We start from the raw sequence: 41,532 nt of genomic DNA on the forward strand, positions 1-41,532 counted from the left end.
ATCTCGTCGCAGTCGGGAGGAAGGCGGTCTTCTTCAACATCAACGCGGCGGATCCCGAGAAGATGGAGGCCGCCGTCGAGGAGATGGCCTCGCACCTCTCTCCTGGCGACGACATCGGCGTCCTCATGCACTCCCTCGCCTTCGGGACCCTCCGCCCCTTCGTGGGGGACGAGGCGGTGACGCCCGCCCAGATGGACATGACCGTGCGCGTGATGGCTCACTCCCTCGTGGACTGGACGCGGGCCATCGTAAACCGGGGGCTCATGGGGCGGGGGGGACGGATCTTCGCGATGACCTCCTCGGGTTCGACGCGAGCGATTCCCTCATACGGCCCGGTCTCCGCCGCGAAGGCCGCGCTCGAATCGCACTGCCGGCAGCTCGCCTACGAGCTCGCCCCGAGAGGGATCACGGCCAACGCGCTTCGCGGCGGCGTCACCGACACACCCGCCCTCCGGAAGATTCCCGGGAGCGACGTCCTCCTCGAACACGCTCTCGCGCGAAACCCCTCGCGTCGCCTCACGACTCCCGAGGATGTCGCGGCTGCGGCGGTCGCCCTCTCCTCTCCATTGACTCATTGGGTCACCGGGAACGTGATCAACGTGGACGGGGGTGAGGAGATCACGGGGTAGGCGGCCGCCGCGGGTGCGCGGCGCACGCAAACTTCCACCATCCGCCCATCCGCCGCGCTCGCGTGGCGCGAGCCCGTCTCAGCGGGTCCGCATGCGCGCCACGAGCTCCTCGAGTGTGGCGGCGGCCCAATCGAGCTGCGTTCTGCTGATGGTCAGGGGAGGCGTAATCTCCACGACTTCCCCCCGGTCACCCGCGGCGAGCACGAGCAGCCCCCGTCGCAACGCCTCTTTCGCGAGCCGGGCTCCGCCCCCTTCCCAGGGATCGGGTCTCCGATCCGATCCGGGCTCCGGAGGACGGACGAGCTCGATCCCGATAAAGAGCCCCCTTCCGCGCACGGCCCCAACGTGGGGAAGGTCTCCGAGCGACTCCCGCAGCCGCACCAGAAGTCGTTCCCCCTCGGCGCGTGACCGCGCCACGAGCCCTTCGTCCTCCAGGACATCGAGAAAGGCGAGGGATGCGGCGCACGCGAGGGGGTGTCCAAGGAAGGTCGAGGTGTGGAGCGCCTCTCCCTTGGACGGGGGCCAGGCATCCATCACCTCGCGCGGCCCCAAGCAAGCGCTGAGTGGGAGCCCGCCCCCGAGCGACTTCCCCAGGCAAAGAATGTCGGGGACGATCCCCTCCTCCTGAAACGCGAAGAGGGAGCCGGTCCGCCCGAACCCGGTGAAGACCTCGTCCACGATCAGCGCGACCCGCGCTTCCCGCGCACGGTCCGCGAGAGCTGCGAGAAAACCGGGCGGCGCGAGGCGAATTCCCCCCCGCCCCTGGATCGGTTCGACGATGACGCATCCGGGCGGCTCGCCGCGGTCCGCCCCTTCGATCAGCGCTTCGTTGAACGCTTCGAGAGCCCGCACCGCCCCGGAGTGGCCGTCGCGCCCGGCATCCGGGAAGGGAATGTGAAACACGCTTTTGGGAATCCGCGAGCGAAAGGGAGCTCGAAAGGCCTGGCGCGCCGTGACGGAAAGAGCTCCGAGGGTCAGGCCGTGGTATCCCCCCTGGAAGGCGACGACGCCCCCCTTCCCGGTGAGGAGCTGCGCGGTCTTGAGCGCGATCTCGACCGCCTCCGACCCCGTGGACGCGAGGACGGCGCGCGGTTCCTCGAAGGGGGTCAACGCCCCGAGGCGCTCGAGGAGGGCGACTTTCGCGGCGGGGGGATGGACGTCTCCCATCCCATGCGCGAGCAGGGCCGCCTGCCGAACCACCGCCTCCACGATGCGCGGGTGCTGGTGTCCCGCGGCGGCGACCCCGAATGCCCCGGTGAGATCGAGGAAGACGTTGCCGTCGGCGTCGCGCACGTTGGATCCGCGCGCCGCGCGCCAGAAGACGGGCCACTCGTCGTCGGTGTAAGTGACGTTGCGTGATTCGACTGCCGCCAGCCGCTCCCCGAGCGCACGCGAAGCCGGCCCGGGAATGGGCCCGGTGACGGCCGGAAGGAGCGATCCGAGCTCGGGCACCGCCCTCCCCGCCTCACCCTGGGTGTGATTTTCCGTCATCCCGCCGGAAGTGTTGGGATCCGGGCGGCGGCGGCGCTGATTGCGCCCTCGCGCACGAGATCCACCCTGTTGCCCCGCATTCTCCATATCTTAGTGGAGCGCCTGCCCGACGAGCCAACGAGAGGACGGACGAATGACCGCGATCTGGGGCGGATACGATGGAGAGGTGAAGAAGAAGAAATCTGTCGCGCTTCAACCGGACCCGGCCTCGGACCTGGTCGGAGAGTCGCAGGAGTTCCTCAACGCCCTCTCGACCGTGCGCCGCCTCATCGGCGAGGGATCGCCGATCATCGTCCTCCAGGGTGAGTCGGGAACCGGAAAGACGGTCTTCGCCCGGAGCATCCACTACCGCGGGGCGAGCCCGGCCGACCCCTTCCTGACGGTGCAGTGCTCCCTCCTCCCCACCGAGCTGATCGAGCCCGAGCTTTTCGGGGCTCCCGCCGGATCCCTTCCGGGACAGACCGAGCGGAAGCCTGGAATTCTCGAGCTCGCCGGGAGAGGAACCGTCTTCCTGGACGACGTGCAGGTCCTCCCCCCCACCCTGCAAAGCCGGCTCCTCGATCTCCTTCGGGAGGAGCCGGGAAGCCCAGCGCTCCACTGCCGGGTTCTCGCGGCCTCACGCAATTGGCCTCCACCGGAAGGGAGCCAGGAGCCGGTCCAGCCCGACTTTCACATCCTCCTCATGCGGCACGCCGTCGAGCTCCCGCCGCTCCGCAAGCGTGGCCGCGACCTCGAGATCCTCGTCCGCCACTTCCTGGACCGGTGGGGCGCGGAGCGCGGGGTGCCGGCCCCCGACTGCGAGCCCGAGGCGATCGCCGCTCTCTACGCGCACCCCTGGCCCGGAAACGTCCGGGAGCTCCGTAACACCGTCGAGCGCGCGGCCCGGCTCGCTTCCGGAGGACGGATTCGTATCGGGCACCTCCAGATCCAGACGCGCGAGCATCGCGCCCTCGCCGGCCAGGGCGAATTCGCCCCGGATATGATCGTCATCCCGGCCACCGGAAAGCCACTCGAACAGATCGAGCGGGAGGCTCTCGCGGCCTCTCTCGGCCTGGCGGGGGGAAACCGCGACGCGGCAGCCGGCCTCCTCAAGATCGATCGCTCCACCCTCGACGAAAAGCTGGCCAAGCACGGCATCGGCTGAGCCTCGCCGTCCCCCGGCGCGCGGATTCGCCTGAGAATTACGCGAAGACCGCGCGTGCGTAAAGGATCCACACCCAGGCGGCGACGTAGAGGAGGAGGAGGAGGACACCCTCCCATCGCGCAATCCGACCCTCCGACCTGGCCATCGGGAGGATGATCAGGGAAAGGAGCAGGACGGCGGGATACTCGACGCGGAGGAGGAGGGGGTTCACCGAGATCGGCGCGAGGAGAGCGGTCCCCCCCAGGACGAAAGTCAGGTTGAAGATGTTCGAACCCACGATATTCCCGACGGCGAGATCCGATTCGCCGCGGAGCGCCGCGATCACGGTCGTGGCCAGTTCGGGAAGGGAGGTGCCCACCGCGACCACCGAGAGTCCCAGGAGCACCTCCGGGACGCCGAGAAGCCGCGCGACCTCCGTCGCCCCGATCACGATCCCCCTCCCTCCCACGACCAGCCCGGCGACCCCGACGATCACGAGCGCGATGGAAGGGAGGTGGGCCCTCAACCCGGAGGCCCTTCCCCAGGGTCTCGGGTGGGCGCCCTCCGACCCCCTCGCGGCCCCCGGGCTCCCTCCCACATTCATCTCCTCCATCTGTTCGAGCGCCGCCTCAGCTCCCGCCGTCTCGCTTCCGGGAAGACGCGAGGGGGGGAGCGACGCCGCTTCCCGCCGCGCCAGCCGAATCAGGAAAACAAGGTAGACGAAGAGGAGAGCAGCGAGAATGAAACCTTCCACCCGCCCCATCCGGAGGTTGAGCATGAGGGGGTAAGTGATCAGGGTGACAGCGAGCATCCAGGGGACTTCGCGGCGCACCGCCTGCGCGGCCACCGTGAGAGGCTTCATCAGGGCGGCGAGCCCCAGGATGAGCCCGATGTTCGCGAGGTTCGATCCGAAGACGTTCCCGGCGGCGAGGTCCGGGCTCCCGCGGAGCGCGGCCAGGGCGCTCACCACGAGCTCGGGCGCGGACGTTCCCATCGAGACGACGGTGAGCCCGATCACGATCGAGGGAATTCCCGCCGCGCGTCCGAGCGAGGCGGCACCGTGGATGAGCCACTCGGCCGCGACCCAGAGGAGCCCGATCCCCCCGACGAGGAAAAGAGTCGGAATCAGCATCGTCCATCCCCGGCTCCCCTCACGTTGAATTCCCGCGCGAATTCGATTCCCCTCGGGAGAGCCACCGTCTCAGTTCCTCGAGGGGTTTCGCGTTTAGGACGTCCCGCGGCTCCAGCCATCCCCGCTGCGCCTGGAGGAGGGCGGGTTCGATCTGACCCAACGTGTCCGTCCGGTGCGCGTCCGTCCCGACACTCACGAGAAGCCCCAACTCCCGCGCCCGAAAGAGGTGCCTGTCGTGCAGGTCGAGACGCCTCGGATTCGCGTTCAACTCCACCGCGACGTCATGCTCCCGCGCGCCTTCCAGCACCGCCTCGACATCCATTCCATAGGGCTCGCGGCGGCCCAGGAGTCGCCCGGTAGGATGCACCAGGACGTCCACCGCTGGATGGGCGAGCGCCTTCAGAACGCGCTCGGCCTGCGCGGCGGGATCGAGGTGGAAGTGAGAGTGGACGGCCACGAGGACGATGTCGAGCAGGTCGAGCGACTCGTCGGGAAGGTCGAGCGATCCGTCTTTCAGGATGTCCACCTCGCACCCGTGGAATACGACGATTCCCTCGACCGCCTCCCGGACCACCGCCACCTCCGCCGCTTGCTCCCGCAGCCGTTCGGGGGTCAGCCCGTTCGCGACAGTCACCGCCTGGGAATGGTCGGTGATCGCCATGTATTGGTAGCCGCGCTCGCGGCAAGCGCGCAGCATCGCCTCGATGGAGTCCCGTCCGTCGCTCCAGGTCGAATGCATGTGGAGGTCCCCGCGGATGTCGGAGAGTTGGACGAGCTGGGGAAGGCGTCCCTCCCGGGCGGCCTCGATCTCCCCGCGGCCTTCGCGGAGCACTGGAGGAATCCAGGGGAGTCCCACGGCCTCGAAGACCTCTTCCTCGGTCGCCCCGCAGATCCGTTCTCCCTCCGGAGCCCGGGCTTCGTCCTCCACGCCCTTCGACTCCCTTTTCGCGGCGCCTTTCCCGTCTCTGGACTCGAGACGAAAGACCCCGTATTCCGAGACGCGGAGCCCGCGTTCCCGAGCGATGGTGCGGATCTGGACGTTGTGCTCCTTGGACCCGGTGAAGTGATGGAGTGCCGCACCGTGATTCTCTTCGGAGAGGACACGGAGATCCACGGGAAGACCCGAACGAAGCACGACCCGTCCTCTCGTCTCGCCGGACGCCTCCACGCGCTCCACGCCGGCGTACCCCGTGAAGTGATCCATCACCCAGCGCGCGGCGCCCGCATTTTCGTGCGCTTGCAGGACGGCGAGAAGATCGATGTCCCCCACGGTCTCGACCCCCCGCCGGAAGCTCCCGGCCACGTCGAGGCGGGTGACGCCCTTCGCCTTCTCCATGTGGTCGAGGAGAGGGCGCAGCACTTCCCCCGCCTCTCCCCGCAGGAAACGTCCCTGGTGTTTCCGGAACCCCTCGATCGCCTGAAGAATCTTTTCGGCGCTCTTTTTTCCGAACCCTTCGAGCTCCGCGACCCGCCCGTCCCGCACCGCCGCCTCGAGGCGATCCACGGAGGTGACGCCGAGCTCCTTCCAGAGCTTCTTCGCCTTTTTCGGACCGACTCCCTCGATCTTGGTGAGGACCGCGAGCTCCCGGGGGACCTCCTTCGCGACCTCTTCGAGCAGCTCCATCCCGCCCGTGTCGAGCAGCTCGTGGATCTGCCCCGAGAGGTCCTCGCCGATCCCGGGGAGTTCTTCGAGATCCTCCCCGTTCGCGACCATCTCGGCGAGCGGCCGGGTCAGGCCCCGGATGAGACGGATCGCATTCCGATAGGCCCGGATGCGAAAGGGGTTCGAACCCTTGATTTCCAGGAGGTCGGCGAGCTCCTCCAGCCGTGTCGCGATCTCGATGTTTTCCATGCGGTGCTCCCCTCTCCTCACGGCTCGATTCCGGCGTCGCGAAGGAGAGCGAAGAAGCCCTCTTCGTCTAGCACCGCGACCCCGAGCTCCCTCGCCTTTTCGAGCTTGGAGCCGGAAGCCTCACCCGCCACGACGAAGTCCGTGTCCACGCTCACAGCCGAAGTGGCCTGCCCTCCAGCCTCTTCCACCAGCCGCTTCGCCCTCGAGCGAGGCATCGCGTCGAGCCCCCCCGTGAAGACAAATTTTTTCCCCTGGAAGGGCCCCTCACCCGCACCGGCGGCGGGAACGGCGAGAGACTCCATCTTCCCGCGCACCGCGGCAATGGCCGCGGCATTTCGCGCCTCGGCGAAGAAGCCGAGGATCTGCTCCGCCATCTTCGGTCCGACCCCGGGCACTCCTTGCAGCTCATCCGCGTCCGCCTCCCCGAAGCGCTCGAAGTCGCGAAAGTGGAGGGCGAGGTCCCGGGCCACCGCGACCCCCACTTCGGGGATCCCAAGGCCGTAGAGGAACCGCCGAAGCTCGGTGTGCCGCCGTGCCTGGATCGCGGCGACCAGCTTCTCCGCCGATTTCGCCGCGAAGCCCGGAAGGGGGAAGAGCATCTCCGTCGTGAGGTCGAAGAGGTCCGAGAGGTCGCGCACCAGCTCCCTCTCGACCAGGAGGGCGGCCGTTTCCCCTCCGAGCCCTTCGATGTCGAGCCCGTCCCGGGAGGCGAAGTGGGTGATCCGGGCCTTCAGCTGCACCGAACAGCCGAAGCGGTTGGGACAATACGTGCGCGGCCCCTCGATCCGCACCGGCGTCCCGCAATTCGGACAGGCTTCGGGCATCCGGAAGGGTTCGGCCCTGACGCGTCCTTTTTCGGGAATGACCTCCACGACCTGCGGGATCACGTCCCCCGCCCGCTGCACCCGGACGAGATCCCCCTCGCGAATGTCCTTCCGCTCGAGTTCCTCCCGATTGTGGAGCGTCGCCCGGGACACGGTGACGCCACCGACCTCGACGGGGCGAAGGAGAGCGACCGGGGTGAGAACGCCGGTGCGCCCGACCTGCACCGCGATCCGATCGATCCGCGTGACCTCCTTCCGGGGCTCGAATTTGAGTGCGAACGCCCACCGCGGGTGCCGCGACGTGCTCCCCAAGTCGGCCCGCGCGTCGAGCTCGTTCACCTTCACGACGATTCCGTCGATCTCGTAGTCGAGCTTGTCGCGGTCCCGTTCGTACCGGGCGTGGTAATCGAGTATTTCGTCGGCGTCGCGCGCCACCTCCACGCGCTCCGGGACCCGGAACCCCCACGCCTCCAGCGCCTCGAGCCCGTCGCTGTCGGTTCGAAAGTTCGCCCCGCGCACATCGAGGATGTCGTAGGCGAGGCAGTCGAGCGGGCGGCGCGCGGTGATTGTAGAGTCGAGCTGGCGGAGCGCGCCGGCCGTAGAATTCCGCGGGTTGGCGAAGGGCTCTTTCCCCTCTTCGAGGAGGGATTCGTTCAGCGCCTCGAAGGCCGGGAGCGATGTGAGCACCTCTCCCCTGACCGAAAGGAACTCGGGAACGGGGCGCTTCTCATCGCGAAGGCGGAGGGGTACGGAAGCGATCGTCCGCACGTTTTCGGTGACCCCTTCCCCCTCCCGCCCGTTCCCCCGCGTCACCCCCCGCGACAGCACTCCACGCTCGTAGACCAGTTCGATCGAGACGCCGTCCAGCTTCGGCTCGAGGAGGTATTCGACGGCTCCCCCCTCCACCCCCTTTCGCACCCTCTCGTCGAAGCGGCGGAGCTCGGCCGGATCGTTCGTCGAGTCGAGAGAGAGCATCGGGACGACATGTTCTATGGCCGGGAGATCGTCCCGCGGCTCGCCTCCCACGCGCAGCGTCGGGGAATCTGGAGTGACGAGGTCGGGAAACGCCGCCTCGACCTCCTTGAGGCGCTGGAAGAGGCGGTCAAACAAGGAATCCGAAATCTCGGGGGCGTCTTCCACGTGGTAGAGGCGATCGTGCCGGCGGATCTCGGCGCGGAGCGCCTCGGCCTCCGAGGAAGCCTTTCCCCGGCCGAGTTCGGCCACGGGGACTTCGAGATCGTAGGTGGGCTGCGCCATAACCCCTATCTTCGGTGCCATGCCGCGGCCGCGGTAGGGGAGGCGGTCGAAGGATTTTGATGGCCGGTACGTAATCAGCATCAGTGTGACCCTCGTGTGGTGCTTCTCCAGAAAAGAAGGAGAGTCATTGCAGCCAGAAGTAGAACGCGAGTTGGTGCACAGATGCCGGGCGGGAGACACCCGATTCTACGAACCCCTGGTCCGGGCCTATGAACCTCAGGGACTCCGGCTCGCCCTCGGGATGATGGGAAACGCGGACGATGCGCGCGACGCACTCCAGGAAGCCTTCGTGAAAACGTATCAATCCCTCGACCGCTTCGATTCGGGGCGGGCATTCGGCCCCTGGTTTTTCCAGATTCTCCGGAACCAGTGCCGCGACATGCTCCGGAGCCGGCGCGCCCGGTTCCGGATGGAGGTCGTGGAGGACGGGCTTCTCGAGTTTCGGCCGGATACGGGGCCCGGAAGCGCCGCTCGGCACCAGGCGCGCTCCGATGCGCGGCGCGTCCTCTGGACGGCGCTCGAACAGCTTCCGGAGGATCAGCGGGAAGTCCTCGTATTGAAGGAGCTCCAGGGACTCCGCTATCAGGAGATCGCGTCGGTCCTCGAGGTCCCCGAAGGCACGGTGGCGAGCCGGCTCTTTCACGCGCGCAAAGCGCTGAAGGAAACCTTAGACGAGATGGGGGTGAGGTACCCGTGACTCATGAACCGATCGGCACCGGAGCGGTGCCGGAAAACGGAACGACGGACACGGATGTCCCGCACGAAACGCTCATGCGTTACCTCGACGGGGAGCTCCCTCCGGAAGAGCGGAAAAACGTGGACGCGGCGCTCGCCGCTTCGACGGAGCTCCGGCGGGAGCTCGCCCTCTACCACACTCTCCACGAAGACCTTTCGGGAATCTCATTCGACCGGAGGGAGCTCCGCGATTCGATCTGGTCGCGGGTCAACCGCCGGCTCGCGCGGCCGATTGGGTGGATCCTGCTCGGGGCGGGCGCTCTCGCATGGGCCGTTCACGTCGTTTACGTCTATTTTACCTCCACCGTTTCCTCCCTGGAGAAAGTCGCTACGAGCGCCGTGGTCATTGGCGTCCTCACCCTTCTCGCGACCGTGATCCACGATCGTTACCGCGAGTACCTGACGGATCCCTACCGGCACGTGGAGCGCTGAGCCCCGATGATCCTGACGACGACGAGCGAGATCCCCGGCCTCAAGGTCGTGCGCACCTATGGAATGGTGCGAGGAAGCACGATCCGCGCCCGGCACCTGGGGAAGGACATCCTCGCGGTCCTCCGAAACCTCGTGGGGGGCGAGATCCACGAGTACACGAGCATGCTTGCCGAAGCCCGCGAGCAGGCCGTCGACCGGATGATCGAAGACGCCAAGATGCTCGGCGCCAATGCGGTGATCTGCGTCCGCTTCCAGACTTCGCAGGTCGTCTCCGGGGCCGCCGAGCTCCTCTGCTATGGGACCGCCGTGACGTTGGAGCCCCACGAGGACTAGGCGTGTCGAATTCCCGAACCGCCCGACTTCGCTTGCGGATCCGGGACCTCATCCCGGGCGCGGCGCTTCTGGCTCTCGCGGGGTGCGGTGCCGCGGGGAGCGGCTCCGGCCTCGCCCCGGAACCGGCCGGACCTCCCTCCCTCGCCGAGCGGGTGGACGCTCTGCTGGCCGAACCTCCTTTCAACGGGATGCATTGGGGAATCCTCGTCGGGGATGCGGCCTCCGGCGCGACGCTCTACGCCAGGAATCCGGGAGTGCACTTCATTCCCGCTTCGAACATGAAGCTTCCGGCGACGGCCGCCGCGCTCGGGCTCCTCGGGCCGGACTACCGTTGGGACACGGCCTTCTACGCCACCGATGCCACCGAGGAGGGGGTGCTCGGGGGCGATCTCGTCCTCGTCGGGTCGGGCGATCCGACTCTTGGTGCGCCCTTTTACGACCCTCCGGAAGCAGCGCTCACCGCCCTCGTGGATTCCCTCCGCGCCGCCGGGGTCCTCCGGATCGAGGGAGGGCTCGTGCTCGACGCCTCGGCCTGGGACTCCGCCACCGCACCCGGCACCTGGATGCTCGAGGATGTCGCCGGGATGGCCGGCGCGACGGGCGGGGTCTTCGCGGTGCGGCAAGGGGCCCTCGAGATCTGGATTCGCGGGGCCTCCATCGTCGGAGAACCCGCGACCCTCTCGTGGCAGCCGTGGGGAGGCCGGGCTTTCGTCGAGGGTCGGATCGAGACGACGCCGCCGGGAACCTTTCCCTCCGTGGACAGAGCGTTCCTTCCGGAGTCCCGGCGGTGGGTCGTGACGGGGTCCGTTCCCACCGGCGACTCGCTCCGCGTGTTGGTGCCCCAGAGGGACCCGGTGCGCCTCGCCTGGGACGCGCTCCAGCGCGCCCTGGAAGAGGGGGGTGTGGAGGTCGGAGGGGAGTCGCGGATCGTTTGGGAGGCGGGCGCCCTCCTGGAGGCCGGGTGCCGGTCGGCGACGATTCCGTCCTGTCCAGCGGCGCGCCGGGTCGCGGGAATCCGGTCTCCCCCTCTGCGCGAGGTGGCGAGGCTCATCCTTTCCGAGAGCCACAACTGGTCGGCCGAACAGCTTCTCCGCACGCTCGGCGCGGAGCACGGGGGTGAGGGGAGCTGGCGGGCCGGGCTCGAGGCGGCGGTCGCCTACCTGGAAGAGGAGGTCGGGGTCTCGCCGCTCGACCTCGACGTGCGGGACGGATCCGGGCTCACGGCGAACGGCCTCCTCACCCCCCGCGCGGTCGTTCGAATCCTCGACTTCGCTCGGGAGCAAAGTTGGGGGGCCCAATTCCGCGCCTCGCTGGCTCAGCCGGACGTCGAGGACTCCACGCTGGAGTCGCGCCTTCCGGGGATGGAGGGAAGGGTCTTCGCGAAGACGGGGACCATCCGCCATGTGAATTCCCTCTCCGGATACGTCGTAACGGCGGGGGGGCGTGAGCTGGTCTTCAGCATCCTCACGAACGGCTCGAATCTTCCGTCCAGCGAGGTCAGGGGCCGGATCGACCGCCTTGTGCGGGAGATCGCGGAGCCCTGACTTGGCACGACCGAACGGTCAGCTCGCCCCGGCCGGGGACTCCCGTCCGGCCTCTCCGACCGCCTCGAGCCCGGCCACCCGCCCCAGCTCGAGGAATTCGCCCACCCGCTCGAAATCGAAGCCCCCGTACCCGTCCAGCTTCGGGCGGATGTAGAGGAGGGGAGGCCCTTCCCAGCCCGCGACACCCTCGCGCCGCCGCCGGCCCGCCATCAGCGAAAAGACGCGCTCGTGTACGGCGATCATCCCTCCGCCGACGACCTTCTCGGAGTCCACCCGCTCACCCGCGCCGACATCCACGGCCACGATCCCCGTGGCGCCGAGCTCCGCCGCCCGCGTGATGGGGAGCGCATCCGCCACGCCGCCGTCCAGATACACCCCGCCCACCAGGCGAACGGGAGGGTAAAAGACGGGAAGCGCCGTCGAGGCATAGACGGCGTCGAGGAGGGAGACGTCGGTTCGGGCGCCGATCCCGAACCACTCCATCCGGCCGGTGCCGAGCTCGACGGCGTTCGTCTGAAATCGCGTGACAAGCGACTTCCACCCCCCCCGCGGGAGGACCTTCGCCAGGTAGTCGCGCAGTGGTTCACCGTGGTAGAGGGACGATGCGCGGATCCCGTTCAGCCAGAGCGCGCGCCGTTGGAGGCGCGCAATGTCCCCACGCTCGAGCGACCGGGCTTCGACCTCCATCTCTTTGAGGGGCCTCCCGGCGGCAATATTCGCCCCCACGAGCGCGCCAATGCTCGTGCCGAGAATTCCTTCGGGAACGAAGCCGCGCTCCTGGAGAGCGCGCCAGACGCCCAGGTGTGCGAGCCCCTTGAGCCCCCCGCCTCCCAACACCAGCCAGGGCCTTTCGCCGAGGTGCACCCCCCCGATCTCGAGCCCCGTTTCCCGGTTCCCCCGTCCAAATCGCCAGAATCCCAACGTCCGGAGCCACCCCTTTCGAAACCCGTGAAAGCCTGCGATTCTTCATAATCTAGGCCCAAAATCGCCTTGACGCCTCTGGGACTTGCGCCTAGCTTTCGATAATCAGAATCATTCTCGATAAGCTTCCCTTCGACGCCTTCCACGCAGGCGAATGGATGACCGACCCCTCCACTCTCACGATCCGCGACCTCCGCGCCAAAGTCGCCGACGAGGACTTCGAGATCCTTCACGGTGTGGACCTCGAGCTCGGAGAGGGCGAGATCCACGCGATCATGGGCCCGAACGGCTCGGGGAAAAGCACGCTCGCGAAGGTCCTTGCAGGCCATCCCGGGTATGAGGTCACGGGCGGCGAGGTCCGCTTCCGGGGCGAGGACCTTCTCGAGCTCGAGCCGGATGCGCGCTCCCGCAAAGGGATCTTCCTCGCCTTTCAGTATCCGGTCGAGATCCCCGGGGTTTCGATCGCGAACTTTCTCAGGACCGCGCTTCAGGCGCATCTGGCGGAAGGGGAAGAGGTGGACCTCTTCGAGTTCCAGGACGAGCTCCTGGCTCGGATGGAGCTTCTCGAGATGCCCCCCTCCTTCGCGGAGCGGGCGGTCAACGACGGCTTCTCCGGAGGAGAAAAAAAGAGGAACGAGATCCTTCAGATGGCGATGCTTCGCCCCGTTCTCGCCCTCATGGACGAGACCGACTCGGGACTCGATATCGACGCCTTGCAGATCGTCGCGAAGGGGGTGCGGAAGCTGCACGAGGAGAGTCCGGAGATGACGGTTCTGATCATCACGCACTACCAGAGGCTCCTCGATTACATCCGGCCGGACCATGTGCACGTGATGGTCGGGGGCCGGATCGTGCGCTCGGGCGGGCCGGAGCTGGCCGAGGAACTGGAAGCGAAGGGGTACGAGGAGTTCCGGGCGCCCGCGACGGCCTGAGGGGCCGCGCGCTCGAAAAAGGGGAGGCATCCATGCCACAGAACGAAATCGTCCAGGACTTGGGGCTCGATCAGTACAAGTACCATTTCATCACCGAAGACGAGCCCGTCTTCCGGTCCGGGCGTGGGCTGAACGAAAAAGTCGTCCGCGAGATCTCCGCCCAGAAGGGGGAGCCGGAGTGGATGCTCAGCTTCCGCCTGAAGGCGCTCGAGATCTACAACGCGAAGCCGATGCCGACCTGGGGCGGCGACCTCTCGAACCTCGAGGCGGTCCTCGATCAGATCTACTTCTACGTGCGTCCCCAGGAGAAGATGGAGCGCTCCTGGGACGACGTGCCGGCGAACATCAAGGAGACCTTCGAGAAGCTCGGGATCCCCGAGGCGGAGCAGAAGATCCTCGCCGGGGTCGGCGCCCAGTACGAATCCGAGATGATCTATCACTCCCTCAAGGAGGAGTGGAACGCCAAGGGAGTCATTTTCGACTCGATCGAGGACGGGCTCAGGAACCACCCCGAGCTCTTCCGCGAGCACTTCGGCACGGTGATCCCCTCGGCGGACAACAAGTTCGCCGCGATGAACTCGGCGGTTTGGTCGGGAGGCTCCTTCGTGTACATCCCGAAGGGAGTCGAGCTCGACACCCCGCTACAGGCTTACTTCCGGGTGAACCAGGAGCAGATGGGGCAGTTCGAGCGGACCCTCATCATCGCGGACGAGGGATCGAAAGCACACTACATCGAGGGGTGCACGGCGCCGGTTTATTCCACGGAGTCGTTCCACTCCGGGGTGATCGAAATCATCGTGAAGGCCGGAGCGCACTTCCGGTATACGACGATCCAGAACTGGTCGAACAACATGTACAACCTCGTGACCCAGCGGGCGGTGGTGAAAGAGCACGCGACCATGGAGTGGCTGGACGGGAACCTCGGCTCGAAGCTCACGATGAAGTACCCCTCCTGCTATCTCGTCGGGGAGGGGGCGCACGGGTCCATTCTCTCGATCGCCTACGCCGGCAACGGACAGCACCAGGACACGGGTGGAAAGGTCGTCCATGCGGCTCCGCACACGACCTCTCAGATCATGTCCAAGTCCATCTCGAAGGGGACGGGGCGCTCCACATACCGCGGGCTCCTCAAGGTGCATGAGGGCTCGGTGAACGCGCGCTCGAACGTGGAGTGCGATGCCCTTCTCATCAACGACACCTCGCGGACCGACACCTATCCGTACATCGAGATCGAGGAACACAGCGCAAACGTCGGCCACGAGGCCTCGGTGTCGAAGGTCGGAGATGAGCAGCTCTTTTACCTGATGAGCCGGGGAATGTCCGAGGAAGAGGCCATGGCGCTCATCGTGCGCGGGTTCATCGAGCCGATCGCGAAGCTCCTCCCCCTCGAATACGCGGTCGAGTTGAACCGGCTCATCGAGCTCGAGATGGAGGGATCCGTTGGCTGAATCGGCAACAACGAGCCTGGCCGCGGCCACGCCGGCCCCGGAAGGGGTGACCGAGCGGATCAACCGCGCGGCGGTGGAGGCGCTCGCGGCCGGGGAGCCGAAATGGCTCCGCGAGCGGAGGCTGGAGGCATGGGCCACCTACGAGCGGACCCCGATGCCGACGACCCGGCTCGAGGAGTGGCGGTACACGAATCTCGCGCGGATGCTGCGCCTCGGCCGCCTCGCGCCCGTGGCGCGCGCTCCGCGGACCGTGGGGCCGGCCGGAGCCGCCAGGGCGGCAACGAATGGCGCGGCCATTCCTCCCGCGCTCGCGCGCGCGGTGGAGGGGGACCGCGCCGCCTCCGGCCACCTCCTCGAGATCGAAGGTTCGGTCGCGCGTGTGGATCTCCTCGACGAGCTCGCCGCGAAAGGCGTCGTCCTGGCTTCGCTTCGCGACGCGGTGGAGTCGCACGGAGAGCTCCTCGAGCGGATTCTCGCCGTGGAAGCCCTCCCCGCCACCGCCGGGAAGTTCCAGGCGCTCAACGCCGCCCTCTGGACGGACGGGATTCTCCTCGTCGTTCCGAAGGGGGTCCGGATGGAGCTCCCCGTTCGCGCGACGCGTTGGTACTCGAATCCCGGCCTGGCCCACTTCTCGCGGACGCTTGTCGTGGCGGAGCCGGGGAGTCGCGTTTCCTTCGTGGACGAATCCCTGTCGGCGGACTTCCCCGAGCAGGCCCTCGTCTCCTCGGCGGTGGAGGTCTTCGCCCGTGACGGCGCGCAGATCCAGTACGTGTCGCTCCAGCGCCTGGGGAAAGGCGCATTCCACCTCGCGCAGCAACGGACACTCGCGGGTCGGGACGCGACGCTCGACACGCTGAATCTGAGCTTCGGCGCCTCGGTGAGCCGGGTGGACCTGACCGCCGAGCTCCGCGGACCGGGCGCCAACTCGGATATGCTGGGCCTCTACTTCGGCGATGGGAACCAGCACTTCGATCACAACACGCGCCAGGACCACATCGCGCCGAACACGAAGAGCGACCTCCTCTACAAAGGCGCGCTCGACGGGCATGCGCGCGCGGTTTTCCGCGGGATCATTCGCGTCCACAAAGGCGCCCAGCAAACCGACGCCTACCAGACGAACCGGAACCTTCTCCTCTCGGAGCACGCGCGCGCGGACTCGCTCCCGAACCTCGAGATCGAGGCGGACGACGTGAAGTGCTCCCACGGCGCGACCGTCGGGGAGCTGGACCCTGAGCACCTCTTCTACCTGATGAGCCGCGGGCTCCCACGCGCTCAGGCGGAGCGGCTCGTGGTGATGGGATTCCTCGGTGAGGTCCTCTCCCGCCTTCCGTTGGGCGGAGTCGTGGAAAAGGTGACGGGGATCATCGAGTCGCGGCTGCATGGCTGAGTGGGTTCGGGCGGCGGCCCTGGCGGACTGTCCGGCGGAAGGGTGCTTGCGGGGGATCGAGGTGGCCGACGAACCGATCGTTCTCATCCGCTGGGAGGGCGAGCTCTTCGCGCTCGAGGACCGTTGCTCGCACCAGGACTTCCCCCTCTCCGACGGAGAGGTCGAAAACGGGCGGATCGAATGCGTCTTTCATGGCGCGAAGTTCGACGTCCGGACGGGGAAGGCGGTGCAGCTCCCCGCGATCAAGCCGGTGAAGAGCTTTCCCGTAGAGATTCGAGGGGACGAGGTATTCGTCCAGATGGATGCATGAAGGCACCCACGACGACAGATCCCGCTCCGAGCGCTCCGGCGCTCGACGTGGCCGCGGTCCGCGCCGACTTCCCGGCCCTCGCCCAGGAAGTGCATGGCCGCCCCCTCGCCTATCTGGACAACGCGGCGACCTCCCAGAAGCCGCGCGCCGTTCTCCAGGCGCTCCTGCATTATTACGAGAGGGACAACGCCAACGTGCACCGCGGGCTCCACGAGCTCTCCCGGCGCGCGACGGAAGGCTACGAGGGATCTCGTGCGCGGCTCGCCGCCTGGCTCGGAGCGGCCTCCCCTTCCGAGGTGATCTGGACTCGCGGGACGACCGAGTCCATCAACCTCGTGGCGGCGAGCTGGGGAGGGGCGAACCTCCGCGACGGGGACGAGGTCCTCCTCACCGAGATGGAGCACCACTCGAACATCGTCCCCTGGCAGCTCGTCGCGGAGCGGACCGGAGCCCGGCTCCGCTACGTCGGCCTCGACGACCAGGGGCGCCTGATCCTGGACCAGATCCAGGAGATCCTTGCCGGCGGGCGGGTCAAGATCGCGGCGGTGGGCCACGTCTCGAACGCGCTCGGGACTATCAATCCCGTCGCCGAGATCGCCGCGCTCGTTCACGACGCCGGCGCTCTCCTCCTCGTGGACGGAGCGCAGGGGGCGGCCCACCACGGCGTGGACGTGCGAGCGCTGTGCTGCGACTTCTACGCTCTTTCGGGCCACAAGATGTGCGGACCCACCGGGATCGGGGCCCTCTGGGCCCGCGCGGAGCTCCTGGAGGCGATGCCGCCGTACCAGGGGGGTGGCGAGATGATCGATCTCGTCGAGAAGGAGCGCTCCACCTGGGCGGCCCTCCCCCACAAGTTCGAGGCGGGAACGCCGAACATCGCGGGAGCGATCGCGATGGAGGCCGCCGTGAACTACCTGGCCGGCGCCGGCCACGACGCCATCCTCCGGCACGAGCAGGCACTGGTGACGTACGCCCTCGAGCGCCTTCGCGAGATCCCCGGAATTCGGCTCTTCGGCCCGGAGGATCCGGACGAACGCGCCGGCGTCGTCTCCTTTACGCTTCCGGAGGCGCACCCCCACGACATCTCCACCGTCCTGGACAGCGAAGGGGTGGCGATCCGGGCCGGGCACCACTGCGCCCAGCTCGTGATGCGCCGCTTCCGCGTCTCCGCGACGGCGCGTGCTTCCTTCTACCTCTATAACACGACCGAAGAGGTGGACCGGCTGGTCGAGGGCCTCCATTCCGTGCAGTCCCTCTTCGGCGGAGCCTGACGGGCCTCCGAGAATCGCGATGGCGCACCCCGAGCCGCAGATCACCTCGCTTTACCAGGCGCTCATCCTCGACCACTACAAGCGGCCGAGGAATCGAGGCGAGATGGAGACGCCTACGGTCGAAGTGCACATGCGGAACCCTTCCTGCGGAGACGAGGTGAAGCTCCAGCTCCGGGTGGAAGACGGAGTCATCCAGGATCTCAAGTTCCTCGGTGAGGGATGCTCGATCTCCCAAGCCTCGATCTCGATGATGACGAACCTGCTCAAGGGGCGGCACCTGGACGAGGCGATGGCCTTGGCGAAGCGCTTCACCGAGATGATGCACGGGGACCCGGAAGCCGCGAAGGATCGCACCCTCAAGGATCTGAGGGCCCTCGAGGGGGTCGCGAAGTTTCCGGTGCGCGTGAAGTGCGCGCTTCTCGGCTTCGACGCACTCCAGGAGGCGGTGAAGCGGACGCGGGAGAGCTAGTGTCCCGAGTCAGAGATTCGTTGGCATTCGTGAGCCGCTGCATCCACCGACCCCGCGTTGCTCTTCCTCGCAATAGCGTTGCTATTCCTCGTCATCGCGCCTTGGCTCAGCGGCGCTTCGGCTCCCTCGGTGCTGCAACGAATCTCTGACTCGGGACACTAGGCCAACTCTCCGTTCGGGGTCAGAACGACCTTCACCGCGCCGCTCCTCCGGCGATTCGCGGCAGCGGAGAGGGCCGCTCGAAACTGACCGAGCGGAAAGTGGTGGGTCACCATCCGCTCCACGGGGTTCCCGCTCTCGACGAGAAGCCGCTCCGTCACCTCGAAGGTGTGGCGCTCCTCGCCCCTCCACCGCTCCCGCCCGTACCCGACGAAACCACGCGCCTCGATCTCCCGTGCCCAGAGGAGAGTGAGGTCGAGCCGCTTCACCTGGGCCGCGCATCCCAGGACGATGACACGACCACGGGGCGAAGCGTAGCGAAGGGCCTGCGCGAGCGACTCCGCGCTTCCGACGCAGTCGAGGAGATAGGGAAAACCGCCCCCGGAGAACACCTCCTCCCCGACGATTGGCTGGTACGCCTTCGCGCCGGTCTCCACGAGCGCTTCCCGCGCTTCCTCTCCCGGCTTCACGACCTCGGTCGCGCCCAGCGCCCGCGCGAGCTGGGCCTCCGGATCCCGCTTGGTCTGCGCGACGATCGTCCCCGTGAATCCAAGTGCCCGGAGCGCCCAGATCGCCGAAAAGGCGATCGGGCCGCTCCCGATGACGAGGACCTCCTCTCCCTTTCTGGGAGGCGCGTTCAGGATCGCGTGAACGGGAATGGAGAGGGGCTCCATCAGGACGGCGGCCCTGTTCGAAATCGTGGGATCGACCGGGAAGACCTGGGTTTCGTGCGCGATCATCCGCTCTCCCCATCCCCCGGGAAGATCGGCATGGTACCCGATGGTGAGGCCTCGCCGCAGGGGAGCGCTATTCACCTCGAGCGTCCCCTCCTCGCCCGCCATCTCGCAAGTGGAGTGGCGTCCGGCCCGGCAGGATGGACAGGTCGCCTCGAGCGGGTGTCCCCGCACCGCGCACGAGATCATCGGGTCCACGGCAACCCGGTCCCCCGGGCTCACCCGGCGGACCCGGGCACCGACCGCCTCCACCTCGGCGAGGATCTCGTGGCCGGGAACGGCCGGAAAAGAGCCGAAGGGCTCGAGGATCGGGCTCGCGGCGAAGGTCAGGTTTCCCAGGTCGGTCCCGCAGATCCCGCAGGCGAGGACCTTGAGCCGGACCCACTCCGGACCGGGAAGCTCGGGGTCGGCCCGCTCCCTGAGGCTCAAACCGCTCAGTCCTCCGAAAATGGCCGCCTCGCTGATTCGTCCCAGAGAACGCGCGAGGAGAAAACCCGGGATCGTCACCCTGAACTCGACGGCGCGCATCTCCCCCCCCCGAATCAGAAGACGTCGAGGAGGCGGAAGTCCCGGAGCCCCAGGACCGGTCGCCAATTCGCGAGCCGGTCCGCCTGACCCGGAAGGGTCCCGTTCACGAAGCTCTCGGTGAGGGCCCGGACCTCGGCCGCCGCTCCGTTCGTCCCAGCCGCCTCTCCCTCGAAGGCCGCCCGGACGCGCGCGCCGAGCGCATCGTTCCGGGAGAGACCGGCTTCCTCGAGGACGCGCGCAGGGTCCAGGATCCGGACCATCGGCCCCCGGAGGAGAAAAGCAGAAGGGAACCAGAGCCCCCGTGCCGAAGGGCTCCCGAGAGAGCGCGGGTGGGCCAGGAGCTGGTGGAACCGCTCTCCCGGAAGCGCGTCGTATCGGAGCTGGGGCCACTGGTCCCGCTGGACGGAAAGCCACCCGAGAAGCGCCCGGTACGCCTCCTCGTCCGCCGCGAGCAACTCCTCCACAAGGAGGGTGGAGCGGTCCGGGCTCCGTGCCCGGCGCCCTCCCGCGATAAGGTATCCGCGAAGCTTTCCCCTCTCACCGAAGAGTCCCTGGACCATCTCCGCGCCCTCGAGCCGCTCCCTCCACATCGGAGCGGTTCGTTCCACGAGGCCGTGCGTCCGGGGAAGAAGGCTCCCGTAGAAGTCGCAGAGAGGGGCGGCGCGCTCCTCCCCGCGAAGGGCCGAAACCCGGTCGTGCCCAGGAAAGGCGGGAAGCTCCTTGGCGGAGAAGCGATAGCGGTGAAGCTCGCCCACGAGGACGAAGCCGAGCCGCCCGTAGAAGTCGGAACGGAAGGGGAAGAGGGCGCTGAAGGCGGCCCCGCTCTCCCGTCCCACCCGGAGCGCCTCCCGGCACATCCTTTGACCCACCCCCTGGCGGCGCAGCTCGGGCGCGACCGCCACGGAAGCGAGCCCCTGCACGGGGAATCGGTTCCCCCAGAGGTGCATGTGGAGCGGATACTGGCGAAACCCACCGAAGAGGCGACTCCCCGACTCCGCCACCCAACAGCTCTCCAGGCCCCCATAGGGCCCGGTTCCCTCCTTGAGCGACCGGAGCCGGACCTCGACCCGCGGCTCCCCCGGAAAGGCGCCCGCCCAGAGCTCGGCGAGGCGCCGCGCATCCCGCCCTTCGGCGGGACGGACTCGGAAGGTGTTGGCCGGACCGGTCATGCGGGGAACGCTACCAGTGTGGGGAAGGATGAACCAGTGGCCCTCCCCCGGGGGTACCTCGCCCCATGAAGACCGCCCTCGTCGCCGGATGCCGGACGCCTTTCGCCAAGGCCGGGACCGTCCTGAAAGGGCTGAGCGCGATCGAGCTGGGAAAAATCGCGGTCCGCGAGGTCCTCGCTCGCGCCGAGATCCCGCCGGAAGCCGTGGACCATCTCGTCTTCGGGACGGTCGTTCACGACCCGCAGGCCCCGAACATCGCGCGGGAGGTCGGGCTCGCGGTCCTTCCGAAGACCGTTCCCGCTTTCACCGTATCGCGCGCCTGCGCTTCGGCGAATCAGGCGATCGCGGACGGGACGAATCTGATCGAGCTCGGCCAAGCCGACATCGTCATCGCCGGCGGCGCGGAGTCGCTCTCGCACATCCCGATCACCGTCTCGGAACGACTGGGCCAGCTTCTGGTCGAGGCCTCGAAGGCGCGGTCCCTCAAGGCCAGGCTCGCGGCAGTCTCAAAGATCCGGCCCCGGGACCTGATCCCCGTCCAGCCCCGAATCGAGGAGCCGACGACGGGTGAGTCCATGGGCGAGTCGGCCGAGCGGATGGCGAAGGAAAACGGGATCTCCAGGGCGGCGCAGGACGAGTGGGCCCTCCGCTCGCACCGCCTCGCCCACGCGGGACAGGCGGACGGGCGCCTCGCCGAGGAGATCGTTCCAGTTTACCCGCCCCCCGATTTCGAGCCCCCGATCCTCCGCGACAACGGGATCCGCGCCGATTCGACCCTCGAAGCGCTCGCGAAGCTCGCTCCGGTCTTCGACCGGAAGCATGGATCCGTCACGGCCGGGAACGCTTCTCCCCTCACCGACGGGGGCGCGGCCGTCGTCCTCATGTCGGAGCGCGCCCTCGCGGCGCATGGGGTCCGCCCCCTCGCCTGGATCCGGAGTTACGCCACGACGGCGCTCGATCCCGGCGCGCAGCTCCTCCAGGGCCCGGCGTACGCGGCTCCGATCGCTCTCGAGCGGGCCGGGATCAGCATGAAGGAGGTGGACGTCATGGAGATGCACGAGGCCTTCGCGTCGCAGGTACTCTCGAACCTCCAAGCACTCTCCTCCGGCGATTTCGCGCGCAGGGAGCTCGGGCGCGACCGCGCGGTGGGCCATCCGGACCTCGAGCGGATCAACCGGATGGGCGGCTCGATCGCGATCGGCCACCCCTTCGGCGCCACCGGCGCCCGGGTGACCACCACGCTCGCGAACGAGCTCCAGCGGACCGACGGGCACTTCGGCCTCCTCACCGTGTGCGCGGCGGGAGGGATGGGCTTCGCGATGGTGCTCGAGCGGGGCTGACGGGAAGGAAGGCGTCGGCCGGTCCCGTCCAGGGGAGCCGCTCCGGGTGCAGGAGGTGCGCCAGGAGCTCGGTCCCTTCGACGACCCGGGGACCCGGTCGCGCGAAGTACGCCTGGCCATCCACCGCGTAGACCCTACCCTCGCGCACAGCCGCGATTTCCGGCGCCCCCTCACGGTCGAGCAGGAGGGGGGCTTGGGATAGGGCCGGGCCGGCCGGAAAGCCGCAGGGCATCAGGAAGATCACCTCCGGATCGAAAGCCAGAAGCGACCCGAAGTCCCGCTCACGCGACTTCGCCCGAGCCCGGCCCCATCCCTCCTCCCCCCCAGCGATCTCGACCTGCTCGGGAATCCAGTGCCCAGAGGCGAAGAGTGGGTCGAGCCACTCGAGGCAGGCGACCCTCGGCCGAGGAGCCCCCGCGACTGCCTTCCGCACGCGCTCCAGTCGTGCGTTCGCAGCCTCGATCCACGCGGCGGCCGCGGCCGGCCGTCCCGCCACCTCTCCCAAAGCCCGCACGTTCTCGAAGATCCCTTCGATGGAATCGGGGGAGAAGTAGAGCACCTGCGGAGGCCGTTCCAGCCCCCGCAGGAGGGCGGAGACCTCGTTCCCGGACGGAGCGCAGACCTGGCAAAGCTCCTGGGTGAGGAGGAGGTCGGGGGCGAGTGCCCCGAAAAGCACCTCGTCCACCAGATACAGGGAGCGCCCCGTGGCGAACCGCTCCTTCACCAGCCGATCGATGGTCCCCGGATCTTCGTCCGGGTAGGCCACCGCGCTCCGCGCCACGACCGGCTTCTCTTGGACCCCGAAGGGGTGGTCGCACTCGTGCGTGATGCCGACCAAGGCGTCTTCGAGCCCGAGCGTGTATACGATCTCCGTCGCCGCGGGTAAGAAAGAGACGATCCTCATGCCAGTCCGCACCCCGTCAGTCCTTCGACTCTCCGAGCTCCTTCGCCAAGGCGGTCCGCACCTCTCGACGGCGTTTCCCTTCCCGGAAGCTTTGCTCGTCTTCCGGAGTGTCGAGGCGGAGGGGGGGAACGGGAACGGGTGCTCCCGCTTCGTCGATCGCGACGAAGGTGAGATAACAAAGATTCGCGAACCGCTTCGATCCCTTGAGCGGATCCTCGGCATCCACCCGAACCTCGACCTCCATGGATGTGCGCCCCACGAAAGTCACCCGCGCGGTGCAGGTCACGAACTCCCCGGAATAGATCGGCTCGCGGAAGTCCACGCGGTCTATGGACACGGTGACGCAGGAGCGCCCCGAGTGCCTCATGGAGGCCACCGCCGCCGCGCGGTCCGCCATGGAGAGGATCACCCCTCCGAAGACGTGCCCGAGGTTGTTCACGTGTTGAGGCATGAGCAACTCCGAAACGACGGAGACCGAGCCGGAAGGGGACCGGGGTGTGATCGGGGAATCGGGCATTTCTGAGGCTAGACTCGTGAGCGGGCGATCGCAATGCCGCGTCCGGGCGCTCCGTCGCGCCAAAGGTGGGAGCCCAGGCGGGAACCCCACCAGGGTTGCCCGGTCCCGAGGTCAGGCCTAACCTAACCGTCCGATCCTCGCCCCTTCCCCCTTCCCGGCACGCGATCGCCCCGCCGCTGGTGACTCGAGGCGCCCCTTCGTGAATCCCTCCCCCAGCCAGGGCCGGCGGGTGTGGCCGGTCGGCCGCCCACCCCTTTTGCTCCTGGCGCTGGCCGCGCTTCTCCTTCCTGCCCCCGGGGCCGCCCAGCTCCTCCCCGGCGAGGACCTGGGATTTCCGATGCGGGGCGGATTCGGCTGGGCCGGGACCCTCCCGGATGCCCTTCTGGGCGCGGCGGGTTTTTACATGTTTCAGGGAAACCGGTGGGGCATCTATGTGGACGCGAAGATTCCACACGACTCACCCAAGCGGAACCCCAACTTCCAGGACAACCTCACCATTGCCCAGGTGGAGAGCGAATTCCCCGCCGACCGCCGGATCCCGATTTTCGTGGTGGAGGAGTGGCGCCTCTTCAACGTGGCATTCATTCGGCCCGTGACGGAGGAGTCCGCGATCGTCCTCGGGGGAGGAGTGGCCCACTTTTCTGCAGTTCAGGAGTACGGTGACGAGGGGGAGATGCCGTTGACCCGTTCCGGATTCTACTTCGTGGAGGATGAGCTCCGCTCGGGCTGGGAACCGAACCTTTTGGTCTCCGCGATGTTCCGTGGAGGGACTTCGGTTGCGTTCAACGCCGGGTTCGAGTGGGCTCCGAAGTCCTTCACCTTCGCGCTGCTCTACATTTTTCAATGACGGAGCCTTTGCTCCGCGGCGAGCCGCTCCTTCGCCAGCCGCCCCATGGTCCCCGGGTCTTCGTCCGGGTAGGCCACCGCGCTCCGCACAACGACCGGGTTCTGCCGGGCTCCGGAGGGGTGGTCTCACTCATGCGTGATGCCGACCAGGGCGTCTTCGCGCCCGAGCGTGTAGGCGATCGCCGTCGGGGCTGGCGGGAAGGAGACGATCCTCATGCCAGGCCCCACCGCTTCAGCCCTTGGCCCCCCGGGGCTCTTTCGCCAAAGCGGTTCGCACCTCCCGACGGCACTTCCCTTTCCGGAAGCTTTGCTCTTCCCAAATCGGCTGGCGGAGTTTGGAGCGGGTCGCTCGCCAGGCAGGAGGAGTGCAGGGCCCGGCGCATGCCCCTGCAACGACTACGTGGCGCCCGCGGAGCTTGCCCGAACCGAGGAGAGGGGGGTACTCTCCACCCTCTATCGTCCGCCCCTCTTCATGCCGCTCGCGGAGCCCCCGCAGGGCGGGGGTCGATCGCACGATCAGGATGACCCTCTATGGCCCCTGCGAGGCCGCCGCATGGCTGGACGCGAGCGTGGTGCGCGCTCGCGGTCGTCTTCGCTGTCGCGGCCCCGTCGCCGGGGGCCGCCCAGCTCCTGCCACCGGAGAACCTGGAGTTCTCGATGAGGGGCGGCCTCGGTTGGGCCGGCACGGTTCCGGACGCCCTACTCGGAGCGGCCTTCTTTTACATGCTTCCCGGAAGGCGTATAGGGCTCTACGCCGACGCGAAGATCCCGCACGATTCGGCAAAGCGGAGCCCGCTCTTCCAGGACGACCTCACGGTCGCCGAGATCTTGGAGGAATTTCCGATCGAGCGGCGGCTGCCCGTCAGTCGCCAGGATGAGTGGCGGATCTTCCATCTCGGATTGGTGCGCCCGATTTCTGAAGTCGCGGCCCTCGTCGTCGGCGGAGGCATCGCCCACCGCGCTGTGATTCAGGAGTACGGGGACGATGGTGACCCGCCCCTCACCCCGTCCGGCTACTACTTTGTCGAGGATGAGGCAGTCTCGGGGTGGGAGGGAACCATCACGGTCGCTGCGATCTTCGCGGGGGGGGAGTCAATCGCGTTCAGCGCCGGCTTCGAGCTGGCGCCCCGCTCGTTTTCGCTCGGAGTCTTCTACCTGCTCAGGTAAGCGAAGGCCGACTGCGACCACAGAAAATCCTTGCGATTTTCTGACGGGCATCCCATCCTGGAGTTGCATGCCGTAGCAATTGACTCCCGTTGCCGGCTCGGCGCCGTTGCGTCGGTGTCGGCATTTTTCGGTTCATCCTTTTGAGAAGGGAGGGAAGCGACGCGGACTTCATTTGTTTGCTGCAGTTTCGCTAGGCGTACAAGCCAGGCCTCTCGTGTCACCCCTAGTAGCGTGTCACCCCTAGTAAGAGGAGTCTGAAATGCTAGGACCAATCGTTAGACGAACTTTGCGGATCTCGGTTGCCGCGATGTTCGCGGCGGCGATTCCGATGGCCGCCCAAGCCCAAGTGGGTCAGATCGTGGGTACGGTCACGCACGGTGACACGGGCGAGCCCGTGTCCTCGGTGCAGATTTCCGTTCAGGGCACCGGTCTGGGCGTAGTGACCCCCGCCAATGGATCGTACACGATTCAAAACGTGCCGGCGGGGATCTATATCGTACAGGCGCAGCGCCTCGGCTTCCAGGTCATCCGTCAGGAGGAAGTGACGGTGACGAGCGGCCAGGCCACGACGTTGAACCTCGTGATGCGACCGACCGTCCTCGCCCTCCAGGAGATCGTGGCGACCGGACTGGTGGACCCCGTCGAGGGCGTCCGCTCGCCCATTTCCGTCGCGCGCGTGACCCGCGAAATGATGCCGGTCTCCGCGGCCGGCAACGCGGTACAGAACCTTCAAGGTCGGATCGCCGGTGTGACTATGAACCGGAACAGTGGACAGCCTGGCTCCGGCGTCACGATGATGCTCCGTACTCCGACCAGCATCCGCCAGTCGGGCTTCCCGATGATCGTGATCGACGGCGTCATCATGGGCGGTGTGACCGACGACCCCAATAGCACCGCGATCGACGGGATGGACATCGAGAGCATCGAGGTGATTCGCGGCGCGGCCGCGGCCTCGCTGTACGGCTCGCGCGCGGCGGCAGGGGTGATCGCGATCACGACGGCGCGCGGACAGGGGCTCGAGCAGGGTCAGACGCGTTTCTCGGCCCGGTCGGAGTATGGCGTCACGCAGGCGGGGGATGCCGACGACCTCGCCAGTCATCACTGGTTCCTCGTAGACGATCCGATCAATCCGACCATGTACGTGGACGCGCAGGGAAATGAAGTCAGCCGCAACGATCGGGTCGCGCCCCCGGACCACCTGAAGTTCCAGGACAAGCCCTACCCCGGGCCGATCTTCGACAACGTCGGCACCCTTTGGCAGTCCGGCGCCTACCAGCAGCACAACTTCTCGGTCTCACAGAACGCCGCCACGACGAACTTCGCGGTCAGCCTGAACCGGACGGTCGAGGAGGGCTCGGTCGAGGGAAATGACGGGTACTCCCGAAACGCCATCCGGGTGAATCTCGACCACCGCTTCGCGAATGCGCTCAGCCTCGGCGTTTCGATGTATCACGCCCGTGACGCACGCGAGAACATCGTCGGCGCCTTCTTCGGACCTTCGCTCGAGGCTCCGCGCGACATCGACCTCTCCCGTATCGATCCGGAAACGGGTCAATACGCGCAGCAGCCAGACCCCACGGGGCTGAGCGACTTCCAGAACCCGCTCTGGACGCAGGCCACGCGCGAGAACGATACCAAGGGCACGCGCACCATGGCCAGCACGAACCTCCGGTGGGATCCCCTTTCCTGGCTCTCGGCGAGCGGGGTCGTCAGCTACGACCGCCGCGATTCGGAAACGCGGTCCTATGTTCCGAAAGGAACGCCCCCGGATCTCGACGACGAGGGCGGGACACCCGATGAGGGTTCCATCTCGTTCAACTCGTTCTACACCGACACCTGGAACGCCGAGGCGCAGGTCTCGCTCCGTCGGGACTTCGGTGCGCTGAACGTCCGCACGACCTTCCGTGCTCTCATGGAGCGCGACCAGACGACCACGAGCAGCACTTCGGGCCAGGACTTCATCGTCGCGGGCATCCCTTCCATCGACAACACGCCCGACTCGACGCAGCGCGGCGGGAGCGCCTCGCGGGAGATCCGCTCGCTCGGATACCTGGTGGATGTCGCCTTCGACTACGACGCAAAATACATCCTGACCGTCCTCGGCCGCCGCGACGGCAGCTCGCTCTTCGGGCCGGACAACCGCTGGCACGAGTATTACCGCGTCGCGGGCGCCTGGCGTCTCGCCGAGGAGGACTGGTTCAACATCCCGAACGTCGACGAGTTCAAGCTGAGCTACGCGCGCGGCACGGCGGGCGGGCGTCCTTCCTGGGCCTATCAGTACGAGACATTCAATATAAGCAGCTCGACCGGCGCGCTGACTCGCGCGACCTTGGGGAACGTGAATCTCCGTCCCGAACACACGACGGAGAACGAAGCCTCCCTGGACATGATTCTTTACAACCGGTTTGGGGTGAAGCTCACGCACGCCTGGCAGGAGACCAGGGAGCAGCTCACGCAAGCACCCCTTCCGGGATTCATCGGCTTCCCGGCCCAGTGGATCAATCAGGGAGCGGTCGCCGGTCATACGACGGAGCTGTCGGTGGACGGCTCCATTTATGAGAGCCAGAACTTCGGGTGGCAGACACAGTTCATAGCGGACAAGTCCTATGCGGAGATCACGGAGTGGGACATCCCCTGCCAGACGCAGAACTGGCGGCTATACTGCACGGAGGACGCGGAAGGAAATTCGGTGCCGGTGTACAGCCTCCACGGGAACCGCCTCCTGACCTCTCTCAGCCAGCTGGACACGCACGCGAACGGCGTGCTCGCCCCCTTCAAGGACCAGTTCCAGGTCAATGACGAGGGGTACGTCGTGTGGGTCGGAGACGTCGACTACACGGACGGAATGGTGAATGGCGTCGTGACGGACGGCACGTGGGGAACGACGATGCCCGGCACAGGCGCCCTCGAGGTTCAGGTCGGAGATGTCTTCTGGGGCGTTCCGTTCTTCCTGCGTGACGCGGGCGGAACGGTGATGCGGACCAGCATGGGCGAGACGAATCCCCTGAACCTCGGGTGGCTCAACAATCTGCGGTGGGGGAACTTCAACGTCCACACGCACCTCCATGCATCCATCGGTGGCGACGCCAACAATCGTTGGTTCCAGACGATGACGCAGGGCGCCAACCTCAATACCCCGTACCAGGATCAATCGGGGAAGCCGGATGGCCTCAAGAAGCCGTTCCAGTATTACTTCCTCGCGGTGGGATCGGGCGGTAGCAACTATGTGGTCGAGGATGCGACGTACTTCAAGCTCCGCACCCTTTCGGTGAACTACCGCTTCAGTCAACCGCAGCTGCAACAGTTTGGTCTCGGCGCGATCGGGATCCAGAGCCTGCAGCTCGGGTTGATCGGAAGGAACATCTTCACGATCACGAACTTCAGCGGGTTTGATCCGGAGCAGTCGCTCGACCTGAACGACCGCCAGAACGTCGGTGGTGCCGGTTATCCGGCCACCCGCACGTTCACGGCCGAGGTCTCCGTCACCTTCTGATCACGACTCTCACCTGAGGAAACGAACTCATGCGTTATATCATACAACGCGGGCGGACCGGTCGTGCTCTAGTGGTGCTGAGCGCGCTCCTGTTCGCGGCGTCGGGGTGCCAGGAACTTCAAGTGGACAACCTGGTGGACCCCGACCGCGGCAACATTTTTGCGAACCCCGAGGACGTTCAGACTCTCATCGGGGGTGCGTTCCTGCCGAATCTCTGGGGGGCGATGACGGAGTCCACCGTTGGGGGATTCGCACTCGCCGGACTCTATGGCATCTTTCCCGGACAAGCGTCCGAGCTCTCATCCACTCTCGCCTCGGGGCTCAGCGCTCAGTGGTATCTCGACATGGTCGAGCCACGGCAGCCGCACCAGAACGCCTCGGTCATCGCGGGAACCATCGGGCCCTGGGGACCCCGCACGTTCTGGGCGCACCTGGGTGCGGCGGGAGCCACTCCGTACGACGGCCTCTTCCTCCTCGAAAACGGTATCGTGATCGAGGAAGACGGAGTGGACGTCACCGCCCGCGCGCGAGCATTCGCCAAGTTGGTTCAGGGGTGGGCCTGGGGCTACGGCGCGCTGATGTTCGACCGGATCAACATCGTGCCGGAGACGATTGACCTCGCATCGCTCTCGTTCGAAGAATTGAGCGCCCTTCCGATCGCGAGCCTCAAGCCGTACGACGAGGCGATTCTGGACGCGCTCGCCGCGATCGATGAAGCCATCGCGGTCGCGGAACAGAATCCGAGCATCGTGAACTTCCCGCAGGAGGGGGCGGGAGGGTCGCCCTGGTTCGGGACGGCAACGCCGGTTTCAAACGCACAGTTCATCCAGATCGCGAACACCCTCGCCGCGCGGCTCCTCGTGCTGAACGCGCGGAATCCCGAGGAGCGGGAGGATGTAGACTGGGCCCGTGTCCTCCAGTACACGGCGAAAGGGATCCAAAACAGCGCGAACGACCTCGAGGTATTGAATGGCCCGGGAGGGCGCGCGCACATCTTCCTCGGCCGCGCTCAAGGCAATTCGGGGGGGACCATTACTTTTGGCGCTTGGCGCTGGGACCACCGAGCCATCGGGCCGGCAGACCAGTCCGGCAACTATCAGAATTGGATCGCGGCGGAGCCGGCCGCGCGAAACAAGTTCCTGATCACGACGCCCGACCGGCGAATCACGGGTCCGACGCCCGATTCCCACGGTTCGTATACCCGCTACCGCTCGGTGGACACCGGGTTCATCGTCAGCCGCGGAACCTACTTCCTGGGCCACTATCAGTTCTCCCGGCACGCCATCGAGAATAATCTCCCCGAAAACGGATCGGACCCCGGGTCCACGATCGGCACCCACACCTTCGTGTCGGCGGACGAAAACCGCCTTCTCCGGGCGGAAGCGATCATTCGCACCCAGGGCGTCACGCAGGAAGCGGTGGACCTCATCAACGTGACTCGGACCCGCCAGCAGACGTTGCAGGACGGGAGCGTGCATCCTGGCTTGCCGCCGCTCACCGTGGCCGGCGGCGTGCCGACGGTCAACGGCGCGTGCGTGCCGCGTATGGACAACGGGGAGTGCGGGACGGTTCGCAGCGCGCTTCGATACGAGCGGATGATCGAGCTCGCTGTCACTGACGTAGTCCGCGGCTTCGCGGATTCGCGCGGTTTCGGACTCCACCCGGACGGGACATTGGAACATTACCCGATCCCGGGGAACGTGATCGAACAATACGAGCTGCCCGAGGGAGAGTACACCTACGGCGGCGTCGGCACTGAATGGGGCGCGGTGTATGCCCCGTGGAACTGAGCGGCTGATCTGAGCTCAGGCGCGGTCTGAAGGAAGAAGCGGGTGCGCCGGCAACGGCGCACCCGCTTTGTTTCTCCGCTTGCGGGTTTCCTCTTCTCTTGTGGGGCGGCCGGTTCTCAGCTCGGCAGTCGGAGCGCCACGAGAGCCCCACCGATCCCGCCTCCACCCGTCACCGGCACCAGGATGTATTGAACGCCGTCGTGCAGGAAGCTCATCGGGGCGGTGGACGACGACTCCGGGAGTTCGATGCTCCCGACGGGTTCGCCCGTCAACTTGTTCACCGCGTGGAAAAGCGGGCGGCCACTCCGCCCCTCCCCGTACATGAGCAGGCTGCCCGTCACGAGAACGGTCGCGTGGCTGGACTGTCCGGTGTTCCCGACGTCAATTCCCTGGAGGAGCGGGTGGTCGCGGATCCGGTCGGGGGTGTCGCCGTTCGGGATCCACCAGAGGTGCTCACCCGTGTTCATGTCTATCGCGGTGATGCGGCCGTAGGGCGGCTTGAGCGGCGACAGCCCCTCGATGGACCCGATCCCGCCTCCCGGCCCCTGGACCCACTCCACGACCGTCGAGCCCGGATTCCGTCCTGGCTGCCCCTGGTCGCGCTCGGAGCCCGGCACCATCACGATCCCGGTGCATGACTTCACCGAAGCGACGTAGAGGATCCCCGACTCAGGATCGGCCGCCGAGCCACCGATGATATTCGTTCCCCCAGTCACGCTCGGGCAGATCGCCGAGACGCGGAAACCCGAAGTGCTGTCGCGCGGGATCGGTGGAAGGAAGATTGGACCCATCTGGACTCCGGCCACCGTCTCGATCGCCCGCTGCCGAAGCTCGGGGGTCCAGTCAATGAGGTCGTCCTCGGACAGGCCCTGGATCTCGTAGGGGGCCGGCCGCGTGGGGATCGGTTGGGTGGGAGAAGACTGCTCCCCCGGGACCAGCGATTGGGGAACGGGCGTCTCCGGAATGGGCCAGATCGGCTCGCCGGTCACCCGGTTCCAGGTATAGACGTTCCCCTGCTTCGTTGTCTGGACGGCGATCGGAACCTCCTGGCCGTTCACCGTCACGTCCAGGAGAATCGGTGGCACCGGGTTGTCCCAGTCCCACATGTCGTGATGCACGGTCTGGAAGTGCCAGACCCGTTCGCCCGTCCGGGCGTCGAGCGCGATCACGCTCGTCCCGAAGAGGTTGTCGCCAGGGCGGAAGCCCCCGAAGGCGTCATTCGTCGGCGCGTCCGTTGGAAGATAGACGATTCCGCGCTCGAGGTCCGCCGAGATTCCCGCCCACGAGTTCGCGTTCCCGCTGTACTCCCACGCGTCGCTCTCCCAGGTTTCGTGCCCGAACTCGCCGGGGCGCGGAATGACGTGGAAGGTCCAGAGATGTGCCCCGGTGCGCGCGTCGTAGGCGAGGATGTCACCGGGAATCTGCTCGATCCGGGTGTAGCTCAGCCCTTGCTCCGCCGCGCTTCCCACGATGACGACGTCGTTCACGACGATGGGGGGCGCCGAGGTGGTGATGTTGCCGACCGTTGGATCGGGTCCCGAATAGGGATCGTATCCCGCCGCCCGTTCGAGATTCGCCAGCATGTCCACCACTCCCGTGGCGGGGAATCCCTCGATTGGCACCTGCCCGCCGAAGCCCTCTAGGGGAAGCCCCGTCTCGGCGTCCACCGCATGGAGAAAGAAGCCGGGAGTCGTGATGTAGAGGACCGGGCGACCATCCAGCTCGTAATACGTAACCCCTTTCCCGTATCCCTTCCGCGGCGACCGTTCCCAGCGCTCGGTGTGCGGCTCCCGGTAGCTCCAGAGCGTCTCGCCCGTCGCGGGGTCGATAGCCACGAGCGTCCGGCGGTTGCCCGCGACCGTGTACAGCGTCCCGTTGGCGTAGGTCGGCGTCGCCCGGGGAGTGTTGTCCACGTTCGGGCCGTAATTGTCGGTCCGCCAAACCCAGGCGACTTCCAGGTCCTCGAAGTTCTCGGCGTTGATCAGGTCGAGAGGCGAATAGCGCGTGTTCCAGGCATCCCCTCCGTACCCTCGCCATTCTCCCTCGGGGGTACCGCGCTCCTGTCCCGCGAGGGGGGAGGCGTGGGCGAGAGCCAGGGCGAGGAAGAGAATCGAACCGACCCGCAGGGTCGACCATCCGCGTTGCGCGGTCATGGGCTGAACCGTCCTCTGAACGTGAATCCCTCAACTTCAGGGCCCGCCAATAGTATGGCGGGCACGAATGCCCAGCAAGGAAAAACGGGGGCCTATGGCGCCCCGAGAAACGTGATGGGCGCCTCCGCTAGACCCCCGCTGAGAGCTGCCCCGGATCAAGGCTGGAGCGGACGCGCGACCATGATTCCGCTCTGCCCGGAAATCGCCCGGATCCGGTCGGCGAGCGGCACGTCGGAGACTTCCACAGAGTCCCCGACGAGAGGAGCGTGGAGGAGGTGCACCCGTCCATCCCTCCAGATCGCGACTCCGGTGTGCGCGATATCGAGCCCTTCGACGGTGCTGACGGCCGCGATAACGTCCCCGTTCTGGATCCCCGCCTCGACCTCGGCGATCCGATCCTCCGGGACGAAATAACGCGGAAGGGTGTTGAGCTCCGCCTCCGTGGCTCGAATGGCGGCGAGATAGGCCGGATCATCGCCCAATTGCCGATAGGATCCGGGATTCGAGCTCATGAACTGGATCGGCCGGGGGTCCTGAATCCCCCCGAGCTCCCGCGTGACGTCACGCACGAGCCCCTTCGCCTCCGCGTCCCTCAGCCACTCGGAGAAGTAGTGGAGCCGGCTCGGATACCCATCCAGCACCCCTCCCCGGTACCGCACTTGCGTGAGCTCGGCCCGATACCGTACCCGGAACGCCGCTTCGTCCGAAAGAATCGCGCGGGGCTCCCGCACCGTAAGGCGGGATAGGACGAGGAGATGTTCCACCAGGGTGACACAGTCGAACGAATGCAGATTCACGACGAGCCCTTCGGGACCTGGAAGCTCGAGCGACCCCGGTACGTACGGCGTTCCCACGAAGGTCCTGCCAATCATGGCGGCGACTTCACCGACGGGGAGGGAGCCGAGTTGGCGATCCCATGCCCACTCGAGGGCCTCCCGGGCGATCGCCCAATCTTCGTCGCTTTCGTGGGGAATCGCCGCGACCACCTGCTCGGGCGCGCCGTCCAGCTCAGTCGCCCCTTCCTGGGCGACCGCCTCGGCTTGCTCGGGCGCCTCGAGCCCCGCGCTCGTGCGGGGGACCGCCTCGCACCCGGCGAGAGCGACCGCCGCGGCCAGGGCCATGCGCCCCTTTCGCGGCCCGACGAAGCAGCACACAATAGCACGCAACATACAGTCCGACTGATATTTATACAATGTTTGCCCCCTCGCTCCGGCGGTTCCGGACCGGCCCCTACAATATGGCTTACAGCACCCGTCAGTATGGCTCACAGCACCCGGATCGAGCAAGAAATTGGATCCGGTCCGGCGCGGACCCGCGACCCGGTTCCGGGGTATGTCCGACCCACGCCAATCTACCCCGTACCGGCCTCCACCGGATGTCGGGGTCAATCCATACGGAGAAATCATGCCTTACCCGGAACCCCTCGTCGCCCCGATGCGCCAGGAGCTGGTCCGCCTCGGATTTCGCGAGCTTCGCTCGCCCGATGAAGTGGACACCGTCCTCGAAAACGTCTCGGATCCTCTTCTCGTGGTCGTGAACTCGGTTTGCGGCTGCGCCGCCGGTGCCATGCGCCCGGGTGTGGCCCTCTCCCTCCAGGGGGAGCCCACCCCACCGGCACTGACCACCGTGTTCGCCGGTCAGGACCTCGAGGCGACGGCCCGCGCGCGGGAGTACTTCGTCGGTTATCCCCCGTCTTCCCCCTCGATCGCGCTTCTCAAGGGAGGAGAGCTCGTCTGGATGCTGGAGCGGCATCAGATCGAGGGCCGGGGCCCGCAGCAGATCGCCGCGACGCTCAAGGACGCTTACCGGGAGCACTGCGACACCGCGACTCCCGCCTGATTCCTCCCCCGGGGAGTGCCGATGGAAGAGGATCGCAAGAACAGTCGTCGCGAGCGCCTTCAGGCGGGGATCGCGGAGCTGGAGGCCAAGCTCGGCGAGCTCCGTGCCCGGGCCCGCAGGGCCGAAGCCGACATCCGGGTTCGCCTTCAGGACGAAGAATCCGACCTCCGGAAGCGCCTGGACGAAGCTCGTGAACGACTTAAGGAGCTCAAAGAAGCATCCGAAGATGGATGGGAAGAAGTGAAGTCGGGCTTCGAGAAGCTCTGGACCGACGTCCGCGCGGCCTGGGAGCGGACGGGCCCGAGCCGCACTCAGCCCTCCGGAGCCTCGGCGGCCGAACCCGGGGGGGCCGGGACGTCTCCGCCCGCCGATACGGGGGCCGGTCCGGCCCCCGCCGGCCCTGCGCCCGGCGCGACCCCGCCACGCAGAGCCGAATAGCCGGGGTTCTCGGACAAACGGTCCCCTCGACCTTCGGGGCCCCTCCTCCGTCCCCGGGCGGGACTACTCCGCTGCGCGCCCCTGCTCCCGGAGGGCCCGGAATCTCCTTTTTTTCCGCTCCCGCGCCTGGCGATCCGTCTCCCCGGGGAGCCGAACTTTCACTTCCACCGCACCCATGCAGGCGAGCCCGGTCACTCTGAGAACCGGGCCTTCCCCCGGCGTCACCCCGGATGCCTCGGCGTCATCCTCGAAAGCACCCATGACCGCGAAGCCCGAGGTCTCGACGTGAAGCTCGGGCGGGACGGTGATCTCAACCGCTCCCATCACCGCGACCGCGTGGATGTGCGTGACGCCGGGCCCGAACCGGGCGTCGCGGAAGTCGAGCTCGATCCCACCCTGGATCGCGATCGCCGAGATCCTTTTCGCGGGGATCCAGCTTCCTTTGCGGGAACGCCCGCTCCAGAAGGCAAGGCTGAGCTCACGCTCCGGCACCTGCGAGGAGTCCACGCGGGCGATCCGGGACTGGGTCGTCGCGGCGGGAAGCCGGCTTCCCATCCAGCCCGCCCCCGCCGCCACGGACGACGGAGTCATCGCCTTCGGGTCCAGATTCGCCAGGTCCAGCCCTTCGAGGAGCCCGCGCAGCTCCGCGTCCGTGCGGGCGCGGTTCGCGACCTCGAGACGTCGTTCGAGCTCGTGGACTTCCAGCTGATCCCGTGCGAAGGCTTCGCAGAGCGCGTCGATCACCCACTGCCGGCGGGTGATGGGTGTTCCGTCTGCCGGATTCTCCTCCACGCGCTTCCCCCGTGTAACGTGGCGACGGGCTCCACCCCCACATTCTCCGTGAGGGCCGAGCGACGCAATGTGGCGATCCCGCCTCGAAAATTCGAGAGTTTCGGTGTGCGCCGACCCACCTACCACTCAGGTAAACAAAGGTTTCTCGCCCGCGCCAGCGCTTTGCCCTCTCCTGGCCCGGGATCCTCGCGCCTTTCTCGATGGTACGAAATGTGCAGTGATCGACTTTCGCAGGCATCCTTTCAACCAGGAGGAACCCCGGATGCGCGGCAACAACGTCACACTTCCTCTCCTCGGCGCGGCGGTCGTGACCGTCGGCGCCCTCCTGGTGCAGCTCGCCAGGAAGCCGGATCCTCGGCCCGTCGCCAAGGTCCAGGAGAGGGCCACCGCCACGGTGGAGAAGGCATTTCTGGAACGGTTACGGGAGCGGGGCCTCTGAACTTCACTTTCGTCCGAATCTGAAGCTGTCCCCCACTCGCCGGACCCACCAGTTGAAGCGCCGCTCCAGCACGGGGTGAACCCGGGCGGCGGCCGGCGCCAGCACTTCCCTCGCGACTTCGGCCGCTCGCGCCCTCTCCGCCGCGTTTTCCCAGAGGTGCGCGTGTCGGAGTTGGTCCAAAGCTTCGGAGAGCGCGATCCGCTGCACGACCGCGTCCGCCGTCACCAGGCCCTCCAACAGCTCCCCGTCGTCGTCCGGGCCCGTCGCTCCTCCCCAGGACACGTCGGGTAAGGCCGTCCACAAGGCGAAGGCGGATTCACCGAGGACTTCCTCGGCAACTGTCGCGGACACGCTCAGGGCGGGGTCGCGGCTCTCGGCGAGCGCACCGGCCGCGAGCGCATCGGGGTCCCCTTCCTCGAGGTCCTGGAGAAGGATCAAGACAACGCGCCCGGGATGGAGATAGGCCGGGTCCTGGTCGGATGAAAGTGTCGAAAAGGGGGAGTCTCGGAGCGCCATAGCGGCCCGGTGAGCCTTTACGACGCGCTCTAGACCGGGTTCCGAAACGCCCCGCTCAGAGGCCGCCCGGACGAGCCGCTCCTCCATCCTCTGGCCGCGCGCGCCGGGAGCCTGACCACTCACGGTGCTCCCGGGCGCCTCCGCTCTCGCGCCCTTCCCCCGGTGCTCGAGGATCGCACCTTCCAGTCCGCCCTCACCTTTCCGTGAGAAGGTGGCGGCGGAAGTGGCCGCGCGTCATCTCCACGACCCGATCGAGCCTCGGATTCGAGCCGTCGAAGGGATGCTTCGCCTCGAAGGTGTGACCGGACGGCGACACGACCTCCAGCTCCGCCGCCGGATTCGCGCGGCTCAGTCGGCGCGCGTCTTCAACGGCGACCGTTTCGTCCTCTTCGCCGTGAATGATGAGCCAGGGAAGCGTTCCAAGCTCCGCGCCCGCCCGCACGACATCCAGGCGCTCCCGGTTCTTTTCGAAGTCCTCCAAGAGACCGAGGCCCAGGGGAAGCCTCTGACCGGTCCGGCTGTTCATGGCATGGATCCTCCCTTCCCGCCGCCACTCCGTCTTCTGCTCCTCCGTCCAGCGGCCGAACTCGGCGACGGCAGCCCAGGTGACGAGGGCGTCGAGCCGCCCCCCTCCCTCGGTGAAGGCGCGCGCGGCGAGGACTGCCACGCCGCCACCCCTGGAGTGCCCTACGAGTCCGACTTTCCGGGGCGGCGCGGGGACGAGTTCGCCTTCCCGGACCTTTGCAAGTACGCCGGCCAACTCGGCCACTTCTCGGCTGAGGGTGTTCCGCTCGAAGGCTTCGAGGCGGGTGAAATTCAGGAAGTCGTCCCCGATCCCGTTCAGCGAAAAGTTGAAGGAAACCACCGCGTGTCCGTCGGCCACGAGGGTTTCGCATAAGAAAGGGAAGAACCCCCAGTCCTTGAATCCCTTGAACCCATGCGCGACGACGACTGCACTTTTCGGCGGAGGTCCTTCGGGAAGACGCAGATCCCCCCGGATCTCCTCCCCGTCTTCAGCGGGAAGCGTGAAGGTCCGCTGGATCACCCCTCCTCCTTCTTCCACTCCACCTCGGCCGCTCCGGCCTCGGCACTTTCGAGCCGCGCCAGAACAAAGAGGAGGTCGGAGAGTCGGTTCAGATAGCGCACCACGACCACGGCGTCTTCATCGCCATCGCGGAGGAGGGGAACGGTTGCACGCTCGGCCCGGCGGCAAACGGTGCGGCAGACATGCAGTTCCGCGGCGCCCGGGCTCCCCCCGGGGAGGATGAAGGCGCGAAGGGGTGCGAGCCGGGCCTCGGCCTCGTCCATCCATTCTTCCATCTCGGGGATGCGCGATTCGGGGAGGAGGGGAAGCTCGGGCCGGTGGCGGCCCTCCCGTGCAGGCGGAGCTGCAAGATGCGCCCCAAGCGAAAAGAGATCGTGCTGAACGGCGGCGAGGCGGTCCCGGCTCGAGGCAACGCGCACACTTCCGAGCGCTCGGCCCAGAAATGCGTTCAGCTCGTCCACGGCGCCGTACGCTTCGACGCGCGGGTGATCCTTCGCGACGCGACCCCCGCCGAAAAGCGCGGTCTCTCCGGCGTCTCCGGTGCGGGTGTAGATCTTCACAGAAGCCGCGTCATCCGCCGGAGCGCCTGCGCTTTCTCCACGAACGCCGTGCCCTCCTCGATCAGCGACTTCCCTTCCTTCGGGGGAGGGGGGGGTGGCTCGCCGGGCGTCAGGAGCTCTCGGATGTCGAGGAGGATCTCCAGGCGGATCTGGTCGCGCTGGAATTGGAAGTCGAGGCGCCCCATTTCCTGTGCGTCGCCCCGGCCTTTCGCCTGTTCAAAGGCCTCCCGGTACGCACCCTCGAGGCTCGCCAGGATTCGTTCGCGATGGCGCATGATTGCTTCCGGTTCTCAGCTGGATCCGGTTCGGCTCGCCTGAGGCCTGGGAAAAGCCTCGGCGCCGGGTCCTACGGTGAAGTACTCCTCCACGATGGATTGGAGTTCCTCGAAATGATCGTGGAAATAATGGTCCGATTGGGGGATACGCACGAGTGTGATCGGTCCGCCCGTCGCACGCACCCAGTCCTCCACCTCGCTCCCGCTTCCGAATTCGTCGTTTTCTCCCTGCACGACCAAAAGGGGGTTATCGAGCCCGGCGAGGTCGGGAAATCCGAGATTCCGTAGGGGAAGCCCCAGGCCGAGCAGTCCCTTCACCCTCTCCTCGCGCGCGCCGACAGTGAGCCCGACCCGCGAGCCGAAAGAAAAGCCACCCACGAGGAGGGGAAGATCGGGGTGCCGGTCCTCGAGCCAGTCCAACGCCGCCTCGACGTCCTCTTCCTCCCCGGTTCCTCCTCCGTAGAGACCCGTACTCGTGCCTACCCCGCGAAAGTTGAAGCGCAGCACCTCGAAGCCGGCCGCGCAGAGCGCCTGAGCGCTTCGGAAGACCGCCTTGGTGTGCATCGTGCCCCCATGCTGGGGATGCGGATGGCAGAGGACCGCCGCGCCACGGAGTGGCGGACTGCCCGGGCGGAGGTGCCCCTCGAGGTGGCCGTGCGAGACGGGGATCTTCATGTCCTGCAACTTCAGGAACTGGAGGCGCCCTGTCCACCGTGGGGTGACGATGCGGCGGGTCGCGGACATGCGACGTGCTGCCGACGCGCGTCCGGTCCTTTCCTACCAGAAAAATTGCGCGGGCTCCCGAGGCCGACCCTTCGCCACGAGCGCCCGCAATTCACCTTCGCACTTCGGTTTCCCGCTTTCCTCGACTACGCCGTCCCGCTTCGCTCTCACGCCGTCCCGCTTCGCTCTCACGCCGTCCCGCTTCGCTCTCACGCCGTCCCGCTTCGCCCTCAGCTCCTGTTGGGCTCTCCCGCGCGGCGGCGGATCAGCCCCTCAGGCGATACATGGCTCCGACGTTGAGCGTCGCGGCACCCTCACCAATGTCGCCGTAGATCGCCCAGCTGTCGTTGACGAAGTAACGAAGCCCGGCGCGGCCGATGAAGTAGAGCTCACTGTCGGAGCAGTCGTAAGCGAATCCCTCATTGTCGCAGTTGATGATGGCATAGCCGAGACCGAGACCGAGGAAGGGGTCGATCTGATCGTTGTCGAGATTGAAATGATAGTTCGCGGTGACCCCGACCGGGATGTACGAAACGCTCGCGTCCCCGAGTGGGAAGTTGTCATCCCACGAGTAGTACTCGAGGCCGGCCTGAATTCCCAAAACGCCATTCCCAAGCTCGGGAAGATCCGTCCACGCCCACTCGAACCGGCCGCCGAAGGCGAGGGAAGCGTCGCCGATCCCGCCGATGCCAATGGTGGGCCCGATGTCCGTGTACCCAACTGCAAAGCCCTGCGCCGCGACTGGTTGAGTCCCTATCCCGATCATGACTGCGAGTGCCAGCGCACCGACCAAGTTCCGAACCATGTTGAATTCTCCCTCCGATGAATTGTGTGGGAAATGCGGGACGCGCGAGTGATGTCATTCGCGGGCTGCTTTCCCGTTCCGGCCGCCGCCGAACGCTCCGCCGACGCAAGCGGGCCCCACCATAGTGCCACCCTCCGGGGCGATCAAGGGATTCGAGGAATCCCGGAGTTCCCCATTTTCGTAGGACTTGGATAGCGGATAGCGCCGCGTGGTCCGGGGCTTCCCCGATTCACTTTCTTTTCACTCGAAGGAGGTCGCGTGGAATACACGGAGGCGGTGGTCGCCATGACCGCCATCGTCATAAGCGGACTCGTGATCCTCATTCCGGTCGTTGCGCTTTGCGCCCGGTTTGTTCTCCGGCCGCTCATGCAGTCCTTCGCGGAGGCCCGTCGCGATCCGTCGGCGGTGCAGACCGCGACGCTTCTGGCCCGACGGATGGACTTGCTCGATGCGGAAGTGCAGAGCATCCAATCCACCCTCGGTCGCCTCGAAGAAGCTGAGGAATTTCGGCGCAAGCTCGCCGAAGGAAAGAGCCATCCGGGGGCGCCTCGGGCAGGCGCAGAGAAGCTCTGAGATCTTGAGGTCGAGCCTTCGACGTGCGCGGTCCCACCGAGCCCTCGTGATGCGCGAACGAACCTTGGGGGGCCCATCCTCGCGCCGTGAGGTTTCGCAGTCCTGTCCCGCAGATCGTGTCCCGTGTTCGCATCAAGCAGTCCCACACAGCCATGGACGAGTTGCGGGCGGGGGAAGTGGTGGAGGTCTCGGAGGTGCGGCTAGACGGGTGCTGGACGCCCCTGCCGGCTCCCGTGAGCCGCGTACTTTGAGTAGCGGTCCATGGATGCCTCGGCACCCCGGGTTCGTGCCTTTCGCGGGCTCCTGAGAAGTCCAAAAACACCCCCGTATCTTGCAGGGAAGTCACAGTCTTTCCTTCAGGAGTGTCGCAGTCTTTGCTTGGGATGAGGGGGGTGTGAGATGTTTGGAATTCAGATGGCTGAATACGCTGTTGTCGGTGCCGGACCGTTGTCGGCTTCGGATGCGGGGATCGCAGAAGATACGGGGTTCGGAGAAGAAACTGGGGTCGGAGAAGATGCGGGGGTCGCAGAAGATACGGGGGTCGCAGAAGATGCGAGGGTCGCGGACGTTGCGAGTCGCATTCCGGATGTGGCGGATCCCGACCTGGTGGAGGCACTCGGCGACGAGATCGCGACAC

40 protein-coding genes (1 of these 40 only partly in view) are annotated in these 41,532 nt (G+C 66.9%); 22 read left to right on the forward strand and 18 right to left on the reverse strand.

Going from position 1 to position 41,532, the window contains the following annotated elements; translation table 11 throughout:
- A protein-coding gene (locus WEG36_09470; protein MEX1257835.1) for an SDR family oxidoreductase crosses the window boundary here: on the forward strand, positions 1-629 show its 3' portion. It extends 163 nt beyond the left edge of the window; only the last 629 of its 792 coding nucleotides appear in the window; the start codon falls outside the window, past its left edge; it ends in the stop codon at positions 627-629.
- 78 nt (positions 630-707) lie between these two features.
- Here the strand turns inward: WEG36_09470 and WEG36_09475 are convergent, their stop codons facing one another.
- The gene (locus WEG36_09475; GenBank protein MEX1257836.1) at positions 708-2,120 is read right to left on the reverse strand and encodes an aspartate aminotransferase family protein; all 1,413 of its coding nucleotides are present in this window, start codon (positions 2,118-2,120) and stop codon (positions 708-710) included.
- Positions 2,121-2,253: 133 nt separating this feature from the next.
- Here WEG36_09475 and WEG36_09480 point away from each other — a divergent pair, with 133 nt between their 5' ends.
- Positions 2,254-3,264, forward strand: a complete 1,011-nt coding sequence (locus WEG36_09480; GenBank protein MEX1257837.1) for a sigma 54-interacting transcriptional regulator — start codon at positions 2,254-2,256, stop codon at positions 3,262-3,264.
- 37 nt (positions 3,265-3,301) lie between these two features.
- Here WEG36_09480 and WEG36_09485 read toward each other — a convergent pair whose 3' ends face one another.
- The 3 genes from WEG36_09485 to ligA are packed head-to-tail and all read right to left on the reverse strand — an operon-like array spanning position 3,302 to position 8,308.
- Positions 3,302-4,375, reverse strand: a complete 1,074-nt coding sequence (locus WEG36_09485; protein MEX1257838.1) for a calcium/sodium antiporter — start codon at positions 4,373-4,375, stop codon at positions 3,302-3,304.
- 19 nt (positions 4,376-4,394) lie between these two features.
- Entirely contained in the window at positions 4,395-6,227 is a 1,833-nt protein-coding gene (gene polX, locus WEG36_09490; GenBank protein ID MEX1257839.1) for a DNA polymerase/3'-5' exonuclease PolX, read from the reverse strand.
- A gap of 17 nt (positions 6,228-6,244) precedes the next feature.
- On the reverse strand, positions 6,245-8,308 hold the full coding sequence (ligA, locus tag WEG36_09495; GenBank protein ID MEX1257840.1) for an NAD-dependent DNA ligase LigA: 2,064 nt from the start codon (positions 8,306-8,308) through the stop codon (positions 6,245-6,247).
- 127 nt (positions 8,309-8,435) lie between these two features.
- Here ligA and WEG36_09500 point away from each other — a divergent pair, with 127 nt between their 5' ends.
- From WEG36_09500 to dacB, 4 genes are read left to right on the forward strand one after another with little or no spacing between them, the layout of a single operon-like run.
- The gene (locus WEG36_09500) at positions 8,436-9,005 is read left to right on the forward strand and encodes an RNA polymerase sigma factor (GenBank protein MEX1257841.1); all 570 of its coding nucleotides are present in this window, start codon (positions 8,436-8,438) and stop codon (positions 9,003-9,005) included.
- On the forward strand, positions 9,002-9,475 hold the full coding sequence (locus WEG36_09505; protein MEX1257842.1) for a zf-HC2 domain-containing protein: 474 nt from the start codon (positions 9,002-9,004) through the stop codon (positions 9,473-9,475). Before WEG36_09500 ends, WEG36_09505 begins: the two co-directional genes overlap by 4 nt.
- Before the next feature lie 6 nt (positions 9,476-9,481).
- Complete coding sequence (locus WEG36_09510; protein ID MEX1257843.1) at positions 9,482-9,808, forward strand: YbjQ family protein; 327 nt, start codon at positions 9,482-9,484, stop codon at positions 9,806-9,808.
- A gap of 2 nt (positions 9,809-9,810) precedes the next feature.
- Entirely contained in the window at positions 9,811-11,352 is a 1,542-nt protein-coding gene (dacB, locus tag WEG36_09515) for a D-alanyl-D-alanine carboxypeptidase/D-alanyl-D-alanine-endopeptidase (GenBank protein ID MEX1257844.1), read from the forward strand.
- A gap of 18 nt (positions 11,353-11,370) precedes the next feature.
- On the opposite strand, the gene WEG36_09520 is transcribed toward dacB, so the two are convergent.
- Positions 11,371-12,273, reverse strand: coding sequence for a patatin-like phospholipase family protein (locus WEG36_09520; protein ID MEX1257845.1), 903 nt, complete (start codon positions 12,271-12,273; stop codon positions 11,371-11,373).
- A gap of 158 nt (positions 12,274-12,431) precedes the next feature.
- Here WEG36_09520 and sufC point away from each other — a divergent pair, with 158 nt between their 5' ends.
- The 6 genes from sufC to WEG36_09550 are packed head-to-tail and all read left to right on the forward strand — an operon-like array spanning position 12,432 to position 18,090.
- Complete coding sequence (sufC, locus tag WEG36_09525; protein ID MEX1257846.1) at positions 12,432-13,205, forward strand: Fe-S cluster assembly ATPase SufC; 774 nt, start codon at positions 12,432-12,434, stop codon at positions 13,203-13,205.
- 32 nt (positions 13,206-13,237) lie between these two features.
- Positions 13,238-14,653: a Fe-S cluster assembly protein SufB gene (sufB, locus tag WEG36_09530; protein ID MEX1257847.1), complete on the forward strand. Its 1,416-nt coding sequence runs from the start codon at positions 13,238-13,240 to the stop codon at positions 14,651-14,653.
- Positions 14,646-16,040, forward strand: a complete 1,395-nt coding sequence (sufD, locus tag WEG36_09535) for a Fe-S cluster assembly protein SufD (GenBank protein MEX1257848.1) — start codon at positions 14,646-14,648, stop codon at positions 16,038-16,040. The genes sufB and sufD overlap by 8 nt, the downstream gene beginning before the upstream one ends.
- Entirely contained in the window at positions 16,033-16,350 is a 318-nt protein-coding gene (locus WEG36_09540; protein MEX1257849.1) for a non-heme iron oxygenase ferredoxin subunit, read from the forward strand. The genes sufD and WEG36_09540 overlap by 8 nt, the downstream gene beginning before the upstream one ends.
- A complete protein-coding gene (locus WEG36_09545; protein ID MEX1257850.1) occupies positions 16,347-17,621 on the forward strand; it encodes a cysteine desulfurase in 1,275 nt (424 codons plus the stop codon). The genes WEG36_09540 and WEG36_09545 overlap by 4 nt, the downstream gene beginning before the upstream one ends.
- Before the next feature lie 19 nt (positions 17,622-17,640).
- Positions 17,641-18,090 (forward strand): SUF system NifU family Fe-S cluster assembly protein, encoded by a 450-nt coding sequence (locus WEG36_09550; protein MEX1257851.1) that lies wholly within the window; start codon positions 17,641-17,643, stop codon positions 18,088-18,090.
- A 158-nt stretch (positions 18,091-18,248) separates the two neighbouring features.
- Here WEG36_09550 and WEG36_09555 read toward each other — a convergent pair whose 3' ends face one another.
- Both WEG36_09555 and WEG36_09560 read right to left on the reverse strand, forming a co-directional pair.
- Positions 18,249-19,511 carry an alcohol dehydrogenase catalytic domain-containing protein gene (locus WEG36_09555; protein ID MEX1257852.1) on the reverse strand — a complete coding sequence of 421 codons (1,263 nt, stop codon included), beginning with the start codon at positions 19,509-19,511 and terminating at the stop codon, positions 18,249-18,251.
- 14 nt (positions 19,512-19,525) lie between these two features.
- Positions 19,526-20,680 carry a GNAT family N-acetyltransferase gene (locus tag WEG36_09560; GenBank protein ID MEX1257853.1) on the reverse strand — a complete coding sequence of 385 codons (1,155 nt, stop codon included), beginning with the start codon at positions 20,678-20,680 and terminating at the stop codon, positions 19,526-19,528.
- A gap of 65 nt (positions 20,681-20,745) precedes the next feature.
- On the opposite strand from WEG36_09560, the gene WEG36_09565 reads away from it, so the two are divergent.
- Positions 20,746-22,020, forward strand: coding sequence for an acetyl-CoA C-acyltransferase (locus WEG36_09565; protein ID MEX1257854.1), 1,275 nt, complete (start codon positions 20,746-20,748; stop codon positions 22,018-22,020).
- Here WEG36_09565 and WEG36_09570 read toward each other — a convergent pair.
- Both WEG36_09570 and WEG36_09575 read right to left on the reverse strand, forming a co-directional pair.
- The gene (locus WEG36_09570; protein MEX1257855.1) at positions 21,965-22,924 is read right to left on the reverse strand and encodes a cobalamin-binding protein; all 960 of its coding nucleotides are present in this window, start codon (positions 22,922-22,924) and stop codon (positions 21,965-21,967) included. The two genes, WEG36_09565 and WEG36_09570, sit on opposite strands and share 56 nt — an antisense overlap.
- 16 nt (positions 22,925-22,940) lie before the next feature.
- A complete protein-coding gene (locus WEG36_09575) occupies positions 22,941-23,375 on the reverse strand; it encodes an acyl-CoA thioesterase (protein ID MEX1257856.1) in 435 nt (144 codons plus the stop codon).
- A gap of 265 nt (positions 23,376-23,640) precedes the next feature.
- Between WEG36_09575 and WEG36_09580 the strand changes: the two genes are divergently transcribed.
- The 4 genes from WEG36_09580 (at position 23,641) to WEG36_09595 (ending at position 30,737) form a co-directional block, all read left to right on the forward strand.
- Entirely contained in the window at positions 23,641-24,288 is a 648-nt protein-coding gene (locus tag WEG36_09580) for a hypothetical protein (GenBank protein MEX1257857.1), read from the forward strand.
- 530 nt (positions 24,289-24,818) lie between these two features.
- Positions 24,819-25,454: a hypothetical protein gene (locus tag WEG36_09585; protein ID MEX1257858.1), complete on the forward strand. Its 636-nt coding sequence runs from the start codon at positions 24,819-24,821 to the stop codon at positions 25,452-25,454.
- Positions 25,455-25,713: 259 nt separating this feature from the next.
- On the forward strand, positions 25,714-28,947 hold the full coding sequence (locus tag WEG36_09590; protein MEX1257859.1) for a SusC/RagA family TonB-linked outer membrane protein: 3,234 nt from the start codon (positions 25,714-25,716) through the stop codon (positions 28,945-28,947).
- 29 nt (positions 28,948-28,976) lie between these two features.
- Entirely contained in the window at positions 28,977-30,737 is a 1,761-nt protein-coding gene (locus WEG36_09595) for a hypothetical protein (GenBank protein MEX1257860.1), read from the forward strand.
- A 116-nt stretch (positions 30,738-30,853) separates the two neighbouring features.
- Here WEG36_09595 and WEG36_09600 read toward each other — a convergent pair whose 3' ends face one another.
- Positions 30,854-32,890: a PQQ-binding-like beta-propeller repeat protein gene (locus WEG36_09600; protein MEX1257861.1), complete on the reverse strand. Its 2,037-nt coding sequence runs from the start codon at positions 32,888-32,890 to the stop codon at positions 30,854-30,856.
- 155 nt (positions 32,891-33,045) lie between these two features.
- Positions 33,046-34,011, reverse strand: coding sequence for an N-acetylmuramoyl-L-alanine amidase-like domain-containing protein (locus WEG36_09605; GenBank protein MEX1257862.1), 966 nt, complete (start codon positions 34,009-34,011; stop codon positions 33,046-33,048).
- A 283-nt stretch (positions 34,012-34,294) separates the two neighbouring features.
- Between WEG36_09605 and WEG36_09610 the strand changes: the two genes are divergently transcribed.
- Both WEG36_09610 and WEG36_09615 read left to right on the forward strand, forming a co-directional pair.
- Positions 34,295-34,729, forward strand: coding sequence for a BrxA/BrxB family bacilliredoxin (locus WEG36_09610; protein MEX1257863.1), 435 nt, complete (start codon positions 34,295-34,297; stop codon positions 34,727-34,729).
- A gap of 21 nt (positions 34,730-34,750) precedes the next feature.
- Positions 34,751-35,167 carry a hypothetical protein gene (locus WEG36_09615; protein ID MEX1257864.1) on the forward strand — a complete coding sequence of 139 codons (417 nt, stop codon included), beginning with the start codon at positions 34,751-34,753 and terminating at the stop codon, positions 35,165-35,167.
- A 63-nt stretch (positions 35,168-35,230) separates the two neighbouring features.
- Here the strand turns inward: WEG36_09615 and WEG36_09620 are convergent, their stop codons facing one another.
- The gene (locus tag WEG36_09620; protein ID MEX1257865.1) at positions 35,231-35,959 is read right to left on the reverse strand and encodes a DUF1707 domain-containing protein; all 729 of its coding nucleotides are present in this window, start codon (positions 35,957-35,959) and stop codon (positions 35,231-35,233) included.
- A gap of 262 nt (positions 35,960-36,221) precedes the next feature.
- On the opposite strand from WEG36_09620, the gene WEG36_09625 reads away from it, so the two are divergent.
- Positions 36,222-36,398, forward strand: coding sequence for a hypothetical protein (locus tag WEG36_09625; GenBank protein MEX1257866.1), 177 nt, complete (start codon positions 36,222-36,224; stop codon positions 36,396-36,398).
- A gap of 3 nt (positions 36,399-36,401) precedes the next feature.
- Here WEG36_09625 and WEG36_09630 read toward each other — a convergent pair whose 3' ends face one another.
- The 6 genes from WEG36_09630 to WEG36_09655 all read right to left on the reverse strand — a co-directional run bounded on the left by WEG36_09630 (position 36,402) and on the right by WEG36_09655 (position 40,322).
- Positions 36,402-37,037, reverse strand: a complete 636-nt coding sequence (locus tag WEG36_09630) for a hypothetical protein (protein ID MEX1257867.1) — start codon at positions 37,035-37,037, stop codon at positions 36,402-36,404.
- 70 nt (positions 37,038-37,107) lie between these two features.
- Positions 37,108-37,959 (reverse strand): alpha/beta fold hydrolase, encoded by an 852-nt coding sequence (locus WEG36_09635; GenBank protein MEX1257868.1) that lies wholly within the window; start codon positions 37,957-37,959, stop codon positions 37,108-37,110.
- Positions 37,956-38,519, reverse strand: a complete 564-nt coding sequence (locus tag WEG36_09640; GenBank protein ID MEX1257869.1) for a cob(I)yrinic acid a,c-diamide adenosyltransferase — start codon at positions 38,517-38,519, stop codon at positions 37,956-37,958. The genes WEG36_09635 and WEG36_09640 overlap by 4 nt, the downstream gene beginning before the upstream one ends.
- A complete protein-coding gene (locus WEG36_09645) occupies positions 38,516-38,794 on the reverse strand; it encodes a hypothetical protein (GenBank protein MEX1257870.1) in 279 nt (92 codons plus the stop codon). Before WEG36_09645 ends, WEG36_09640 begins: the two co-directional genes overlap by 4 nt.
- A gap of 15 nt (positions 38,795-38,809) precedes the next feature.
- Positions 38,810-39,538: an alpha/beta fold hydrolase gene (locus WEG36_09650; GenBank protein MEX1257871.1), complete on the reverse strand. Its 729-nt coding sequence runs from the start codon at positions 39,536-39,538 to the stop codon at positions 38,810-38,812.
- 244 nt (positions 39,539-39,782) lie between these two features.
- The gene (locus WEG36_09655; protein MEX1257872.1) at positions 39,783-40,322 is read right to left on the reverse strand and encodes an OmpW family outer membrane protein; all 540 of its coding nucleotides are present in this window, start codon (positions 40,320-40,322) and stop codon (positions 39,783-39,785) included.
- 258 nt (positions 40,323-40,580) lie between these two features.
- On the opposite strand from WEG36_09655, the gene WEG36_09660 reads away from it, so the two are divergent.
- Positions 40,581-40,895 (forward strand): hypothetical protein, encoded by a 315-nt coding sequence (locus tag WEG36_09660; GenBank protein MEX1257873.1) that lies wholly within the window; start codon positions 40,581-40,583, stop codon positions 40,893-40,895.
- Between the two features lie 414 nt (positions 40,896-41,309).
- Positions 41,310-41,532, forward strand: a 223-nt coding sequence (locus WEG36_09665) for a hypothetical protein (protein ID MEX1257874.1), incomplete at its 3' end; no start/stop codon positions are given.

This window comes from Gemmatimonadota bacterium (assembly GCA_040882465.1).
GTDB lineage: Bacteria > Gemmatimonadota > Gemmatimonadetes > Longimicrobiales > Gaopeijiaceae > JBBEBG01.

Excerpts from the sequence above, each read along its gene's own strand:
- WEG36_09475 (MEX1257836.1), bottom strand. The coding sequence starts at position 2,120 with ATGACGGAAAATCACACCCAGGGTGAGGCGGGGAGGGCGGTGCCCGAG.
- WEG36_09480 (MEX1257837.1), top strand. The coding sequence starts at position 2,254 with ATGACCGCGATCTGGGGCGGATACGATGGAGAGGTGAAGAAGAAGAAA.
- WEG36_09485 (MEX1257838.1), bottom strand. The coding sequence starts at position 4,375 with ATGCTGATTCCGACTCTTTTCCTCGTCGGGGGGATCGGGCTCCTCTGG.
- polX (MEX1257839.1), bottom strand. The coding sequence starts at position 6,227 with ATGGAAAACATCGAGATCGCGACACGGCTGGAGGAGCTCGCCGACCTC.
- ligA (MEX1257840.1), bottom strand. The coding sequence starts at position 8,308 with ATGGCGCAGCCCACCTACGATCTCGAAGTCCCCGTGGCCGAACTCGGC.
- WEG36_09510 (MEX1257843.1), top strand. The coding sequence starts at position 9,482 with ATGATCCTGACGACGACGAGCGAGATCCCCGGCCTCAAGGTCGTGCGC.
- sufC (MEX1257846.1), top strand. The coding sequence starts at position 12,432 with ATGACCGACCCCTCCACTCTCACGATCCGCGACCTCCGCGCCAAAGTC.
- sufB (MEX1257847.1), top strand. The coding sequence starts at position 13,238 with ATGCCACAGAACGAAATCGTCCAGGACTTGGGGCTCGATCAGTACAAG.
- WEG36_09540 (MEX1257849.1), top strand. The coding sequence starts at position 16,033 with ATGGCTGAGTGGGTTCGGGCGGCGGCCCTGGCGGACTGTCCGGCGGAA.
- WEG36_09545 (MEX1257850.1), top strand. The coding sequence starts at position 16,347 with ATGAAGGCACCCACGACGACAGATCCCGCTCCGAGCGCTCCGGCGCTC.
- WEG36_09550 (MEX1257851.1), top strand. The coding sequence starts at position 17,641 with ATGGCGCACCCCGAGCCGCAGATCACCTCGCTTTACCAGGCGCTCATC.
- WEG36_09555 (MEX1257852.1), bottom strand. The coding sequence starts at position 19,511 with ATGCGCGCCGTCGAGTTCAGGGTGACGATCCCGGGTTTTCTCCTCGCG.
- WEG36_09560 (MEX1257853.1), bottom strand. The coding sequence starts at position 20,680 with ATGACCGGTCCGGCCAACACCTTCCGAGTCCGTCCCGCCGAAGGGCGG.
- WEG36_09565 (MEX1257854.1), top strand. The coding sequence starts at position 20,746 with ATGAAGACCGCCCTCGTCGCCGGATGCCGGACGCCTTTCGCCAAGGCC.
- WEG36_09570 (MEX1257855.1), bottom strand. The coding sequence starts at position 22,924 with ATGAGGATCGTCTCTTTCTTACCCGCGGCGACGGAGATCGTATACACG.
- WEG36_09575 (MEX1257856.1), bottom strand. The coding sequence starts at position 23,375 with ATGCCTCAACACGTGAACAACCTCGGGCACGTCTTCGGAGGGGTGATC.
- WEG36_09585 (MEX1257858.1), top strand. The coding sequence starts at position 24,819 with ATGGCCCCTGCGAGGCCGCCGCATGGCTGGACGCGAGCGTGGTGCGCG.
- WEG36_09590 (MEX1257859.1), top strand. The coding sequence starts at position 25,714 with ATGCTAGGACCAATCGTTAGACGAACTTTGCGGATCTCGGTTGCCGCG.
- WEG36_09595 (MEX1257860.1), top strand. The coding sequence starts at position 28,977 with ATGCGTTATATCATACAACGCGGGCGGACCGGTCGTGCTCTAGTGGTG.
- WEG36_09600 (MEX1257861.1), bottom strand. The coding sequence starts at position 32,890 with ATGACCGCGCAACGCGGATGGTCGACCCTGCGGGTCGGTTCGATTCTC.
- WEG36_09605 (MEX1257862.1), bottom strand. The coding sequence starts at position 34,011 with ATGGCCCTGGCCGCGGCGGTCGCTCTCGCCGGGTGCGAGGCGGTCCCC.
- WEG36_09610 (MEX1257863.1), top strand. The coding sequence starts at position 34,295 with ATGCCTTACCCGGAACCCCTCGTCGCCCCGATGCGCCAGGAGCTGGTC.
- WEG36_09615 (MEX1257864.1), top strand. The coding sequence starts at position 34,751 with ATGGAAGAGGATCGCAAGAACAGTCGTCGCGAGCGCCTTCAGGCGGGG.
- WEG36_09625 (MEX1257866.1), top strand. The coding sequence starts at position 36,222 with ATGCGCGGCAACAACGTCACACTTCCTCTCCTCGGCGCGGCGGTCGTG.
- WEG36_09645 (MEX1257870.1), bottom strand. The coding sequence starts at position 38,794 with ATGCGCCATCGCGAACGAATCCTGGCGAGCCTCGAGGGTGCGTACCGG.
- WEG36_09650 (MEX1257871.1), bottom strand. The coding sequence starts at position 39,538 with ATGTCCGCGACCCGCCGCATCGTCACCCCACGGTGGACAGGGCGCCTC.
- WEG36_09655 (MEX1257872.1), bottom strand. The coding sequence starts at position 40,322 with ATGGTTCGGAACTTGGTCGGTGCGCTGGCACTCGCAGTCATGATCGGG.